The sequence below is a fragment of the Heliomarina baculiformis genome, assembly GCF_019966545.1.
In the GTDB taxonomy this organism is placed as follows: Bacteria; Pseudomonadota; Alphaproteobacteria; order Rhodobacterales; family Rhodobacteraceae; genus Heliomarina; species Heliomarina baculiformis.
This window is the reverse complement of sequence record NZ_JAIMIC010000008.1, coordinates 286,370-341,256: the sequence shown is the minus strand read 5'-3', so window position 1 is coordinate 341,256 and position 54,887 is coordinate 286,370. Positions and strand designations below refer to the sequence as shown.

The following is a 54,887-nucleotide window of genomic DNA, read 5'->3' as shown; positions in this document are numbered from 1 at the left end:
TCCTCCCAAACAGGATGAATCACAATCAGCCTCCAAAAGGAATCCCTCACGATTCAGGTTTTTCTAGAAACGCTTTAGCATGGATGGATTTGAAATAGATACAAGGTTAAGCGTTGAACGCAGAAGGCGGCGCAGGATCGCTCGCTGGTGCGTCCGCGCAGTTTTTCTTTCCGGTATCGCGGTGATGGTCGCAGCCATGCTGTCAAACCCGGACATGGCCGACAACATTTCCTCAGCCTATAATAACTGAAGCTTCGAACAGCCGACGCATAGCAATCAGGTCATGCGAACCGGCGATGTCCGGAGTGGGCTTTCCACGCCGGGCGCTTGGGCTCGGCATGGAAAGACCTGAAACGACCTCAGGCCGCCTTGTCGATAGCAACTACTTCGATCGCAAAGGTAAGATCGTGCCCGGCAAGAGGATGGTTGGCATCCAGCGTCACGCTTTCATCGTCAACACCGACAACCGTAACCGGCATCACTTGCCCTTCGGCCGTCTGCATCTGCAAGCGCGCGCCGATTTCCACCGGGATATTGTCCGGGATACCTTCGCGCGGAATGGCTTGGCGCATGTCGGGATTGACGGGCCCATAGGCGTCTTCACAGGGTACGTTTACCGTCTTGGCATCTCCGACTTCCATACCGGGAAGCGCCGCATCCAGACCGGGAATGATCTGCCCCGAGCCGACTTCGAATGCCAGAGGCTCACGTCCTTCGGAACTGTCGAAGGTGGTGCCGTCCTGAAAGGTGCCGGTGTAATGGATTTGTACGTTGTCGCCGTTTTTAACCTGCGTCATTGGATATCCGATCTGTTTGGGGTGAGTTTGAAAAGGCCGCATGCATCGCGGGTTCTTTAATCCCCCCTAACCTAAGGCCTCATACCCTGATGTAAACCCGCACGGCTCAATCTGTCTTTCGTCCGACGACCGCTTGTGCCACAGTTCAGGCAACCGAACTGGGCGAGAGAGCGCAAAGCATGACGATCACAACCTGTGTTTTCGACGCCTACGGCACCCTTTTCGACGTTTCCGCAGCCGCCCGGCAGGTCGCGAACGAAGGCAACTTCCCGCAACTCGAAACCACGTGGTCTGAACTTGCCGCCCACTGGCGCACGAAACAGCTGCAATATTCCTGGCTGCGGGCAATCTCGGATGCCCATACCGATTTCTGGGAAGTTACCGGCAACGGGTTGGACTGGGCACTGGAAAAAACCGGCCTTGATGGCGATGCGGGCCTGCGCCAGAGGCTACTGGATCTCTACTGGGAACTGGAGGCCTTTGAGGAAGTCCCCGGCATGCTGAAGCGGCTCAGAGAGGGACATATGCAGGTTGCGATCCTGTCGAACGGTTCCCCCGCGATGCTGACAGGTGCGGTGCAATCGGCTGGCATCGGAGAGTATCTTGATGACGTCCTGTCGGTGGAAAGCGTCGGTATTTTCAAGCCTGACAAGCGGGTTTATGATCTCGTCGGAGGTCGTTTCGGATGCGAACCGAGCGAAGTTCTCTTTGTGTCCTCCAACGGCTGGGACGCAGCGGCAGGTGCCGGCTACGGCTTCGAAACGGCCTGGGTCAACCGCGCCGGTGAGCCGATGGACCAACTGCCTTGGCGTCCGGGACATGTCCTCACGGATCTGAACGCTATTCCCGAGCTGGCAGGGCTCGGGTAACCGGCGTCAACCCGCACTCTTCCCTCGCATTTTCGGAATTTCCATGACTTCAATCGACATGATCAAAGCCGCTGCAACCCGTCTTGAGGGACACGCCCGGCGCACCCCTCTTCTTAGCTCGCCCTTCCTCGATGACATCGCGGGACTAAAGGTTCTGGTCAAACCCGAGTGCCTGCAACACACGGGCAGTTTCAAGTTTCGCGGCGCGTGGTCGGCGATTTCCGCGCTCGCGCCTGAAGCCCGCGAGAATGGGGTGATCGCCTTTTCCAGCGGCAACCATGCGCAGGGCATTGCCGCTGCGGCCCGGGGGCACGGCATATCGGCGGTGATCGTGATGCCAGAGGATGCGCCGCAGCTCAAAATCGCGAATACCCGCGCGCTGGGTGCCGAAGTCATTCTCTATGACCGCGCCACCGGGGACCGAGACGCCATTGGCGATCAGCTTGCCAAGGAACGCGGGCTGACACTCGTCAAACCGTTCGACGATCCGCAGGTGATTGCCGGTCAGGGAACAATCGGGCTGGAAATCGCGGCCGACGCCGGGATCGATAAAGCCGAGGTTCTGGTCTGCTGCGGGGGCGGCGGTCTGACGTCAGGTATTGCGCTGGCGCTGGAAGAACAGGCCCCGGGTATGACAACCAGACCTGTGGAACCGGAGTTTTTCGATGACGTCACCCGCTCTCTCGCATCGGGGAAAATTGAACGGAACGAACGGCTGAGCGGGTCGCTGTGCGATGCGATCATCACACCGCAACCCGGCAATATCACCTTCCCCATTATGCAGCGCCTTTGCGGCGCAGGTCTGGTCGTCACCGAAGAGGAAGCCTTGCGCGCGATGGTGCTCGCCTGGCTGCGGCTCAAGATCGTCGTCGAACCGGGAGGTGCGGTTGCACTCGCCGCCGCTCTCTTCCATCCTGATGAGATCGAAGGCGACACGGTGATTGCCATCGCCTCGGGCGGAAACGTGGACCCGGCCGTGTTCCAGTCGGCGATGGATCGTTTGACCCCCGACTGATCCAAGCATGCGCGAAGAAAACATACATTTTCTTTGCAATTTTATTGAAAGAAAATTGGCCCCGCTACCGACGCCAACCGCCTTTACCTTCTTCTGGAGACAAGGTTATTGTGGCCGGCAGAAATGAGGAGGCATTAGATGCAATTTGCTGATCTGGGTGAGATCCGGCTTCATTATCGGGTCGATGGGGATCCAGACGGCGCACCGGTCGTCTTCTCCAATTCGCTCGGAACGGATCTGCGTCTCTGGGACAAGATTCTACCGTTGCTTCCCGCCGGGCTGAAATTCATCCGCTACGACAAGCGCGGCCACGGTCTCTCCTCGATGCCCAAGCCGCCCTACTCGATGGGATCGCTGGTGCGCGACGCGGAACTGCTGCTGGATCATCTCGGCGTAAAAGAGTGCGCCTTTGTCGGGCTGTCCATTGGCGGTATGATTGCTCAGGGTCTTGCGATAAAGCGTCTCGATCTCGTGCGGTCCCTCGTCCTGTCCAACACCGGCGCCAAGATCGGCACAGCCGAGATGTGGCAGGAAAGGGTGAACGCCGTTCTACGCGATGGCATCGAACCGATGGCCGAGAATGTGATGGAACGATGGTTCTCCCGCGATTTCCGAAACACGGTCGAGCTTGAACTTTGGCGGAACATGCTGACCCGGCAGCCGGTCAACGGGTATGCGGGCTGTTCCGCCGCCATAGCTGGCACCGATTTCTACACGCCGACCAGCGGGTTGAGGCTCCCTGCCCTTGGCATCGCCGGCGATCAGGATGGCGCGACTCCCCCCGATGTGGTGAAGGAGACCATCGATCTGATCCCAGGCTCACGATATCATCTGATCCGTGGTGCAGGCCATCTGCCCTGCGTCGAAAAGCCCGAAGAATTCGCGCAGGTCCTGACCGATTTCCTTAAGGAGACAGGGCATGTCTGAAGCCTTTGACCGGGGTATGGAAGTCCGCCGCGAGGTTCTGGGCGATGCGCATGTGGACCGCGCCGAAGCCGCCAAGACGGATCTCGACCTGCCATTTCAGACCCTGATCACAGAGGGCGCTTGGGGCACCGTCTGGGCGAGCGACGGTATCTCCCGCCGCGAACGCTCGATGCTGACACTGGCGCTGCTTGCCGCCACCGGAAATTTTGAAGAAATCCCCATGCACATCCGAGCGACCGCGCGGACCGGTGCCAGCAAGTCCGATGTTCTCGAAGCATTTCAGCACGTTGCCATCTATGCAGGCGTGCCCAAAGCCAATCATGCATTGAAACTGGCGAAAGCCACATACAAGGAAATGGAAGACGAGGCATGACGCTCATTCCCCGCAACAGGGGCGGCCATCCGGTCGCCTACGCGCCAGGTTACAAATCCTCCGTCGCTCGCAGCCCCAAGCTGGCTCTGATTTCAGGATCGGCGACGCCCTCCGAGCAGACCGGACCCGTTTTCGGTCACGATCTGCTGGGCGAACTGGACAGCAACCTGATCCTGAATTTCACCGGCGAACCCGCCATCGGCGAACGGATCATCGTTCACGGCCGGGTTTTGGACGAAAACGCGCGTCCTGTCCCGGGGGCTCTGGTCGAGGTCTGGCAGGCCAATGCAGGCGGTCGCTATCGCCACAAAAAGGACGGATACCTCGCTCCGCTCGACCCCAATTTCGGCGGTTGCGGACGCACCATCACGGGCGAGGACGGATCCTATGAATTCCTCACCATCCGCCCCGGCGCTTACCCCTGGCCCAACGGTCCCAACGACTGGCGTCCAATGCACATCCATTTCTCGGTCTTCGGGCACAGCTTTGGCCAGCGCCTCATCACGCAGATGTACTTTGAAGGCGACCCGCTGATCCCGCTCTGCCCGATCATCAAGACGATCCCTGACCAGTCCGCAGTCGACCGCCTTATTGCGCCGCTCGACATGAGCCGTGCGATGCCGCTCGATTGCCTCGCCTACAAGTTCGACATCGTTCTGCGCGGCAGCCGTCAGACCATGTTTGAAAACAAGATGGAGGGGCTCTGATGGTCCAGCCGCTGAACACGCTGACAGAAACCGCATCGCAGACTGCGGGTCCTTACGTCCACATCGGCTGCACACCGAATTTCGTCGGGATCGAAGGAATCTATGACGAAGATCTCGGACTCGTACCCTTCCCCAAGGACGAACCGGGCGAACACATCACTATCACCGGCACCATTCAGGATGGCACCGGCACAGTTCTCCGAGACGTGCTGGTGGAGAGCTGGCAATGCAACGCTGAAGGCAAATTCGGGCCCGGTTCGCGTGGCTTCGCGCGGATGCCCTCTGACCTTACGACCGGTATCTGGACGCTGAACACCGTCAAACCCGCAGGCGTCGGAAAACAGTCGCCACATATCGCTCTCTGGATCGTGGCGCGCGGCATAAATATTGGCCTGCAGACCCGCATCTACTTCGAGGGTGACGATCACAGCGCCGACCCTCTGCTGACCCGGCTTGAGCATCAGAGCCGCGTGGAAACGCTGATCGCGAAAAAGACGGGTGACAACAGCTATCAGTTCGACATCCGGCTTCAGGGTGAAGGCGAAACCGTCTTTCTGGACCTGTAATGGCGGATTTTCTTCTGGTTCACGGCTCGTGCCACGGTGCGTGGTGCTGGCGCGATCTCATCCCCGAACTCGAAGCTCTGGGCCACACCGCCCGGGCAATCGACCTGCCGGGGAATGGCGAGGACGATACCCCCTGCGGCGACGCGACACTGCCGGGATGCGGTGCCGCCGTACTGGCGGCCTCTACCCCCGATACCATTATCCTCGGCCATTCTTGGGGCGGCTTTCCCATCGCCGCCGCAGCCGAGGTAGACCCCAAGGCGATGCGGGCGCTGATCTTTCTCTGCGCCTATGTCCCTCGCGACGGGCTTTCTATGGTCGACCTGCGCAAACGGGCCAAGCGCCAGCCGATCCTTCCCGCCGTCATCCGCAACCCGGATGGTGCCACGATGCGGATAGACCCAGAACAGGCCGCCGGTCTTTTCTACAGCGATTGCTCGCAAGAGATCATCGACTTTGCCGTTCCCCTGCTTTGCGATCAGGCTATTCTCCCGCAAAAGACGCCGCTTGAAGTGTCGCAGGATTACGAAAGCGTCGAGAAGTTCTATATCCGCTGCACCGAGGATCAGACCATCCCGCCGGAGTATCAGGCAGAAATGGTTGACGACTGGCCAAGCGACCGGGTCTTTGAAATGCCAACTTCGCATTCCCCGTTCTTCTCGGACCCAAAGGGGCTGGCGAAGCTGATGGATCAGATCGCAAGGAGCCTCTGATGGCGGCAAGCGTCTTTGACAGTGCGCTCTACGGCAAACTCTTTTCGCCGGGAGACGCCGCGCGCCTGTTCAGCGACACAGCCGAAGTTCGCGCCATGCTGTTGGTCGAAGGTGCCTTGGCCAAGGTTCAGGGTGCGCTCGGCGTCATCCCGGAACTCAGCGCCAAGGCGATCCATCGCGCCTCGATGGAGCTTCAGATCGATCCCGGCGGGCTCGCGCAGGCCACCGGCAGCAACGGCGTCAGCGTACCTGCGCTGGTCTCTGCATTTCGCGGCGAAATGAATGCCCCCGAACATGCCCAGTACATGCACTGGGGGTGCACCAGTCAGGACATTCAGGATACTGCGCTGATGCTGCGCCTCAGACAGGCGCTTGGTCTGGTCGAGGATGACCTGCGCAGCGTCCTGTCATCGCTGGCCGATCTGGCAGAGAAACACTCCCGCCAGCCGATGCCCGCGCGTACCTATGGTCAGCACGCCACGCCGACGAGCTTTGGCGCTGTCGTTGCCGCATGGGGCGCGCCACTGCTCGGCCTGCTTTCGGAACTCGAAATCCTGCGTCGCGACTGCTTGCTTGTTTCGCTCTCCGGCGCGGCGGGCACCGGCGCGGCACTGGGTCCGAAGGCCCCTGAAATACGCGCCGATCTTGCCGTTGCCCTCGGTCTCGGCGACCCGGCGCGCAGCTGGCACACGGATCGCACCCCAGTCCTGCGGCTTGCGGACTGGTTCTGCCGGGTCAGCCTCGGCCTTGGCAAGCTGGGCGAAGACGCCACCGAGCTCGTGCAGACCGGTATCGGCGAAATCAGCCTCGGGGGCGCGGGCGCATCCTCGACCATGCCACAGAAACAGAACCCGGTCGGGCCTTCGGTTCTGGTTGCACTTGGCCGTCATTCAGCGGCCCTGCTGACAGCCCTGCAAAGTGCTGCCATGCCGCGCTATCAACGCGATGGTGCCGCATGGTTCACCGAATGGCTCTCCCTGCCGCAGATCGTGCTGGGCGCGGCCACGTCGGCACAGAGCGCTAGCACCCTGGCCAAAGGGATCGCGCCGCGACCGGAACAGATGGAAGATGCCTTGTCAGACGGTCTCGACATGATCCATGCCGAGGCGTTGAGCTTTGCGCTTGCCGAAACCATGCCCCGGCCTGAGGCACAGGCTTTGGTCAAGAAACTCTGCGCCGAAGCACAAGAGCAGAACACAGCTCTGCGTCAGCTTGTTGCCCGCGATCACCCGCAACTCGACGTACAGGCGCTTTTCGATCCCCGTCACCAGATGGGACATGCCCCCGACGAGGCGCTTGCCTTTGTCAAAGCCGTCCGCAGCCAAAGTGTCGGACCGGTCTGAAGCGATGACGCAGGGGGGATCCCTGCGCCTGCCGATGATCTTCATCCTCGTGACGGTCATGCTCGATGCCATGGGCATCGGGCTCATCATGCCGATCATGCCCGATCTCATCCACGAGGTCCGAGGCGGTTCCGTCGCCAATGCCGCGCTCTGGGGTGGGGTGCTCTCGACCGTTTTCGCGCTCATGCAATTCGGCTTCGGCCCGCTGGTGGGCAGCCTGTCCGACCGGTTCGGACGACGCCCGGTCCTTCTCGTGTCGCTGTTATTCATGACATTGGATTACCTCGTCATGGCCTTTGCCGGATCGATCTGGCTGCTGATCATCGGGAGACTCGTCGGCGGCATCACCGCAGCAACCCATGGCACCGCCAGCGCCTACATGGCCGACATCTCCACGCGCGAGGAAAAATCGGCCAATTTCGGACTGGTCGGTGCTGCGTTTGGCATCGGTTTCGTTCTGGGTCCGGTGGTCGGCGGTATGCTGGGCGAAATGGGCACCCGCGCGCCCTTCTTTGCGGCGGCTCTACTATCCGGCGTCAATTTCATGCTGGGGTTGTTCGTTCTGCGGGAAACCGTAACGGACCGGACCAGACGCGCCTTTCAATGGCGGCGCGCCAATCCATTCGGCGCGTTCCGCCATCTCTCCGATCTGCCCGGCATCAGCACTCTCCTGCTCGCTACGCTGCTCTACAGCATCGCCCTTTACGTCTACCCGGCGATCTGGGCCTATTTCACGCAGGTCAGCTTTGGCTGGAACTCCCGCACCATCGGCATCTCTCTGGCCATCTACGGCATATCCGCCGCCATCATGCAGGCGGTGGTGCTGCGCCACATGCTGCGACGTCTCGGCGACAGGCGCACGGTCATCTACGGGCTGGTCTTCGACATCATCGCCTGCCTCAGCCTCGCCGTGGTGACCAGTGGCACAGTCGCCATCATACTGACGCCCATCGCCGCGATCGGTGCCGTGATTACCCCCGCCCTCCAAGGCATCATGTCACGCCAGGTCGACGACAACGCGCAAGGCGAGCTTCAGGGTGTACTGACAAGCGTCAATGCACTCGCCGCCGTCATATCACCGCTTCTCATGACCTCGACATTCGCCTTTTTCACCCGGCCAGCTGCCGAGTTCCAGTTTCCGGGCGCCGCCTTTCTTCTCGCTGCGCTTCTCCTTTCAGTCGCCCTCTTCCTCATCTGGCGGCTTCCTGAGGAAGATCGCATTCCCGCATAACGAAATACTGTTTCGCACTTGAAGCCCGCCCTGATACAGGTAACGTGCAAGGGAAATGAACAGGGAGAGTTCCATGCAAACCATCAAGGCCGCCGTCTGCCACGCCTTCAATGAACCTCTGGTCATCGAGGACGTCCAGATCGCCCCGCCCGCGGCTGGCGAAGTCGAAGTCGAACTGGATGCGGTCGCGATCTGCCATTCCGATATTTCCTTCTGGCAAGGTGGCTTTGGCGGCAAACTGCCCGCCGTCTACGGGCACGAAGCCGCCGGTCGCGTGACCGCGCTGGGCGATAACGTGCAGGGCATTGAAATCGGCGACAGTGTCTGCGTCACCCTGATCAGAGCCTGTGGCAACTGTCCCTCCTGTCACTCCGGTCACCTGACCACCTGCGAAACCCCGACAGATGGCAGCAAGCACCCGCTGCAGACCAAGGATGGCGCGCCCCTGATGCAGGCGCTCGACACCGGTGCCTTCGCGGAAAAAGTCGTGGTCGATCAAAGTCAGGTGGTGACCATCCCCCATGACATCGGCAAGGATGTCGCTTCCCTGATCTCCTGCGGCGTGATCACCGGCGTCGGCGCCGCCGTGAACGCGGCACGCCTCCGTGTCGGACAGGACGTGGTCGTGATTGGCGCGGGCGGAGTCGGCCTGAACGCGATCCAGGGCGCGCGCATCGCGGGGGCCCGCCGCATCATCGCCGTCGATCTCGTGGACGAAAAGCTTGAGATCGCAAAGGAATTCGGGGCGACGGATACTGTCTCCGCGAAAGAAGCCAAACCTTGGAATGAGGTCAAGAAAATCCTCGGGCGCGGCGCCGATTGCGTCATGGTCACCGTCGGCGTCGCCCAGGTCTACGATCAGGCGCCGCGTTATCTGGCCGCGAGCGGGAACGTGGTCATGATCGGCATGCCCCATGGTGACCAGTTCTCGAAATTCTCGCCGCTGTTCATGGCCGATGTCGGTCAGGGCTTCATCGGTTCGAAGATGGGCAACGTGGTCATCAAGCGCGACATTCCCTGGATGATCGACCTCTACCAGCAGGGCCGCCTCAAGCTGGACGAACTGATCTCCGGCCGCTGGAAGCTTGACCAGATCAACGAAGCCATCGCCGACACACTCGGCGGCGCGGCCAAGCGCAACGTGATCCTGTTCAACCGCTGATCCGCTTCTTTGGGTCAAAAAATATCCCGGGGTGTCGCCCGACAGGGCGGCGGGGCAGAGCCCCCGCCACGTCGCAATGTTCGGCGACGTTGCGGCGATGAACGGGCATGCCCCGCACTACACGGTTCAAATCCAACCGCAGAACTGCTCGCACGAAATAGCGCCGGGCCGAAAAACCGATTAGCACCGCAATCCGGCTTCGGCGCACCCAACTCACGACAAAAGCCCGGACACTTGCCATGATCGGCCCTCCCGCCGATACTTGAGGTTCATCCAGTGAACCCGATAGATGCCACGGCCCATCGCCAACCCACCCCCTGTTCCCTCCCTGCGGGCCGCTGCGCTCGCACCGATCCTGCGCCATTTCGGCAACGACAGTGACACGATCACGTCAATCCTCCGGCAAAACGGCATTAACTCGGAAGCCGTGCGCGATCCCTATGAAATCATCTCGCTGGCGGCCTATCTGAAAACGTTCGAAGCCGCAGCACATCATGCCCATGACCCGATCCTCGGCGCCCGCCTCGGTACGCGGATCAGCCCGGCCGATCTTGGCCCCATCGGGCTTCTGATGCTGCATTCCTCGACCCTGCGACGTGGGCTGGAGAGATTTCGCGACAGCCTCTCCGCCCTACAAAGCGCGACCGAGATGCATCTCATTGACGACGGAGACCGGCTCGGCCTGTCCTATCAGCTTGGCTCACCCGGATTTCAGGCCGGCGCGCAGGATGCTGAGTTTTCCCTCTCCTGCATCTGTCGGCTTGTCCACATCGCGTTCGATCCACGCTGGACGCCAGAAGAGGTGCATTTCATCCACGGTCCCTCCCGCCGGGCGGACCTGCTCGAACGTATTTTTGGCGCGCGGGTGCGTTTCGGGCAAAGCGCCAACCGGCTGCTGTTCCGTCAGGGCGGTCTCGATACCCTTCACCGCGTTGAGGATACCGCCCTGCTGGCTCTGATCGAACGCCATGTCGCCGACCTTGTCCTGACGCAGGACCCCTGCCGCACGATCGCAGAACAGGTGCAGGTCATCGTCAGTCGCAACCTCGGACACCTCCCCGTCGATTTAGCGACGATCGCACAAGAGCTCGGACAGGCCCCGCGCAGCCTGCAACGCCATCTCGCCTCCGAAGGCACCTCGCTTCGCGCTATTCTTCAGGCGCAGCGCCAGAAGATCGTCGAAACTCATCTCGACGACCCGAATGCCAGTCTGAAGACCGTCGCGCAGAGCCTCGGCTATTCCGACGAAACCGTCTTTTGGCGCGCCTATCGAAGCTGGACAGGCCATGCGCCATCGAAAAGGAATCAGGCCGGGTAGCCTATGCAGGGAATCACGCTGTCCCGCGCCCGCCCCGATCTTGCGCATCCGGTCCTGTGAAGCGTCCAGAAAAGCGGCACAGGGCAAATCCACCGCGCGCCAATACGACGCCTAGCGTTTGGCATAACCGGTTTTGTGACGCCCGCGTGGCAGATTGGCGCAAATTATCGAATCTTTGGCGCATCCCGCAATAGATGCATCTGAAACTCGCCTTGATCCTCTTGGCCAACCAATCATCGGAGGGTTGAAAGATGAATGAAGCAGTCAGGGAAACAACAGCCGATACCGGCATAAAGCACCCGCTGGACCCGATCTCCGCGATCGAGATCACCCGCCTCAAGGCCGTGCTCGAGGAAAACGGCTTCAAGGGCGAAAGCACCCGCTACTCCTACGTGATGCTGCGCGAACCGAGCCGCGAAACCATGGCCACGTTCAAGCCCGGCGAACCGGTTGCCCGGGAAATCGGCGTTCTCGTCATGGATGTCGCTGCCCGCGAAGTGACCGAGATTGTCGTCGATATTCCGGCTGGCAAGATCATCCACCAGCGTTCGCTCGATCCGGCCAGGGACGGCTGGGGCCCGGTTCTCGACGAGGATTATGTCGCCGCCGAGGAAATCTCCAAGGCCGACCCGCGTTTCGTCGAAGCGCTGGCCAAGCGCGGCATCACCGATCTCGACAAGGTTTTCTGCTGCCCCCTCTCCGCCGGTGTCTTCGGGCACGAGGACGAACTCGGCCGCCGCATGCTCCGTGTCCTCAGCTTTTACGCCCCCGATGAAAACGCCATCCACGAACTCTGGGCGCATCCGATCGAAGGCATCGTCTGCCACGTGGACCTGACCGACCGGAAAGTTCTGCGTTTCGTCGATACCGGCTACATGGAAGTCCCGCAGGATCGCGGCGATTACCTCGACCCGTCGATCACACCGCGCGAGACGATGAAGCCGCTCAATATCACCCAGCCCGAGGGCGCATCCTTCACCATGAAGGATAACGTGCTCGAATGGGAAAACTGGTCCGTCCGAGTCGGCTTCAACGGCCGTGAGGGTCTGACTCTTCACGACATCTCGTTCAAGGACGGCGGCAAGAAGCGTTCGATTTTGAACCGGGCCTCCGTCTCGGAAATGGTCGTTCCCTATGGCGAACCCCAGCCGACCCACGAATGGCAGAACTATTTTGACGCCGGTGAATACCAGTTCGGTCGCCTCGCCAACGCGCTGGTTCTGGGCTGCGACTGCCTTGGAGAGATCCACTATGTCGATGCCACCGTCGTTGACGATTTCTGCAACCCCGTCGTCCTGCCCAATGCCATCTGCATCCACGAAGAAGATTTTGGCACCCTTTGGAAGCACACGGACATTTTCTCGAGCCGCGCAGATGTGCGCCGTCAGCGGCGTCTGGTCGTCTCGTTCTTCGTGACGGTCGGCAATTACGATTACGGCTTCTACTGGTACTTCTACCTCGACGGTAAGATCGAGCTGGAATGCAAGGCGACCGGCGTCGTGTTCACCTCGGGCCGTCCCGAGGGCGATTACGAATGGGCCACCGAACTGGCCCCGCGTCTCGGTGCCCCGCAACACCAGCACATGTTCTCGGCCCGGCTCGATTTTGCGATCGACGGTCTGCGCAATCAGGTCGATGAGATCGACGTGAAGCGCCTGAAAATGGGCAAGGGCAACCCGGTCGGTAACGCCTTTACCCGCGAGATTACCCGCCTCAAGACCGAAGCGGACGCCAAGCGCGTCGCAAAGAACGACCTTGGCCGCATCTGGCGCATCTCATCGGCGGAAAAGACCAACCATCTCGGCGAACCGACCGCCTATGTACTCGTCCCCGAAGGCCTGCCGCTTCTGCTTGCCGATGACGAGGCGTCGATCACAAAACGCGCGGGTTTCGCCACCAAATCGCTCTGGGTCACCCAGTTCGACCGGGACGAAATGTGGGCGGCCGGATACACGCCGAACCAGCATCCCGGCGGTGCCGGTCTACCGGCCTATAGCGCGGCCAACCGCCCGGTTGATGGCGAAGATATCGTGGTTTGGCACAGCTTTGGCCTAACCCATTTTCCACGTACCGAGGACTGGCCGGTGATGCCCGTCGACTACGCCGGGTTCAAACTGCGGCCCGAGAATTTTTTTGACCGCAATCCGACGCTGGATGTGCCCAAAGACCCCAACGGCGCGCATTGCTGCCACTCGAACAAGACGGCGGCCGAATAATCGCAGCATAGGGGCCGGATCATGTCAGCCTATCACCTCTGCCTGCTGGCCCTCGCGGCGCTTGGCACATGGGCCTGCACCGGCGGGGCAACCCGCTGGCAGGCGGGCTTGGCCTGGCTCGGCCTCGGCGCGATGCTGCTGGCAATGATCGGCGGTCTGACCGGTCTCATGCTGGGCGCGACCGTCATGGTGATGCTGATTCCGTTCGCCTTGCGCGGTCCCGCCCCGTTGCTTTGTCTGCACCGGGCTGCGTCGCATCTTTGCATGGCGGGCGTACTCGTCGCGCTGTTCCTGCTCAATAGCGGCGCGATCTGCGCAAGCTCTTCCATTCCGCTTGTGACACCCGACGGCGTGACATCGCTGCCCATGCCTGTCCTTGCCGAAACCTACCTGTTCGCCATCGTTCTCGGTCTTGCGGCTTACGCAGCCTATGGGCTGACGCTGTGCCTGAACGGGGTTCTCAGAAACAGGCCAGCTGTCATTGCCGAAGTCGCCCCTATGACCCTTGCGACCGTGGGCATGGGCGTCGGTTTCGGATGACCAATTCAAGAAAACACCCAAAAAACCAACAGGAGACCACAATGAACAACCTCGCCAGACTGACCCTCGCCACGGCCTTGGCCGCAGTCCCCCTTGCCGCGCAGGCGGAATACCCGGAAAAACCGGTCGAATTCATCATCCCCTTCCCGCCCGGCGATCTTGAAGACATCCTGACCCGCATGATCGCGGACGAATTTCAAAAGGAATACGGCGTCGCGGCGGCGGTCGTGAACAAACCCGGCGGCGGTGGCGGCCCCTTCCCCGGTGCGGTCGAGGTCGCAAATGCTGCGGCAGATGGCTATACCATCGGTTCTTTCGTCTCTGACGTGCCGCTCTCGGGCCCCGATATCGGCATCCCCGCCCTATCGCCCAATCCGTTCGAACCCATCGGCATCTTTGTCACCTACCCCTTCGTGCTCGCGACCTCCGGCGATGCGCCTTATTCCACGCTTGATGAACTGGCGGATTACGCCAAGGAGAACGAGGTCGCGCTCGGCCATTTCGGGGCGATGCTGACACCGACCCAGATCACCTTTGCCGTAGCCAAGGCCAAGGGCTTCGATTTCGCCTATGAGGCCGCCTTTGACGCGCTCGATTGCAATTCGCTCGCCTCGGGCGATGTCGACGTGATGAACACGACGCTGCAACAGGTCTTTCCCTGCCTCGACGACATCAAGGTTCTCGCTTCTATCGGTTCGGAACGCATCCCGCTCACCCCCGATGCACCCACCGTTGGCGAGTTGATCCCCGAACTTGATCTCGCGCTCTGGAACGGACTCTTCGTCAAGGCCGATGTTCCGCAAGAGGCCCGCGACAAGATCGCCACCGTCGCGGAAAAGGTCATGGCCTCTGATGCGGCCAAAAAACTGGCCGCCGATACCGGCGCACTGATCTATTGGCAGGACGCCGCCGAATCCGAAAAGCAGATCGAGGCCGATCATAAGGCGCGCGCCGAAATCGGCAAACTGCTCGATGAGTAAGCCAGACGGTCAACAGGTTCCGGGCGCGGATATCCCGCCGCGCCCGGGCCAGCGCATTGGCACACGGTTTCGCGAATTCGTCCGAACGCGGAATTTTCAGGACATGTTCCAGCGTAATGCCCGCCCCGGAGAGCTGGTCTTTGCCGCCGGTTTCTTTGGTTTTTCGGTCCTTCTGCTGATCCTGATTCCGTGGCAAACCCAATGGGTGCCGCGCAGCAAGCTGTTCACCCAGCCCGCCTTCTGGCCCGGCATCGCGATCATCGTGATGACCCTCTTCTCCGCCGGCCACCTGTTCTGCGTTCTCTGCGCAAATCGCCTTCCCGGTCTTGCCGAAGAACTCGCCGCATGGGCCCGGGCTCTGGAATTCGTCCTGTGGTTCATCGTCTATGTCTGGCTGGTGCCGATCATCGGCTACCTGATCGCGACCATCGCCTTTACCTGCGCCCTCAGCTTTCGCATGGGTTATCGCGGCGCGCGCTGGATGGGACTTGCCGCCGTTTTCGGTCTCGGCGTCGTCGTGCTGTTCAACGGGCTGCTTGGCGTGAACATCCCGTCAGGCGACATTTACGAGCTTTTGCCCGCGGGCGCCCTCCGTTCTTTCTTGATGACGAATTTCTAGGGGCTGACGATGGATATGCTGCTCTCCGGCATCGGAATGCTGATGAACTTCGACGTGCTGCTCGCGTTGCTGATCGGGTCGATCGGCGGCGTAATCATCGGCGCCATACCCGGCGTCGGTCCGGCTGTCGCCATCGCCATCCTGTTGCCCGCAACCTTTGCCCTGCCCCCGCTGGTGGGGCTGGTCATGCTGCTTGGCATCTACGGTTCTTCCATGTTCGGCGGCGCGCTGCCTGCCATCCTCATCAATACGCCCGGCACAGCCGTGAATGCGTTGACCACATATGACGGACACCCGATGACCCAGCGTGGCGAAGCGCTGCGCGCGCTGGGCCTCGCCTACGGTGCGTCCTTCGTCAGCGGCATCCTGTCGATCCTCGCCCTGATCCTGCTGTCCCCCGTGCTGGCCAAGATCGCGCCCATGTTTGGCTCGAAAGAGATCTTCCTTGCCGCCTTGCTTGGCCTTGTCCTTGTCGTCATCGCCCACCGGGGCCAGACGCTCGCCGCCGGTATGCTCGCCGGGCTGGGGGTTTTCCTCGGTACCGTCGGACTCGAACCGCTGAAATACACCCAGCGTTTCACCTTCGGACAGGAATGGCTGGCCTCGGGTTTCGACCTGATCGTCATCGTTCTGGGGCTCTTCGCCCTTAGCCAGGCGTTTTTACTGCTCAGCGAACCCGAAAGCGCCCCCGAAACCCCGCCGATCAAGGGTTCGATGGGCCGGGCCATGCTGCGCATCTTCAAATACAAGCGGCTCGCGGTATCCGGCTCCGGCTTTGGCGTGCTCATGGGCATGATTCCCGGCGTCGGCGAATTCACCGCGCAGTTCCTCAGCTATAACTATGCCCAGAAGACATCGAAAAACCCGGACGCCTTCGGCAAGGGCAGCCCCGAAGGACTCGTCGCCTCGGAATCCGCGAATAATGCGGTGCCTGCAGCGGCGATGATCCCCCTGCTGGCACTCGGCATCCCGGGCGAGGCCCTGACCGCGATGATGCTGTCCGTCTTCTACGTCCATAACGTCATCCCCGGCCCGCAACTTTTTCAGGGCCAGATCGACTTCGTCTATGCACTTTATGCGGCAATGATCATTCTGAACGTGATCGTTGTGCTCTTCATGCTGATCTCGTCGAACCTGCTATTGCGGATCATTCGTATTCCCACGCGGTTCTTGGGCGTCATGATTCTGACGCTCAGTTTTGTCGGAGTCTATTCACTGCGCAATTCAGTGGTGGATTGCGCCATTGCCGCCGCTTTCGGCTGGTTCGGGCTGATCCTGAAACGTCAGAACCTGCCCGCCGTGCCTATCGTGCTTGGCCTTGTGCTTGGCGGCATCATGGAAACCAAATTCCGCCCCGCCATGAACCGGGTCAGCGTGTTCGGCGACTTTTTCGAACGCCCTATCGCCGCGTTCCTAGGGTTTGCCATTCTATGCCTGATCGTTGGCCATTTCGCCTCGCTCTACCGCGAGCAGCGGAACCGCCAGCCCAGCCCGGACCATGACATGCACGACAGTTTTCAGCGGTAAGCGCGGGTTCAGCCCATCCACGCCTTGCGCAGCATGTTCAACGCAACGAGCAGAAGGAACACGCCAAACGCGCGTTTAAGCGGTCCCGGATCAAGCGAATGGGCCAGCCGCACCCCAAGCGGAGCGGTGATCAGGGTCATCGCAATGACGATCAGAAAGCCCGGCAGGTTGATCGCTCCGATGGTCAAGGGCGGGCGCGAAGCGGCCCCGACATCAAGGAACAGGAATCCGATGGCCGATGGCACGGCGATAAGAACGCCGAATCCCGCAGCGGTCGCCACGGCGCGGTGGATCGGGACATTGTGCAGGCTCATCAACGGGACACCGAAACTGCCGCCCCCGATACCCATCAGGACCGACAGGAAACCGACAAGCGGCGAATAGAGATACTGTTTGATCCCGCTAGGCATCTGCTGCGCGATCCGCCAGCTGTTGCGCCCGAAAGTCATGTAGCAGCCGATCACCAGCGCAAGACAACCGAATATGATCTGAAGACTGGTCGAGCGCAGCGCCGCTGCCGCCAGAACGCCAAAGATGGCGCCGAAAACGATGCCCGGCCCCCAACCTTTCAGGATCGACCATTCCACCGCCCCCTTGCGGTTGTGCCCGATTACCGAGCGCAGCGAGGTCACGATGATCGTCGCAAGCGATGTGGCAAGACAGACCTGCATCACCTGCGGTCCGTCATAGCCCAGCGCCTGAAATGTGAAAAAGAACGCCGGTACAAGAACGATGCCGCCCCCGACGCCCAAAAGACCGGCGAGTACACCAGCAAATCCGCCGATCACGATCAGAAAGGCCAGCAGTTCAAGGGTAAGGGTCAGATCGGGCACGAAGCATTCCTTTATTCATGCGACGGGCGGCTCGTCGCGCATTATCCGCCGCTACGGTTCGCGCCGCGCAAGAATATCGGCCACCAAGACGTAAGAGCCCGCCACGTGGCTGCGCATCAGGCTTCGGGTCGCTTCGGCATCCTGCGCAAGGATAGCCTCGGTTATCGCCTGATGTTCAACCCGCGACGTTGCAAGCCGGTTGGTATTTTCATGAAAGTTGGCCGCGCGCCACGCCATCGTTCTGAGGTTCAGATCTTCCAGCGTCGCAGCAAGTGCGGAATTTCGCGCGCCCGCCTTGATGGTATTGTGAAAATGCTTGTTGATTCCACTATAGGCTTCGGGATCGTCACAGGCCCGACCTTCCTCCAGTATCGCCATCAACGTTTTTCGCTCGACTTCCGTCAGACGATGCGCGGCCAGCGCGGCCAGCGCACTTTCGACCTCGCCCACCGCCTCGAAAAGCTCGGCAAGGTCCTCTGCCTTCATCTCGCGCACGAAAAACGCCCGGCGTGACCCGCGTTCAGCAAGATTCGATTGTTCGAGACGATGCAGCGCCTCGCGTACCGGCGTCCGCGAAACGCCAAACTGCTCTGCCAGCGCTTTTTCCGCCAGCGGCTCTCCGGGGATCATTTTTCCCGCCACAATGCCATCAACCAGCCTGTCAAAAATGTTTTCTGCTGTCCGATTAGTCATCCGTGGACCTGAGCTGCTAAAAGATGCACTTTCATCTTGCATATGTATACATATCCGCACAACCTGAATTCATCTCAACGGACAGGAAACACGAAAAAACAGAAAATTTCGCCGCCAAACTGCGCAGAAAGTGACGAAGCAGGATCAACCCGCTCACACAAAAGCACTGGCGCCGTTGAATAAAAATGGGAGGAGACCATGCCAACAGGGAAACCAGGACATGACAGAGACAGACCACAAGAAAATCCTCGCCGAACGGCTTTCGGCGCGATTCGGACGTAGGGCCATCCTCAAGGGGATGGGCGCGGGAATCGTCGCGGCCACCGCTGGCGGCAGTTTCCCCTCCATCGCCCGCGCCCAGCAAAGCGGCCACCTAAAGATCGCCTCGATCAAGGTGATCGACACGCTCGATCCGCATTTCACCGGCTTCCTGTCGGCGATCCAGATCATCAACAACATCCACAACGGCCTGCTCAAGATCGTCTATGACGGTGAAAACGTCACTTTCGAACCCGATCTGGCAGAAACATGGGATCTTGAAGACGACAAGACCCACGTGTTCAAACTTCGCGAAGGCGTCAGATTCCACGATGGCACCCCCTGCGATGCCGAGGCCGTCAAATTCTCGCTGCTCCGCGTCAAGGAAGGCGAGCCGAAATCGCCCCACGCATGGAAACTGGCACTGCTGGACGAGATCGAGATCGTCGATCCGCTGACGCTCAAACTGCATTTCTCGCAGCCCTACGCCTTCCTGCCTGTCGCACTGAACGGCTCCACGGGTCGCGCGGGCACCATCGTCTCCCCTGCCGCTGTCGAGAAATACGGCACCGATTACGGCCGCAACCCGGTCGGCACCGGCCCATTCAAGTTCGTTTCCTGGCGCGAGAATGACGCCATCGAACTCGAAGCGAACACCGAGTATTTCGAACCGGACATGCCCAAGCTCGAAAAAGTCACCTTTGTTCTGATGAACGAGGCCTCGACCGCGCTGGCAGCGCTGATGTCCGGCCAGATCGACGGCATGACCGACTGCCCGATGCAGCTTGTCGATCAGGTCGAAGCCTTCCCCAAGGCCAATCTCTATGGCGAGATCGAAGGCAACTACACCTTCCTCGGCATGAACTGCAAAAAGGGTCCCTTCACCGACATGAACCTGCGCAAGGCTGTTGCCTGGGCGCTGGACCGTGAAACGCTGGTGAAACAGGCTTATTTCGGGCGCGCCCAGCAGGCCTACACCCCGATCTCTCCGCCGATGACCGCATTCTTTGATCCCGATATCGCCACTTCGGGCCGTGGACAGTGGTTCGACCTTGAAAAAGCCAAGGAATTCCGCGCCAAGGCCGAGGAGCAGGGCGAAATCGAAGTCACCTACATGATGGCCGAGCGTGGCCCGGTCGGCACCCGCGTCGCCCAGACCATCGCGCCGATGCTGGCCGAGATCGGCATCAAAGTGAACCTCGAACTGATCGAGCCGGCCACATGGGTCAAACGCCGCAACGAAGGCGATTTCGACCTTTATGACTTCGAATGGGTGGCTGACCTCGATCCCGATGAAACCATCTACCCCGAATTCAAATCGGACGGGGCGTGGAACTTCTGTGGCTGGGAAAACGCCGAGTTCGACGAGCTCTGCAAACAGGCGCAGGTGATCCTCGACAGCGAAGAGCGCAAGGAACTGTACTACAAGGCCGAAGACCTGCTGATGGAAGAAGCACCCATCGGGATCATGGCCCATATGCCGATCTACAAGGTCTTCTCGGATAAGGTGCAGGGCTTCCAGTATATCCCCGCCGACCTCGTTAACCTGCACACGGTCAGCCTTGCCTGATGCTGGTCCAGGCTCTCGGCAAGATCGGGCAGACGCTCGTCGTTCTGTTCATCGTCTCGATCGCCACCTTTGGCTTGCTAAAGCTGGCGCCGGGCGATCCCGTGCAAATCATGCTCGGCTCGGAATACTCGCAAGAGGCCTACGAGTCGCTAACGGCCGAAATGGGCCTGGACCGTTCCTTTCTGGTGCAATACGCCGATTGGGCCATAAACTTCGTGCAGGGCGACTGGGGTACTTCCTTTGTCGCCCGCACAGACATCTTTACCTATGGCTTCAAAGAGGCCCTGCCCGTCACCCTGACGCTGGCCTTTTTCTCGCTCTCTTTCGCGATCCTGATCGGTGTTCCTTTGGGCGTCTTGTCAGCGGTCAAGAAAGACACCGCATTCGACGCGGGCTCGGCCGTGTTTGCGTTGACCGGCACCGCCTTCCCCTCCTTCCTGCTGGGCATCCTGCTGATCTGGTTCTTTGGCGTGCGCCTCGGCTGGTTCCCGGTTATGGGCTATGTCTCCCCGTGGGAGGAATTCTGGACCGGCATCTATCACATGATCCTGCCCGGCCTGACGCTATCGACCTATTTCATCGCCATGATCACCCGCCTCACCCGCGCTTCACTGATCGAAGTGCTCGAGGAACCCTATATCGCTGCTGCACGCGCGCGCGGCGAGCCAAGCTGGCGGGTCATCTGGGTACATGGCGTGCGTAACATCGCCATGCCGCTCGTCACCATCCTTGGGTTGCAGCTCGGCACACTCCTGCAGGGTACTGTTCTGACTGAAACCGTGTTCAACCTGCCCGGCATCGGCCAGATGCTGACCTCGGCGGTGTTGGGCCGCGAATACGGCGTTGTGCAGGCAGGGGTCATAATGACCGCGCTGCTCTTCATCGGGGTCAACCTGCTGGTGGATCTTTCCTACCCGATCCTCGATCCAAGACTGAGAGACCGCAAATGACCGCGCAGGCCTCGCCACTGGCAACCAAGGCTCCCGCCCCGGCAACAAATCCCCCCGCAGGCCCGCCAAAATCGAAACGGCGCGGCCGCCGGTCGATCTTTGTGCGCCGCCCGTTCTTCACGGTCTCGCTTATCGTCGCCCTCGCCTACCTGTTGGCGGCGATATTCGCGCCCTATGTCGCGCCCTACGACCCGGTGCTGCAATCCTATGACGCAATGATGCAGCCGCCCACCGCCGCGCATCCGATGGGCACCGACAGCTACGGTCAGGATATTCTTTCGCGCACCATCTTTGGCGCACGTTTCGCCCTGATCATCGGGTTTTTCTCCGTCATCATCGGCGCGGTTGGCGGTCTGGTGATCGGCCTCGCCGCAGGTCTTTCCGGCGGCTGGGTGGAATGGGGCCTGATGCGGCTGATCGACTCGATCCTCGCCCTGCCCTCGCTGATCCTTGCCGTCGCCTTCATCGCAATCCTCGGCCAGGGGGTCGACAAGGTGGTCATCGCCGTGGGCCTGTCGATGATCGGCCCCTTCTCGCGTACCGTCCGCGCCGACGTGATGCGCGTTCGCGTGCAGGGCTTTGTCGAGGCCGCGCGCCTGATGTCAATCCCCTCGCTTCAGGTCGTCTGGCGTCACGTCCTGCCCAACGTGATCTTTCCGCTCGCCGTTCAGGTCACCATCCGCATATCCGAGGCGATCCTTGTGTCCTCTTCGCTGTCCTTCCTTGGCATCGGTGTCACGCCCCCAACCCCCGACTGGGGCCTGATGATCGCCGAAGGTCGCGATTTCGTCTCCTTCGCCCCGTGGATGTCGGCCATGCCCGGCTTTGCCCTCGCACTGCTGCTGATTGCCTTGTCCATTGTCGGCGACGGCATCCGTGAAGAGTTCGACCCCAAAGGCCGGAGAGGCGCATGACCCACACCAATCTCCTGACGGTCAGCGATCTGACCGTGCATCGCGGCGCGGCCAAGATCCTCGACCGCGTGAACCTCTCCATCGCCAAGGGCGAAACCCTCGCGCTTGTCGGCGAAAGCGGCGCGGGCAAATCCACCATCGCCACCGCCCTGATGCAGCTTCTCGACGGAGCCGAGGTCGAAGGCCGGGCCGAACTGCAAGAAGCGGGCGATCTGCTTTCCCTCCCCGCGCGACAGATGGTGAAACTGCGCGGCCGCCGCCTTTCGATGATCTTTCAGGACGCGGGCGCGGCGCTGAACCCGGCCTATACGGTGGGCCGCCAGCTGACCACGACGCTGCGGCGCAATCTGGGACTCACGCGCAGCGCCGCCCACGCCAAGGCAATCGAACTTTTCACCTCCGTCGGAATAAATGATGCCGAAGCCCGTCTCTCCGCCTTTCCGCATCAGCTCTCGGGCGGAATGCAGCAGCGCGTGATGGTCGCCATCGCGCTGGCCTGCAACCCGGACCTCTTGCTCGCGGATGAACCGACCTCCGCGCTCGACGTCACCATTCAGGCCCAGATCATCCGGCTGATCCTGTCGCTGACCCGCGAACGCGGCGCAAGCTGCATCTTCGTGCTGCATGACCTTGCGCTTGCCAGCCAGTCCTGCGACCGGATCGTCGTGCTCTATGCCGGGCAGGTCGTGGAATCCGGACCGGCGCGCGATGTTCTGACCCATCACCGCCACCCCTATACCCGCCAGCTAGAAAGCTGCGTGGTTGAAATCGGCCGCCACGATCTGGTCGCGCCCGAAGGCGCCGTGCCGCCGCATGACCAGATGCCAAAAGGCTGCCGCTTCGCCACCCGCTGCCCCCGCGCGCTTGACCGCTGCGCGGTCGAGGCCCCGCCGCTGACCCCGGCAAACCCCGCCAGAACCGGCGCGCTGGATCACGTATTTGCCTGCTGGAACCCGGAATGAACGCACTCCCCGAACCCAAGGCGCAAACCGCGCCGACCCCCGGCGCCGCCGTTTTCGAGCTGATCGAAGTCGAAAAGACATTCCAGATCCGCCCGCCCGGTCGCCGCTTCACCCGCGAAACCGTCGGCCTAAAGGCACTGGACGGTGTGCGTCTGCGCGTCGACAAGGGCACCTCCCTCGCACTGGTCGGCGAAAGTGGGTCAGGAAAATCGACTCTGCTCCGCGTGCTGCTCGGCCTCGACGCCCCGACAGGCGGGCGCGCGCTTTACCACGGCCGGCCCATCCGCGAGGCCCGCGCCATTGGCCGCGATTTCGCCCGCGATGTGGCGATGGTCTACCAGGATGCGCGCGGTTCGCTTGATCCGCGCATGACCATCGAAGCGCTGATCGCCGAACCCCTGAGGCATTTCAACATTGTCCCGAAGGACCAAATCAAATCCCGCGTCGCCGAATTGCTGAACCGCGTCGGCCTGCCCACGGATGCCGCCAGACGCTACCCCGCCGGCCTCTCCGGCGGTCAGGTCCGCCGCGTCGCAATCGCCCGCGCGCTCGCTTCCGAACCCTCCGTTCTCGTCGCGGACGAAGCCGTCTCGGGCCTCGACGTCTCCACGCAGGCGCAACTGCTAACGCTGCTGCGCAGGTTGCAAAAGGACATGGGCCTGACCCTCGTCTTCATCACCCATGACCTCGGCGTCGCCAGCTACCTCTGCGAGGAAATCGCCATCATGTACTTGGGCCGCATCGTTGAAACCGGCCCCACCGACGCGGTGCTGAACGCCCCGGCCCACCCCTATGCCGCCGCCCTGCGCGCGGCCGCACCAAGGTTTTTCGAACCCATGCCCGACCCGCTTCCGGGCGAAATCCCCAGTCCGCTCGACCTGCCAAAGGGATGCCGGTTCTCAACCCGCTGCCCCGCCGCGCAGCCCGACTGCCAGACCCGCGACCCGCAGCTTGGCCGTTTCGGCCCGGCCCGCGCGGTCGCTTGCTTTCATCCTCTGGCGAGTCCAGAGACCTGACACCAACGCCCGCCGACGGCCAAATTCACGACAGGACCACTCGAATGTTCGACTTTTTCTCCGCCCGCCGCCCCAGCACGCTGGCTTCGCAGGCGATGATCGCCACCTCCCACCCGCTCTCCACCGCTGCCGGGCTCGACATCCTCTCGACCGGCGGCAACGCGGTCGACGCCGCCATCGCCGCCGTGGCGGTGCAATGCGTGGTCGATCCGCTGATGACCGGAATCGGCGGCGATTGTTTCGCGCTCTACGCACCCAAGGATGGCCCGGTCAAAGCGTTGAACGGCTCGGGCCGCGCCCCCGCCGCCGCCACGGTAGAGGCACTGAAAGCCGCCGGTCTTACCGATGAGATCCCCCAGACCAGCCCCCACGCGGTCACCATTCCCGGCGCGATTTCCGCCTGGTGCCTGCTCCACAAGGATCACGGCTCCCTGCCGCTCGACCGTCTCTTTGCCCGCGCGATCCATTATGCGGAAAACGGCTATGTCGTAACGCCCCGCGTGGCACAGGACTGGGCCGCGAACGCCGCCACCGTCGGCAAGGATACCCACGCCGCCGCCCTCTTCCTGCCCAAAGGCACCGCTCCTATGGCCGGCGAACACCATGCCCAGCCCCTCCTCGCCGACCGGCTACGCGAGATTGCCACCAAGGGTGCCGCCGGTTTCTACGAGGGCGAAACCGCCGCCAAAATGGCCGCGCACCTGCAATCCCTCGGCGGGCTGCACACCGAAGAGGATTTCAACAAGGGCATCGACCAGGCCCATTGGGTCGATCCGATCTCAACCCCCTACGGCGGCTATGATGTTGTCGAATGCCCCCCCAACGGGCAGGGCCTCGCTGCGCTGGTCATCCTGCGCATCCTGTCGAAATTCGACATGGGCGCGGATATGTCCGAAGCGGACCGCATCCACCTCCACGCCGAGGCCACCAAGCTCGGCTATTTCCACCGCGACGCGCTGATCGCCGACCCCGAGTCCTGTCCCGGCGTCACCGAAACCCTGCTCTCGGACGCGGTCATCGACAAGCTCGCGGCCCGCATCGACATGACCCGTGCACAGGAACCCGTTCTCTGGGGCGAACCCGAACACAAGGATACGATCTATCTCTGTGTTGTCGACAAAGAGGGCAATGCGCTCTCCTTCATAAACTCGATCTTCCACGGGTTCGGCTCCACCCGGCTCGACCCTGCCACCGGGGTCCTCTTCCACTCGCGCGGCGCTTCTTTCCGGCTGATCGAAGACCACCCAAACGCCATCGCCCCCTATAAACGCCCGATGCACACGATCATCCCTGGCATGCTCTGCAAGGACGGCAAACCGGTAATGCCCTTTGGCGTGATGGGTGGCCAGTACCAGGCAGCGGGCCATGCCGCCTTCCTCTCTGCCCTGCTCGATCTGGACATGGATCTGCAGGAGGCAATGGACGCCCCGCGCAGCTTCGCCCATGACGGCGAACTCCAGATCGAGCCCGGCGTCTCCCCCGAAGCGCGTGCCGATCTGGAATCCCGCGGTCACAAGCTGAAAGTGATGGACAGCCCGATCGGCGGCAGCCAGGCGATCCGTATCGACAGGGAAACCGGCACCCTCTCAGGAGGCAGCGACAGCCGCAAGGACGGCATGGCGCTCGGCTTCTGAACTCCCCGAACAGGCGCCGCCGCCACTCACGGAATACACCGGCGCCTCGGCGTTTCGTGGATATCGCATTTCGTTCCCGCGAAACGCCGCCTTTCCCTGAGGGCACCGATCCGCTTCTTTGGGTCAAAAATATCCTGGGGAGTCGCCCGAAGGGCGGCGGGGCAAAGCCCCAACCCGGCCCGTCGCCTTCCACAACAAAACTTGATCCCGCAACCGATCCCCGCTTGCACCATCGAAGACAAGCCGCAATGCTGCGCCCAGGTAAGAGGGCATGGTAGTGGCAGACATGAAACTTCAGGATCTCGACATCATCGTGACAAGCCCCCCCGCACCGGGATGGGGCGGACGCTACTGGATCCTCGTCAAGCTCTCGACCGATACCGGCATCACCGGCTGGGGCGAATGCTACGCCTCGAGCGTCGGCCCTGTCGCCATGCAGGCGGTCGTTCGGGATGTCTTCGCCCGGCACATGCAGGGCGAAAACCCCGAGAATATCGAACTGATGTTCCGTCGCGCCTATTCCAGCGGCTTCACCCAGCGCCCCGACCTGACCGTCATGGGCGCTTTCTCCGGGCTGGAAATCGCCTGCTGGGACATTCTCGGCAAGGACCGCGACCGCCCGGTGCATGCGCTGCTTGGCGGGCGCATGAATGATAGCATCCGCACCTACACCTATCTCTACCCGCAGCCTGGCCATGACATCTCCGCCTTCTGGAACTCCCCGGACATGGCCGCCGAAAGCGCGACCGAGATGCTCCGGCACGGCTACACGGCAGTAAAATTCGACCCCGCCGGCCCCTATACGATACGCGGCGGCCATATGCCCGCGATGAGCGACATCACCCGCTCGGTCGCGTTCTGCAAGGCGATCCGCGAAGCCGTCGGCGACCGGGCCGACCTGCTCTTTGGCACGCACGGGCAATTCACCACCGCCGGGGCGATCCGCCTTGGCAAGGCGCTCGAACCCTACCATCCGCTCTGGTACGAAGAACCCGTGCCGCCCGATGACGCCCCCGGCATGGCCCGTGTCGCGGCCTCCGTGAACATCCCGGTAGCCACCGGTGAACGCCTCACCACCAAAGCCGAATTCGCGGCCCTCCTCCAGTCCGGCGCCGCCTCGATCCTTCAACCGGCGCTCGGTCGCGCAGGGGGTATATGGGAGATGAAAAAAGTCGCCGCCCTGGCCGAAGCCTATAACGCACAGATGGCCCCGCATCTCTATGCCGGTCCCGTCGAATGGGCCGCCAACCTGCACCTCGCCACCTCGATCCCCAACCTGCTGCTGGCGGAGACCATCGAGACCCCGTTCCACAACGACCTGATCCGAGGGTCGATCAAGGTCGAAAACGGCTATGTCACCCTCTCCGACGCCCCCGGTCTCGGGATCGACGTGGACGAAGACCTCGCCCGCGCCCATCCCTACACCGGCACCGGGCTGCATCTCGAAATGCAGGAAGCCCCCTGCGACTACGTGAACGGCAACGCTTTCCAGGGCGGCGCCCCGTCACCGGATCAAACCCCGTGACCGGCCCCGCACCCTTAGAAACTGCCGATCCCGGCGAAGCGTCCTTCGACGACAGCCAGGTCGGCGAGGCCGCCGCCTATCTCAAGACCCTCTCCCACCAGGGCCGACTGCTGATCCTCTGCCACCTTTGCAAGGGAGAGCTTTCCGTCAGCGAACTGGAATCCCTCCTCGACATCCGGCAGGCGGCGGTCAGCCAGATGCTGGCCCGCCTGCGCGACGAAAACCTCGTCACCACGCGGCGCAACGGCAAAACCGTCTATTACGCCCTCGCCGACCACCGCACCGAACAGGTGATCGGCCTACTCCATTCCCTTTTCTGCGAGTCCTGATGCGTCCCGAAACAACCTTTACCGGCCCCGAACTCTGCACCCGTCCCGCCCGCGACATCGTCGCCGAGCTACGCAAGGGTCATCTCGACCCTGCAGATCTCGTCACCGCCTCCGCCACGCGGATCGAACAGGTCGAACCGACGGTCAATGCAACCGTCACAACCTGTTTCACCCGCGCCCGCGACACCCTCGCCGACCTGCCCGATCACGCGGCGGCAAACGCCCGGCTGGCAGGCTGGCTCGCAGGGCTCCCCATCGGCATAAAGGATCTCTCCAATGTCAGCGGCGTGCGCAGCACTTTCGCCACGCTCGGACTGAAAGACCACATCCCCGCCACAAGCGACCCGATGGTCGAACGGCTCGAATCCCGCGGCGGCATCGTCATGGGCAAGACCAATACGCCAGAATTCGGCGCCGGCGGCAATTCCACCAATCTCGTCTTCGGCTCTACCCGCAACCCTTGGGACACGCGGCTGAACGCGGGCGGCTCCTCGGGCGGCGCGGCGGTCTCGCTCGCCACCGGCGAGGTCTGGCTGTCACAAGGCTCGGACCTCATGGGCTCCCTGCGTACCCCCGCCGCCCATTGCGGCATCGTGGGCCTGCGCCCCTCGCCCGGATGCGCCGGCGGCGGTCCCTCCAACACAATCTACAATGGCGAGGCGCTCTCCGGGCCGATGGCGCGCGACATCCGCGATACCGCGCTGTTCCTCGATGCGATGACCGGATGGGACCCCCGCATGCCGCTTTCGCGCAGGCAACCGGAAACCTCGTACCAAAGCGCCGTCGAACAGGCCCCGCGCCCGCCTCGCATCGCCTTCAGCGAAGACCAGAACGGCTTTTCCCCGGTCGACCAGGACATCCGCGCCGCCCTACGCACCGCCATGCAAACCGCCGCCCGCGCCGGAGCCGATGTCACGGAAACCTGCCCCGGCCTGCCCTATCTGAACGAAACCTTCCTGACCCTGCGCGGCATGCACTACGCCTCGACTACCGCACGCCAGCCCGAAAATATCCGCAAACATTACGACAAAACCCTTAGCGCCAATATTGCCTATGGCCTCGCCATGACGACCGAAGACATCTTTGCCGCGCCAAGCCGCCGCTCGCAACTTTATGAGATCATGCGGCTCTTCCTGCAGGATCACGATGTGCTGGCGCTGCCCACCGTCGGCACCTCCCCCGGCCCGGTCGAGGAAATGTACCCCACCGTCGTCGACGGTCAGGAACTGCCCACCTACGAACACTGGCTGCGGTTTTCCTTCCTCTCCGTCGTCACCCTGCTCCCGGCGCTGGCCATGCCCATTGACTTCACCGAGACAGGTCTGCCCATCAGCCTGCAACTCATCGGCCCGCCCCGCGGCGAGGCGACCCTGCTTCAGGCGGCCTTCTTCATCGAACAGGCCCTGAACCTGCCCGCAACCCCGATCGACCCGATCCGCAGGCACTGAACGGCCCCGCCGCACAGGAAGACTGCAAATCCGGCCCGCCCCTTCTTTGGGTTAAAAATATCCTGGGGAGCCGGCCGGCACGGGCGGCGGGGCAAAGCCCCTGCACCCGCCGCAACCGGGCTCAGGTGCCTACGTAGCCCGCCACCACCTGCAACAGCTTGAACGCCGTCGCCGCGTCATGCTCGACCACGGCGAGGAATTCCTTGGCACCGATCCGCAAACAGCGAAGTTCGCTCTCCGCCACCATGGACAGGGCCCGTGGCTCGTTGCGGATCAGTCCCAGCTCACCCACCAGCTTGCCCGGCCCGGCGGTGACGATCAGCTCATCCGGCCCCTCTTCCTTCGGCAGGTACATACCCGCCTCACCCTCGAGGATCAGATAGGCACCGTCCGTCGGCGCGTCGTTCTTCAGGAACACCGTCTCGCCTGCCGGGGCTTCGAACCAGCGCGCACCAAAGGCCAGAAGCCGCAGCTGCTTGCGGTTCAGAGTCGAAAACAGCTCGGTCTGTTCCAGCGCCCGCAGCTTGCGGCCAAGATCCGCGCTCGCCGCGCTATCCGCTTCCTCTCCGATCTGCATATCCTCGCTCACGATCCGTCCCTGCACCAGCTCGAATGCCACGTCATGCGCCGGGACATCCTCCAGCCGTTCCGACAGGTAGATCAGCGTCGTATCCGGCATGTGCCGCCGCAGGTTATCATGAACCGATGCGCGTGTCTCGGCGCTGTAACTGGCCAGCACCTGGTTCAGTATCAGTACATCGGGCCGTTTGATCGTCGCCCGGCTCAGTGCCAGCGGTTCGGCAAAAATCGAAGGAAGATTGCTGCCGGAAATCGACACCGGCAGATCATAGATCAACTGCACCACGCCTTCCTGCGCCCCGCTCTCCACCAGCACGGCGGCCACCAGCTTGCGCAGATCGTCCCCCCGGCTCCCGGCATCCTGCGAGATCTTCCCGAAAAGGGCGTTTTCCATCACGGTCAGACCGGGAGCAAAGCGCGTCTCATCCAGCGGGTCAAACAGATCGCCCATGCTCTCCAAGAGCTGCGCGCTGTGGCTCTTGCGCAGGGCCAGCACCTGCTCCCGGATCTCTTCGGGAAAGGCGACGCCGATCTTCTCGGCCGAAATCCGCATCGGCACGGTCAGCAGGCTTGCCAGCTCGTCCTGGCTCAGCGCGCTGGTGCCCTGTTTGCGAGACTTCTCGACCAGCTCCACCGCTGTCTCATAGGTGGCCGCTTCCAGCCCGAGGTTCCGGAACAGTGGATGATCCGTTCCGTCCATGCCAAAGATCTGGCGCAGCACATCGATGACTTCCTGCGTCACTTCGATCAGTGGCCTGTCCAGATGCAGACTACGCAACTGGCCAAGGAACTCCGTCTGCGCAGCCACTTCCTCGGCGGTGATTGACCGTCGCGGCACCGCGAACAGGAGGTTGTCCGCCACCGGCAGCGCGGGGTTGTAGAGTTCGGGATCAAAGGCATGCACGTGACGGGCAAGCCCCGCCTCTTTCACCGCGAACCTGATGCGCCCGCGCAGTTCCACGATCCGCTCTGCAAGGTCCGGATGCCGCTCTGCGTCGAAACTCTGGTCCAGACCGCGCCGGAACAATGCATTCCCCGGCCCCATCCCTTCGATCAGCCGCAACCACCAGTCGCGCAGCTCCTCCTGCGTCTCGAAACCGGCAACCGACGGATCGATCCAGTTCACATCCAGCGCATCCGGGCTGTTCCCGGCGCGCAGCGCCTCTGCGATCAGGGCCGCGTTCTCGCTCTCCCCCTTCGGGCTCTGACGGATCGGCATGGTCACGTTATCGCCGAACGTCCCCTTGAAGAGCACCGGCCGCGACGACGCACTGCCGATCCGCGCGGCGATCACCCCATGGTGCAGCCCCTTCAGATCACGCCCGCCGATGGTGACGGCGCCCGAACTCGGCAGAACCTCCCGGCTCAGCAGCTCGGTAAAGGCCTTTCGGTCTTCGGTACTCGGCGCCGCGATGGCAATGACCTTCCCGCCCGGCAGGGTGACGTTCAGATCCTCAAGCACCGCGTTACCGTCCGCATCGCGCATCGTCACGTGATCCAGAACGATATCGCCGGTCAGCGCAGGGATTTCCTCAGGACGGCCGGTAAACAGCTTTTCGTCCATCATGCCCGACGGCGCAAAGCGCTCGATGATGATCTCCCAGCGCACGGACATATCCTGCGTCTGGTTGTAATAGGTCAGCAATTCCTTCCACGGCGAAGACAGATCCTTGTATGCCGCCAACGCCGCCACCAGTGCGCCCAGCGAAACCGAGCCCTGCAACACCAGATAGCCGCCGATGGAAAAGAAGAAAAACGGCGTCAGCTGCGAGATGAAGTTGTTGATGAACTTCATGAAGAATTTCTTCTGGTAGATCTCGAAGCGGATGTCGAACATCCGGCCCAGCTGGGCGGTGATCACCGCCATGCGGTAACGCCAGCCGCCATTGGCGCGCAGCGCGCTCGCACCGACGGCGCTTTCGCCGATATCCGCCGCCAGCACGCGCACCTGCTTGATGCGTTCCTTGTTCAGCTTGTTGATCTGGCGTTGCAGCTTGGGGATAAGCCACGCCTGCAAGGGGATCAGCGCACAGGCCGCCAGCCCGAACCAGAAACTCTGGACGAACAGAAATCCGAGGATCGTGATCATCTGCCCCGCCTGCAGCACAGGCTGGCTGATCGCATCCCCCATCAGGCCGCCCATCGGTTCGCTCTCGGCGGTGATCATCGACGTCAGCTCGCCCTGACTCACCCGCTCGAAATAGGGCTGCGGGAAAAGCATCAGTCGCCCGATCAGCGTATACCGGAACCGGCGCAGCATCCGCTCGGCGAGAATGCCTTTCATCGTGTTGACGCGCATCTTGACCAACCCATGCGCCAGCACCGCCAACAGAAAGCCGGCGCATAGCAGGGCAAGGAACTGCACCTGCGAGAAACTGTAGCCCCAAAACTCGATCTCGCTCGACTGCGACCCGATCGCATCGTTGATGATCCGTTTGGGCAGTTCCAGCGTCAGGTACAACAGCGGAAACAAAAGCGATGTCACGACCAGCAGCACAAGCTGATCGCGCTTGGAATACTTCCAGATATAGCGAAAGAGAGTCGGTTCTATGGCCATGTTCCCGGTACTGGCTTTGCATTCAGATGCCGCAGGATGCGTTCCGGCATGATTACCACCACGGCGTCGAGTAGCAAGGCGGCAGGCACGCTCCAAACCCGCAAACCCTTGTCCTGCTTGCAAGACCAGCGATTGCGGTACCGCCACGATCCGCCTAAGCTGACCTTGAACGTGCAGTAACGGAGTTCGCCTTGCCAGCAACCGTAAGTTCGGTCCTGATCCTGCTGAGCCTTTTGCAGATCAAGCACATGTTTGCGGATTACTTCCTGCAGACCCCGCGCATGCTGTCCGGCAGGGGCGAATATTTCCACCTCGGCCGCGCCGAACATGCGGCCGTCCATGCCTTTGGTTCGGTCATCGCCTTTTTCATCGTCGGAGCCTCGCCCGCGTTTATCGCCGTCATGGCCGTGCTTGAATGGATCGTGCATTTCAATATCGACTGGGGCAAGGCCCGCTATTCCGAGATGAAGGGCTATGGCCCGAACGAAGCGGGCTACTGGCGCGCCAGCGGCTTCGATCAGGCGCTGCATCACCTGACCTATCTCGCGATGGTCTGGATCTGGGTGGAATTCTCCGCGGTCTGAGCCGACCCGCATAGGGCTGTCTGGATCAGAACAGGTCGAAACTGCGCGACAACCGCAGGAATATCTCCTGCGACTCTCCTTGGCCGACATTCTCTTCTTCCCGCATCCGCAGGTTCACGCCGGTCGACAGGAACCAGTCCTCTGTCAGCGAATGCTGATAGCCAAGCTCAAGGCTTGAGCGGCTGACCTCGTTGGAACTGGCCGTGCCGTCAAGCTGGTAGTAAAGGATATTGGCGACAAAACTCGAATAGGGCGTCAGGTCATGACGATAGCGCGCCGAAAGCTGCGTGCTGAACCGGTCCTCGTCATCCGAATCCGAGGTAACCGCCCGATTGACCTGTAGAGAATAAGAACCTTTCTGCGTGTCCCGGTTATAATTCAGCCCGCCCACGACCTCGGGCGAAGCGCCACCAAGACTGGTCAGGCCGATGTTCCCGCTGATCGACCCAAGCGGCAGATCCAGATTGCGGGATATACGCAGCGTGTCGATCTCGTTATCGTTCGTGCGCCGGATGCTATAGCCGACGCTATAGCCGCCGTTGGGCAGTTTGCCGTTATAAACCAAACGCCCCGTCGTGCCGCCGTTGTCATTCGTGTTTGGAAGCCCGTCGTCAGTGTCGGTGTAACCAAGCCGCGCCGCAATCGAACCGCCGGAAACCAGATCACGGTCGAAGCCGAATTCGACGGTGCGCGTCTCTTCATCCGGACTGCCGGTATCGTCATTGTAAAGCGAATAGCGGAAGTCCGCGACGGCCGTGTTGATCGGGTCAATCCGGAACAGCGCCGTCATCTGGGCAGAGGTACGCTCGAAATCGTTCAGCGAGTTCGAAGTCGTATCGCTATACTCAACCTTGAAACTGTCGGCCTGAAACCGCAGCCCAAACGGCGAGTAGAGCCCGGTTTCGAACCCGACCCTTGCCGTATAGGTGCGCCGCGTGCCGGTCCCGGTCAGATCGCCAAGGTCGGTCGGCGGGATAAGCACGCCATCGTCGTCGAACTCGGCGCCGATGACATCGGACACGTCCGTTTCCCGTATTGCCGCCGAAAAGTTGAACCGCGCATTGGCACCTTCACGCGAATAAAGAACCGTCATGAAGGGGTCGACAAAACCGGTGCTGAGCGAAGTGCCCGAGGCCGGGCTGCCATAACGCCCGGACCCGCCGAGCGAAAAGTTGAAAGTCTGCGTCCGGGTGATGCTGGACATATCAAGGCGCAGCCCGGTGGTGGAAAGCGAACTCGTGCCTTCCTCGGGGTCATTCGGGTTTCCCGGAATGCCCAGTCCGAGGTTATCGCCATAGGTGAAGCCCTGGGTAACACCCAGTGTGGCGTGAAAGCCCGCATTGCTGTCATCCTGCGCCCAGCCGGGCTGTGTCGCATAAATGACAAGGGACGCCATTGCCGTCCCGCCTATCAGCGCCCTGATTTTCAACCTGCTCCGCCCCGATTTTTGCAAACGGTTATTCGAATAGTTTTCGTGCTGGTACGACGATCACATCGCCCTTGGCAAGAACTGTTCCGCCAATGCTCGTCCGGCCCGCGAGAACATCGTCGTAGTTAAAGGCATAGACCTTCTGCACGCCCGAACTGTCGGTCCGGCGCAGTTGAACCCGCTTGGTCGCCGCAAAGCGCGAGAACCCGCCAGCGATGGCGAGCGCCTGAAGCAGAGTCGTGCCTTTTTCTACCCTGGCCAGGCCGGGCGTGTTGATTTCGCCCATAAAGTAGACTTCGATGTCGCTAGAATAGGTGCCGGTCGACTTGGGGGCCTCGCCCAGCTGAACCAGCGAAACGGTCACAGTCGGGTCGCTTGCGAAATTGCTCGACAGGCGCTGGGTCACGTCAGAACGAACCTGGTCTACAGTACGCCCGCCGACCGCCACGGTCCCGGCCAGCGGCACGGTGATACGGCCATCGGGCAGCACCAGTGATTCACGGTTAAGCGAGGAATCCTCGAGAACTTCGACACGGACGACGTCGCCCGGCTTGATGCTGTATCCATCCTGCGCCATCGCGGCGAGCGCCATGAACTGCGCAGCAAGAAAGACAGTCACAATTTTGAAAACACGCGTCATAGCAGCTTCTCTGTCCATTTTCCTGTTCCCGCCAGCCCCACGAACCGGCGGTGTTTCGACTTTATTACAGTAAACAGGACCTTGATGCACCTGTGCCGTTTCTTCGGCAAGAGTTTCGTGCCGCGCAGGCAACACCCCGGACCGCTTACCGCTGCCCGAGTCGCCCCGATTTGTGGCATTTACAGTCACTTTTCGACACATTCACCAGCTATCGGCGGTTTTTTGCCCTTGTTTTCAAGGTCATTGACTGATTCCAAATTGGGTTCAAGCGTGCCACAATCTCCCGAAATCCGCCTTATTTCCGTCAAACTTCAACGCTCTTATGGTCTCCAGTGAACGGAATTTAGTGAAAGGTACATGTTATGGCTCTCGGACTGATGCTTCTCGGCGGACTTACCGGAACCATCGCTGCTGCGATCACCCTGTTTTCAGGCGCGGGCTTCCTGATGGCGTTAGGCATGTATTCCCTGACCGGCAGCGCGACCGCACTGGGCATGGCCGCCGTACTACACGTCGCCGCCCTGATCCGCAGCGCCTCCGAGCGCCCGCCGCTGCTCATCACCCATTACGCAACGGCCTGATAGGGTCCGCGACGCTCCTTCACTGACAAAGCGTTCCGCGCCACCCGGCAAACACCGACGCGAAACGCCCATTTTCGAATTTTCCCTGGACTGGACGATGGCTGACGGGTTCTCCGCCAGCCATTTTCTTTTCATTCGCGCTCACGCGTCGGCGGCACGCGAAGACCGCGCTCGGCGGCAGCGGCTTCATCAGCCTTCAGATTCTTGGTTACTGCTTCCAGCGCTTCCTTAAGAGCGACCTGCTGCGCAGCATCGAGCCCGCGCACGGCGACCTCATCGACTTCCAGCGTCAGCGGCTCGAGCACGGGCTTCAGCGCCTTGCCTTCTTCCGTCAGGAAAGAGTGCAATCTACGGTTGTTGCCCGTCATCGTACGACGTGTGATCAAACCGCGATCTTCAAGCTTCTGAAGCGCACTGTGCGTCGTCGGTTCGGTCAGCCCCACGCGTTTGCTCAGCTCGCGCTGCGACAGCCCGTCCTCCACCCAGAGCGCGCGCAGGAACGACCATTGCCCGATGCTCACTCCGTATTGCGCAAGACGTATCTGAAGCGTACGGGTAAAGTGCCTTGCGGCTCTTCCGACCTCCCGGGAAAGGCGGTTACCGTCCTGCACCTCGGCGCCGGTCCCATCCATTGTCTGATCTATTGTCACGCTTTTTTCTCCTTTCACCCGCAGGCCGGGCTTGTTCTTGGCGACTTGTTTTCGCTTCTGATGTCGGGTTAGGAGTTCGCCCAGCCTAGTACAACCTATAGCAGATATCTAAGATTCAGAAATCTGCTCGTTACGTCGGGTGACAAGTAGCTGACCTCGCGTAAATTTTTAAAAACTAGCGGGAGAAGCTTTCATCATTCGGTTCCCGTTTCGTCACCCGCATGTCATGTGACGCATATAAGCGTTGACCCCGTCGCGCGGGCTCGGGCACTCTTTCAATGTCGAACCATCTGCGGCCGGTGCATCCTCGATGCCCGAAAGACCCAAGGAGTTTCCATGTCACTGCTTTCCACCACCCTATCCCGCGTCACCCTGTCGGTTCTGCTGGGCAGCACGCTCTGCGCCGCGCCCGCGCTTGCCACCGATCTGGTCATCGGTCTCCAGCAGGAACCGACCTCGCTGGACCCGACCGCCGACGCCACCGCCTCGATTGACGGGATGCTGGCCGCGAATGTTTACGAATCACTGACGACCGTGACCGAAAGCGGCGAAGTGGAACCGGCGCTGGCCGAAAGCTGGGACATCTCCGAAGAGGGGCTGACCTACACGTTCAAGCTTCGCGAAGGCGTCAAATACCACGACGGCACCGATTTCGATTCGGCCGATGTGATCTTTGCCTTCAACCGCGCGATGGCCGAGGACAGTACCAACCCCTCCAAGAGCATCTTCAAGCCCATCGACACGGTCGAGGCTCCCGATGCCAATACCGTCGTCATCACGCTGAAGAACAAGGACGCCTTCTTTCTCTTTAACCTCGCGCAAGGCGACGCTTCGATTGTCGCCGAGGAATCGGTCGATCTGAACAACGCGACACCCGTCGGCACCGGCCCCTTCAAATTCGACAGCTGGACCCGTGGCGACCGCCTCACCCTGACCAAGAACGAAGACTGGCACGATGCCGACAGCGTTCAGCTTGACCGCGTCGAATTCCGCTTCATCTCGGATGCCGCTGCCGCCAGCGCCGCGATGATGGCCGAAGAGATCGACGCCTTCCCCGGTTTCCCCGCGCCCGAAATGATGCCCCAGTTCGAAGCCGACCCGCGTTTCAACGTGGAAATCGGCAGCACCGAGGGCGAAGTCATCCTCGCGATGAACAACTCCAAACCGCCCTTCGACAATGTCGAGGTCCGCCGCGCCGTTTCCACCGCGATCAACCGCGACGAAATCATCGACGGCGCGATGTACGGTCAGGCCGTGCCCATCGGCAGCTTCTACCCGCCGCATGGCCCGGCCTACGAAGACCTGACCGGCCTCTATCCACATGACGCCGAAAAAGCCAAGGCGATGTTCGCCGAGGCCGGTGTCGAAGGCACCGAGATGACCATCCGAGTCCCCCCCTTCCCCTACGCGACCCGCTCTGCCGAGATCATTCAGGCCGAGCTGGCCGATGCGGGCATCAACGCCAAGGTGGAAAATGTCGAATGGGGCTTCTGGATCGACGAGGTCTACAAGAAAAAGAACTACGACATGACTATCATCGCCCATACCAGCCCCAATGACATGGGCAATTTTGCCAAGGGGTCGGACTATTTCTACGGCTATGACGATCCAGAATTCACAAAGCTATGGGACGACATCCAGACCGAGGCCGATACCGACAAGCGCAACGCGCTGCTGAAACAGGGGCAGGAATACCTGGCCGATCAGGCCGTACACGGCTTCCTGTTCCAGCTGCCGCGCCTCAGCGTGATCCGCACCAATGTGGACGGGTTCTGGAAATCCGCACCGGTCCTGTTCCAGCCGCTGGCAGACGTGACCGTCAACTGATCACGGATCGGGCCGGACGCATTGCGCGCCCGGCCCCCTGCCCCTCGGCAGGCAAGATAGAAGACATATGGCCTATTTCCTGTTCCGCCGGACGCTCGGCTTTGTGCTGACGCTGCTTGCAGTGTCCGTTGTCGTGTTCGCCGTGATGAACATCCTCCCCGGCGATCCGGCGCTCACCATTCTCGGCCTCGACGCGACAGAAGATGCGCTGGCCGCCCTTCGTGAACAGCTCGGCCTCAACGACCCGCTGCTCAGCCGTTACTTCAGCTGGATCGGAAATGCGCTGACCGGAGATTTTGGCATCAGCCACTCCTTCCGCGTTCCCGTGTCGGAACTCATCGCCGAGCGTTTGCCGATGACACTCTCGCTCGCCGTTGCGGGCATGATCTTCACCGTCATCCTTGCCCTGATCATGGGCATCGGTGCCGCCGCCAACCATCGCAAAGCCGGGGACTGGGGCGTGATGTTTCTCAGCCAGCTCGGCATCGCCGTCCCCGCCTTCTGGCTCTCGATGCTGCTTGTGCTGCTCTTTGCCGTCAAACTCCGCTGGCTGCCTCCCGGCGGTTTCCCCGGCTGGAGCGACCCCATCGCGGCCATGCGCGCGCTGATCCTGCCCACCGTGGCGCTCGGTCTCGTGCAATCCTCGGTGCTGGCACGGGTGACGCGCTCCTCCGCGCTCGAGGTCATGCGGCAGGATTTCATCCGCACCGCCCGCGCCACCGGCTTTTCCCGCCAGCGCGTACTCTGGCGTCATGTGCTGCCCAACGCGCTGGTGCCCATTGTCACCATCGTGGGTATGCAATTCGCCGCTCTCGTCACCGGCACCATCGTGATCGAGAACGTGTTCTATCTCCCCGGCCTCGGGCGGCTGATCTTCCAGTCCATCGCCAACCGCGACCTGCCCACGGTGCAGGCGCTGGTGATGCTCTTTGCCGCCATCGTCGTCACCGCGAATTTCATCGTCGACCTGCTGTACGTGGTGATCGACCCCCGCCTGAAGGCCCGCGCATGAAACGGCTGCCCGTCAACCTGCTGATCGGCGCGGCGCTTGTCCTCTTGGTGATCGGGGCAGCCGCCCTGTCGCTGATCTGGACACCGCATGACTACACCGAAATGAACATCCGCGGTAAATTCGGCCCGCCCTCCGAGTTGCACTGGCTTGGCACCGATCAGCTTGGCCGCGACGTGGTCTCGCAACTCATGGCGGCAGCGCGGAACTCCATGGCCGTGGCCCTCGCCGCCGTACTGATCGGCGGCTCCATCGGCACAGCGCTCGGCCTGCTAGCCTCCGCCATCGGCGGATGGGTCGAGGATTTGGTAATGCGCATCGCCGACATTGGCTTCGCCTTCCCGGCGCTGCTCTTCGCGATCATGCTGGCCGCCGTCTTTGGTCCCTCGCTTACCAACGCGATACTGGCGATCTCCTTCATCAATATCCCCGTTTTCGCCCGAGTCGCCCGCGCCTCGGCCAACCAGATATGGACCCGCGAATACGTGACCGCCGCGCAGGCCGCCGGTCTGACCCGCGCCGCAATCTCGCGCGATCACATCCTGCCCAACATCGCCGCGCCGATCATCGTGCAGGCCACCATCGAATTCGCCGTCGCTATCCTTGCCGAGGCCGCGCTATCCTACCTTGGCCTCGGCGCGCAGCCGCCCGCGCCCTCATGGGGCCGGATGCTCTCCGAGGCGCAGACGCTGATGTACCTCGCGCCGCAACTGGCGATCTACCCCGGCCTTTGCATCGTCACCGCTGTTCTCGGCTTTGGCCTGCTGGGCGACGGGCTGCGCGACGTGACCGACCCCCGGCTGGTACGGGAGCGTTAGATGTTCGATCTCACCAACCTCTCCGTCCATTTCGGCCCCGCCACCGCCCTGCGTGAGGCAAGCCTGACCATCCGTCCCGGTGACCGGCTTGGTATCGTCGGCGAAAGCGGCTCGGGCAAATCCATGCTCGCCCTCTGCCTGATGGGCATGGCCCCCGAGGCCGCCACGCTTTCGGGCACGCTCACCATCGACGGGCGCGATATGGCAGACGCGACCGAGCGGGACTGGCAAGCCCTGCGCGCCCGCCGCGTCGCGATGATCTTTCAGGAACCGATGGCGGCGCTCAACCCCCTCTCGCGCGTGGGCGATACGGTGATGGACCCGCTGCGCCTCCACCTCGGCCTCTCGAAACAGGCCGCCCGCGCCCGCGCGCTGGATCTCTTTGCCGAGGTCGGCATCCCCGATCCCGAAGCCCGCCTGCGCCAGTTCCCGCACGAACTCTCCGGCGGCCAACGCCAGCGGGTGCTGATCGCCCTCGCGCTCGCCTGCGACCCGGACCTTCTCATCGCCGACGAACCGACAACCGCGCTCGACGCGAACGTCGCCCTGCGCATCACCGACCTGCTGGTGCGTCTCTCGGCTGAACGCAACATGGCGCTGCTTTTCATCAGCCATGATCTGGCCGCCGTCGCCCGCGCCACCAGCGACATCGCCGTGATGTATGGCGGCGATATCGTCGAACGCGGCCCGACCCGCGCGGTTCTCGACTCGCCCGCGCACCCCTACACACGCGGGTTGCTTGGCGCACGGCCCAGCGCCACAGCGCTCCCCCGCGACGCGAAAGGCAAACGCGCCCGCCTGCCCACGATCCCCGGCACCGTGCCGGGCATGGCCGATCTGCCCAAAGGCTGCCGCTTTGCCGGTCGTTGCCCCGTGGAACTGCCGCGTTGCGCCAGTGAGCGGCCCGCCGTCACGAAACCCGGCCCCGACCGCAGCGCCATCTGCCATGTCCCGTCTAAGGAGGCGCTCGCATGACCGCCCTTGTCGAGGCCAAATCGGTCTCTCGCCACTACCGCATGCCCCGCAACCACCTGCTGCGCGCGCCAGAGATGCTGACCGCCGTCGACAGCGCCTCTTTCACGCTGAACCGGGGCGAAACCCTAGGCGTCGTCGGCGAAAGCGGCTCGGGGAAATCCACCCTTGCGCGGATGGTCATGGCTTTCGAAGCCCCCGACAGCGGCGAAATCCGCTTCGACGGCACCGACATTCATGCCCTTGGCGCATCCGATCTGCGCCGGATGCGCCAGCGATTCCAGATGATCTTTCAGGACCCGTTCGGCTCGCTCGACCCGCGCCGCAAGATAGGCTGGTCCATCGCCGAACCCCTCCGCGTCACCCAATCCGAGGCGCCCTCTCACAAGACCGCCGAGGCGCTGGAGCAGGTTGGCCTGCGCGCCGCCGATGCCGACAAGTACCCGCACGAGTTTTCCGGCGGCCAGCGCCAGCGGATCGCTATCGCTCGCGCCATTGTCACCCGCCCCGACCTGATCGTCGCGGACGAGGCCGTCTCGGCGCTCGATGTCTCGGTGCAGGCCCAGATCCTCAACCTGCTGATGGACCTTCAGGACGAGCTTGGCCTTGCCATGCTTTTCATCAGCCATGACCTTGCCGTGGTCGCCAGCATTTGCGACCAGCTTCTCGTGATGCAACACGGCAAGACCCTGGAATACGGCGCCGCGACCCAGATCCTGAACGCCCCCGCGCACCCTTATACGAAATCCCTGCTAACCGCCGCCGGAGCCTGATATGACCCGTTTCCTCCACCTCACCGACCTGCATGTCTCGCATCCCGATCTCAAGGATCCCAACCTCCACTCCGACACGCCCGCCACCCTGACCCGTCTGGTCGAGGTCATCTCGGCGATGGACCCGGCCCCCGATTTCGTGGTGGCCAGCGGCGATCTCACCAACCACGGTGACGAGCTGAGCTACGAGCTGGTAAAGGAACTCCTCACCGACCTGCCGGTGCCCGTGGTGCTGGCGCTGGGCAATCACGACAAGCGCGAAGGCTTCAACGCCGTGTTCCGCGACGGCCCCTCGGACCGGCCGTACTTTAACGACCAGCTCCTCGCCGGGCTGCATGTCATCACGTTGGACACCGGCGTGCCAGGCAAGGTTGCGGGCGCGATCGACGCGGAACAACGGGCATTCCTGACCGGAAAGCTCGCCCAGGAACCCGACCTGCCAAAACTGCTGATCCTGCACCACCCGCCCCGCATCGACCCCGAGGGCCTGCCATGGGGCAGCATCGACACAGACAGCACGGAATTCCTCGCCAATGCCGTCAAGGGCCACAAGGTTGTCGGTATCCTCAGCGGCCATATCCACATCAATCAGGTGATCCACTGGCACGGCATCCCGGTCGTGGTGTCGAACGGCAATCACTCCACCGTGGACCTGCTCGAGCGAAAAGACATGCGCATCATCGAAGGCACCGGTTTCGCCATCTGCGATGTGCGTCCCTCGGGCCTGACGGCAACCTTCGTGCCGCTGAGCCCCGATCGCGCGCAGCTCGCCTTCATCGATCAGGAAAGACTGCGCGCACTCAGCCTGCTCTGAAACCTCAGATCAATCGCCGGGGCCGAAAATCGCCCCGTCATGATCCGCCATATAGATCCGCATCCACGGGGTGAAATCCAGTGGCCGCGCCGCAATCTCCCCGATCAGGGCTTCGTGGTCGATCCAGCGCACCCGGTCGACCTCTTCCGGGTTGGGCCTGACATCCAGCTCCGCCGGAGCCTCGGCCACGAAAAGATCGACCAGCTCATGCTCCGTAAGGCCATTGCCGACATCCGCGCGGTACTCTATCTGCCCGCGCGCCGATAGCTCAAGACCGTGAATCCCCAGCTCCTGACCAAGACGACGATGGGCGCATTCCATCGGGTCTTCTCCCCAGTGCGGATGCGTGCAGCAAGTATTCGCCCAAAGACCCGGCGTATGGTATTTGCTTGGCGCGCGACGCTGGATCAGCACCTCCCGCCCCCGGATGACGAAAACGGAAACCGCCGGATGCCGCAACCCGCGGCGATGCACGTCGATCTTGTCCACCGGCACAAGCATCCCATCGACCCAGGCCGGGATATCACTGATTTCGCTCACATCCACACCTCCGGCAGGAACCAGCGCGCCGCGGGCGCTGCATCAAGGCCCGCCCCATATCGTTCCGCGCCGCGCGAGACAAGAATGACACATCGCCAAGGTGCGACATCAATACATTTTTCCCTCTGCAACGGATGCTTTACTCATGTGCCAAATACTACAGCAAGGAACCACGCATGAAACCGACCGCCATCCTCGCCACCCTCGCCCTGAGCCTCGCAACCCCAGCCCTCGCCGACAGCCACGCTTCGGGCGATGCGAAAAAGGGCGAGCGGGAATTCAACAAATGCCGGTCCTGTCACACCATCGTCTCCGACAGCGGCGATGCCATCGTAAAGGGCGGCAAGGTCGGCCCGAACCTTTACGGCATCCTGAACCGTACACCCGGCAGTGTCGAAGACTACAACTACTCCGAAGGCATGGTCGCCCTCGGCGAAACCGGCATCGTCTGGGACGAGGCCCATTTCACCGATTACGTCATGGACCCGACTGCCTACCTCAAGAAGCACACTGAAGACAGCTCCGCCCGCAGCAAGATGACCTTCAAACTGAGAAAGGAAGAAGACGCGGCCAATGTCTGGGCCTATCTCGTATCCGTCGGTCCGGCTGCGGAATAGCACCGTAATCGCGCAGCTTGTAACCGGAGAGAAGGGCCAGCCCCTCTTGGCCTGACGGCCAATTCACCCCGGGATATTTGAAACCCAAAGAAGTAGAGAATCCCCTGCTTCTTTGGGTCTGAAAATATCCCCGCCGGAGGCATATCCGAGGAAGCAGCCGAAGGCGGATGACGAGTAGAAAAGAATTGGCGAAGTTTACTTCGCCAGCTCCAGAATCTGCATCACGTCGGCGGGTTCGGAAATCGGGCGGGGGTTCGTCTTGCCCCAGATGTCATCCATCGTGTATTCCGCGACCTGCTGGAAGCGGTCTTCGGTGACATCCACCGCCGACAGCGAGCGCGGCATGCCGAGGCTGGCAATGAACTCATCCACAAGTTCCGAGGCCGGGGTGTTCGGCTGACCGAAAGCGTCGCGGATGGCGGCCTGCCGGTGGTCGTTCACGCTCTCGTTCCAGCGCAGCACGAAGGGCGACATCACGCAGGACGTGTAGCCATGCGGCACATCGCACAGCCCGCCGAGCACGTGACCGATCGCGTGGCTGGCGCCCATCGGCACACCGGCGATGATCGGCAGCATGGATTGCCACACGCCCATCTGGCATTTCATCCGGGCGTCGAGATCGCCCGGGTCGGCCTTGACGCGGGGCAGGCCCTCGATCAGCAGTTTCAGCGCGCTCATCGCCTGTCCGTCGCTGAAATCGTTGGACTGCAGGGATTGCAGGGTTTCGATGGCATGATCCAGCGCGCGCACACCGGTCGAGAGCCACAGCCATTCGGGCGTATGCACCGTCATCGCCGGGTCGAGGACCAGGGAAACCGGCGCCATCATGCGTTCCTGGTAGCCCTGCTTGTGCTTGCTGACCGGATCCGTCGAGCCGGAAAGCGGGTTGAACTCGCCACCCGAAAGCGTCGTCGGCACGCAGATCGTGCGGATGTCCTGCGCCTCGAACTGCGGCAAAACCATCGCCCCGGCGTCATCCACTGTGATATGATAGGGCTCCATGTCGTCGGCATTGCGGATGTCGTGTTTCAGCATGACCGGCACGATCTTGGCGCAGTCGGTAACCGATCCGCCGCCGACCGACACGATCAGGTCGGCCCCCGCGTCGCGCGCCTGTTCGGTTGCCGCCATCACGTCGGTGCGCGGCACATGGGGTTGTACGCCCCTGAACGTGCCCGCGTGACGGTTGCCTAACGCGGCTTCGATCTGGGCGATTTCATCGGTATTCTTCACCAGTGAATCGCTGGCGATCAGGAATACGCGCTTGTTGTCCATCATCTCGGCTTCGGCCTTGAGCGACTGGGCCGCGCGTTCGCCAAAACGCACCCGTTCCGTCGATGTCAGCACCACCATGCCCTTGTTGAGTTCCGACATGTTTTCCTCCTCCTGGTAAATCCAATGCGCTGCGCACGCCTCCTCCGCGCCGCAGTGTATCCGCCGGGGCCTGCAAGGCAGGCCACCGGTTATATCGTTCGAAATCAGGCGGGCGTGCGGAATCGCTCGCCCTTGATCGAGCGGCCCTCGGCCTCGCGGTCCCAGGTGTCCGGGGTCACGCCTTCGTTGCGCAGCTCGTGTTTCAGCACCTTGGCGCTTGGCGTCTTCGGCAGGCTCTCCATCACCCGCACGTAGCGGGGCACCATGAAATAGGCCATCCGGTCCTTGAGAAAGTCAATCAGCGCACCGGGGTCGATTTCCTTTTCGGCGACCGGGGCGACGCAAATCAGCACGTCATCCTCGCTATGTTCGCTGTCGACCGCAACGGCGGCCGCCTCGAAGACGTCCGGATGCGCCAGCACTTCGGATTCCACCTCGAAAGAAGAGATATTCTCACCGCGGCGGCGGATCGAATCCTTCATCCGGTCGGTGAAGAAATAATTGCCCTCCTCGTCGCGGATGAAAGCGTCGCCCGAGTGGAACCAGCCATTGCGCCACGCCTTGGCCGTGGCCTCGGGCATCTTGTGATAGCCGCTGTTCATGGCCCATGGCCGGTCGGTCCGGATGATCATCTCGCCCATCACGCCCACCGGTACTTCGCAATCGTTCTCATCGACCAACCGGACCTCGACCCCGGGCCGCGCCTTGCCGCAGGACCCGCGCACCGTCGGATTGGGCTCTGAGACAATAGGCGTGGACACCTCGGTCATGTTGAAGATCGTGTAGACATCGACGCCGAAACGTTTGGCAAAGCCCTCGGCATTCGAGGCCAGCGGCACCATCAGCACCGTGCGCAGCGGATTGTCGGTATCGTCTTCGCTGGCGGGCTGTTTCTCGAGAAAACTTGCCATCACACCCAGCAGGAAGGCCACCGTCGCACCGGTATTTCTCACGGATTGCCAGTAGGTTGCCGTGTCGAACCGGTCGACCACGGCAATCGATGCCCCCCGCGCAAGCAGGCAGAACATTGGCCCCATGCCGCCGATATGGAACATCGGCGCGTTGATCATATAGCGGTCGTCTTCGGTGACAAAGGGCCAGCTTTCCGGACCCGCATTGGAAAACAGGTGCAGGTAAGAGGTCAGCACGCCCTTGGAGGGTCCCGTGGTGCCCGAGGTAAAGATGATCGCCATCGGATCCCATGGTTCGATGGTCCGCTCGAGCGGCTTCAGCGTGCCGCTTTCCGGCTCCAGCACCCCGTCATAATGCTTGTGAGGCAGGGGCGCCTTGTCGACGGTGCCGCCGGTCACAAGGATCTGGTCCAGCGCGGCAAGGTCGATGCCCTCCAGCCGCTCCACAAGGCTCGATTCCACCACGGCCAGCTTGGCGTCGGACACGTCGATCACGTGCTCCAGCAGCTTGCCCTTATAAGCGGTGTTGATCGGCACATAGACCGCACCCAGATAATTCAGCGCGAAAAAGATACGGATCTGCTCGCGGCAGTTGGGCATCCAGACCAACACGTGATCGCCTTGCGCCACGCCAAGGTTTTGCAGGCCAAGCGCCGTCTGCACGACCTTTTCGCGCAAGGAAGTATAATCCCATTCCTCGCCATTGTCGTCGAATTTGACAAAAACCTTGTCAGGGCGTTCCTCGGCCCAGCGGTCAATCAGGTACCGTGTCACCACGCCATTGCGCGGCGGGACACGGGGGTCGGTGGTTTCGGGTGCAATAGGGCTGTCTTCAACGGTCAGCATCTTTTCCTCCCCAGAAAATGCCAGTGTTTCATTTACGCACGCCTGCGGTTCAGGCGTCGAGAATATAATCCTCAAGATCGGCGTCGCGGGTCATGCGCCAGAAGTCATCGTGCCGCCAGGGCGTCAACGCGACGACCCGACCCCGCGAATTGCGATACCAGTTTTCCATGCCCTTGTGGGTCCAGACCATCGCGGCATGGGCGGCATCGACACGTTCGTTGTAACTCTCGTAGACCTCGGGTTTCGGCTCAACCAGATGGGCGCCTTTCTCAAACACCTGTTCCAGCAGCCGCACTATATAGTGGATCTGCGATTCCACCGGGGTGATGACGCTGCCGCCATGCCCCAGACCCGTGTTGGGGCCCAAAAGGGTGAACAGGTTCGGGAACCCCGGCACGGTCGAGCCAAGATAGGCGCGCGCATTGTCGCCATCCCAGACATCGCGCAACCGCTGTCCATCGCGCCCGAACACGTCGAGCGAGGCGAGCAGTTCCGTTGCCTGAAACCCGGTGCCAAGGATCAGCACATCGGCTTCGAATTCGCGCCCGTCGGCAGCGACCAGCGTGTTGCCTCGCACTTCTTTCAGGTGTTCCGGCACAAGCGTCACGTGATCGCGGGCCACCGTGCGGTACCAGCCATTGTCCAGCAGCATCCGCTTGCCGAAAGGCGGGTAGTCCGGCAGCACATCTGGCAACAGGTCCTGCCGGTCGCCCAGCTCCTCTTTCATATAATCGATGAACGCCTGCCGGTGCCGGTCATTGGTCCGGTTGATCGCCCGCGCCGGCTCCTCCCATTCGGGATCGACCTGAAGCGAGCTGTGGATACGGTCATTGAACGTCCAGGCCAGCCGCTGCCGATACCATTTCTGGTAAAGCGGCACCTCGCGCAACAACCACCGGATCGGCTCGGGCACGGGTTTTCGAAACTGCGGAAACGGCGCGGCCCATTGTTTCGAGCGGGCGAAGATCACCATCTCGCTCACCTTGTCCGCAATCGCCGGGACCACCTGCATGGCGCTTGCGCCGTTGCCAACGATGGCCACGCGCTTGCCGGTCAGATCCAGATCCTCGGGCCATTCCGCCGTGTGGCAGGCCGGACCGGGGAAGCTCTCAAGCCCCGGAATCGGCGGCACTTTCGGGATGCTCAGCACGCCGACCGCCGAGAAAATCGCGCTCACACGGCGAGTCTCGTGGCCCTTCGGCCCCGAGGTTTCCACGACCCACTCGCCAGCGTCTTCGTCGAACTCGGCGCGGTCCACCTTGGTGCCGAACCGCACGTAATCGTATAGCCCGTTATCTCGCGCGACCGTCCGGAAGTAATCGAACAACTCGTCGCGCAGCGCAAAGTAATGCGACCAGTCATATTGCGCGAAGGAATAGGAATAGAGATGGTTCGGCGTATCCACCCCCGCGCCGGGATAGCGGTTCTCGCGCCATGTCCCGCCGAAATCCTGCGCCATCTCGATCATTTCAAACGGGATGCCCGCCGATTTCAGCCGGATCGCCGCACAGATGCCGGACATGCCGCCGCCGATGATCAGCACGTTGAACCCTTCGGGCGCATCCACAGGCGTACGTTTAAACGACTTGTCGGCCAGTTCCGCCGCCACGATCTGCCCATAGGCGGGCGTCACCTGTTCGCCCATCGCACGGCTCAGCATGGTTGCCGCCAGATCGCCCGAGGGTTCGGGCAGTTCGACCTGACCGTTCTCGTGCCATTTGCGAATCTCACGGAAAGCCGCGGCGCGAATCTCGTCCTGAATCTCTTCGGGCAGACCGCCGCTGTCATTATCGTCCAGCCCGCGCCCGCGCTTGGGCGCATACGGGGCTTCCATCCAGTTCAGATCGCCGGTGAGCTGCACAAGAACCATCAGCAAAGTCGGCACGTTGGCCAGTTTCACGGCCTCGGCAAGCTGCGCCTCCCAAGTGTCGCCCAAAGATTTTTTCTCTGCCACTGCCATGATTTCAACGGCCCTCCCCGACCTCGTATTTCCCGATCTCTATCCGGCCAAAGCCGCGATCTCGGGCTAAACATGACTCCAACACTTGACATAAGTCAATAGATTAGGTCATTTGTTTTAATTATTCGACTTAACATCGAATCCGGTCAACTGAAGGGGAGGTCAGTATGTCCATCATGTCCAAGACATCAGACCTGCAAGAGGTTTCCGAACCCGGTGTGTCCGGCATCTGCCGGGACGACCTGCGCCCCGTAGCCGAGGCATTTGCCGAGAATTTCAAATCGCGCGGCGAACTTGGCGCGTCGCTCTGCATTCACCTAGATGGTGAGCCGGTGCTCGATCTCTGGGGCGGTCAGACCAGCCCGGATGGCGGTGCATGGCAAAAGGATACGACCCACGTGATCTTTTCCTGCACCAAGCCCGCGACCGCGCTTTGCCTGCATCTTCTTGCGGCGCGCGGAAAGGTCGATCTGGACGCGCCCGTCACCACCTACTGGCCGGAATACGCGCAGAACGGCAAGGAAAGCACAACGCTGCGGATGCTGCTGGATCACAGCGCTGGACAACCCGCCCTGCGTACCCCGCTCAAGCCCGACTGCCTGACCGACTGGTCCTACATGATTGAAAATCTTCAACAGGAAGAGCCGTTCTGGACCCCGGGCACTCAGGTCTCCTACCACGCCGTGACCTTTGGCTTTCTGGTGGGAGAGGTCGTGCGCCGCGTCTCAGGCAAATCACTCGGACAGTTCTTTCACGACGAAATCGCCACCCCGCTCGGGCTCGATTTCGCCATCGGCCTGCCCGAAGAGGACGAAGGTCGCGTCGCGCCGGTGATTCCGCATCGCCCAAGCAAAGACGCACAGGACACACCTTTTCTGAAAGCGGCCAAAACCCGCGACACCGTGCCAAATCTCTTTGTTTTCAATAGCGGAGACTGGGCGATCAAGGGCGTGAACAGCCGCGAAGGACGCGCCGCGGAAATCCCGGCGGCCAATGGCGTGACCAACGCGCGCGGGCTGTCGAAGCTCTTTTCGGCCCTCGCTACGGGGGGCGCTGTGCTGGGTCTCGACCCCGACTATATCGCCAGTTTTTCGCAGGCCAGCGCGGCGACCCATCGCGACGCGACCTTCATCGCGCCATCGCGCTTTGGACCTGGCTTCATGCTGAACATGGGCCGCCGCCCGACGCCGGAAGGCCCCGAAAGCCTGATCATGGGCCAAAACGCCTTTGGCCATGTCGGCATGGGCGGCTCGCTCGGCTTCGCCGACCCCGAGTGCCGCCTCGGATTTGGCTATTCGATGAACAAGCTTGGCGGCGGGCTGCTGCTGAACACGCGTGGCCAAAGCCTTGTCGATGCCACCTACCGCTGCCTCGGCTACCGAAACGACACTTACGGATACTGGGCGCGCTAGCGCCAAATTTTCAACTGGGAGGAAGAAATGAATAAATATCAGAAACTTGCAACCGCCGCCACGGCCGCGCTGGCGCTGACCAGCGCAGCCGAAGCCCGCGAACTCAGCTTCGCCATCGGCCACCCGCCGGTCTCCTCGCTCGTCAAGGGCGCCGAAGCCGCCGCCGAGCGCTTCAACGAGGCAACCGGCGGCGATATGACCCTCAAGGTCTACCCGCTCACCCTGCTTTCGATGGCGGAAACCCCCGGCGGGCTGCGCGAAGGTCTGGCCGACGTGGGCACCGTGATGACGCCCTATTTCCCGGCCGAATTTCCCCATACCAACCTGATCGTCGAATCCTCGATGATCCTCGAAACCATTCCCGGCGCCACCGAGGTACAGGCCCCCGCCTTTGCCGCCGCGGTCGTCGAATTCATCATGACCAAGTGCCCGGAATGCAACGAGGAATTCGCAGCCGAGAACCAGGTGTTTACGGGCGGTGCGGGCACCACCCCCTATGTGCTGAACTGCACCAAGCCCATCGTGACGATGGAAGACCTGCAAGGCGCGCGGCTGCGCATCGGCGGCGCGAACTGGGCCCGCTGGTCCGAGGCCATCGGTGCCGCGCCGATCACCATGTCGGGCAATGAAATGCTCGAAGCGCTGAATCAGGGTGTGCTCGACTGCATCATCCTGTCGACGCCCGACATCTATAACTTCGGCATGGGCGGCTCGGTCACCCATATCACCAAGGGCGCACCGGGCGGTGCCTATTTCGCCTCGGTTTCCAACGTGAACCGCGACAGCTGGAATGAGCTTTCGCCCGAACAGCGCACCGAGTTCCTCAAGGCAATGGCCTTCGCCGCCGCCAGCACTTCGGTCGCCTATCAGGAAGGTGCTGAAACCGTCGAATCCGCCGCCCGCGAGAACGGCGTGGAAATCCACGACGCCGCACCCGAAGTGATCGAGGCCACCAAGGCGTTCATCGAAGAAGACCGCCAGAACACCATCGACTATTTCGCGGAAACCTACGGTGTCACCCGTGGCGAAGAGATGCTGAACGACTTCAGCGCGCTTCTGACCAAGTGGGTGGACCTGCTCGGCGACGCCGACGGTGCCGAAGCGGTCGAGAAACTGTACTGGGACGAGATCTATTCCAAGGTCGACGTCGCTCAGCACGGCATCAACTAAGCCAAATGACTTAACCGGGGCGCGCACCCTGCGCCCCGGCGATCAAAAGGCGGCTATATGACACGTATTTCCAATTTCCTGTCCACCTGCGCGACCTGCACATCGGTCCTCGCGGGCGCGGCGGTGGCGCTGATGATGGTACAGGTCACGCTTGACGTGGCGATGCGCCATCTCTTCGGCAGCCCGCTGCCCGGAACCCTGACCATCGTCAGCTATTACTACATGGTTATCGCCGCCTTTGTCCCGCTGGCGCTGGCCGAACAGCGCGACGCGCATATCTCGGTCGAATTCGTCACCGATCTGATGCCCAATGGCATCCAGCGCCACCTTGCCGGGCTGATGCTGCTGCCCACCGCGCTTGTCACCGGCATGCTGACCTGGCGCACATGGGAGGCCGCGCTCAGCGCGATGGCCAAGGGTAGCGCCGAAATCAGCGGCGCGACCAAGATCGCGGTCTGGCCCGCCTATTTCGCCCTGCCCCTCGGCGCCGGCCTGATGACCCTGATCCTCGCCCTGCGCTTTGCACTTTATGTCATGGGCAAAACGCCCCAAGAGGCCCCTGAATGACCGGAGTTGAACTGGGCATTGCCGCCCTCGTCCTGCTGATCGTGCTGATCGCCCTGCGGATGCCCATTGGCATCGCCCTCATCGGCGTATCGATTCTTGGCCTCTGGATGCTGACCAACTGGCGCGTGGCATGGGGCTCGCTCGGGCTGATCCCCTATAAATTCGCGGCCAACTGGATTCTCAGCTCGGTCCCGATGTTCCTGCTGCTCGGATACATCTCCTACCACACCAAGCTGACCGAAGGCTTGTTCCGCGCCGCCCGCGCCTGGCTCTCAGTGCTACCGGGCGGGCTGGCGATTGCCGCGATCCTCGGCAGTGCGGGCTTTGCCGCCGTTTCCGGTTCTTCTGTTGCCTGCTCGGCCACCATGGGCCGGATCGCCGTGCCCGAGATGCTGAAATCCGGCTACCACCCGCAGCTGGCCACCGGCACCGTCGCCGTCGCGGGCACCATCGGCGCGCTTATCCCGCCCTCGGTCATCATGATCCTTTACGGCATCGTCGCGCAGGTCGAAATCACCCAGCTTTTCCTCGGCGGGATCGCCGCCGGTATCCTGACCGCGCTTGGCTATATCCTCGTGGTGATGATCCGCGTCACGCTCAACCCGTCGCTTGCGCCCTCGACGGATGACCGGGCCTCATGGGCCGAACGGATCGAGTCGCTGAAAGACACATGGCCTGTGATCCTCATCATGCTGGGCATCTTTTCCGGTCTCTTCGGGGGCGTTTTCACCCCGACCGAGGCCGGAGCCGTCGGCGCTTTCCTTGCCACCCTCGTGGCACTGCTCAAGGGCACGCTCACTTGGGGACGGTTTCAGGCCGCGATACAGGAAACCGTGCTGACCACCGGCGCGCTGATCATCATCGGTGTGGGTGCCAGCCTGCTAACACGTTTCCTCGCGCTCTCCGGCACCGGCGAATTCCTCAGCAGCTCCATCCTCGGCAGCGGCGCGTCGCCGGCGATGATCCTGCTGGGCGTGATCCTCATCTACCTGCTGCTCGGCATGTTCCTCGAACCCATCGGCGCGATGCTTCTGACCCTGCCGATCCTGCTTCCGGTGATCGACGGCGCGGGCTTCAACCTGCTGTGGTTCGGCATCATCATGACCAAACTGCTGGAAATCGGCATGATCACTCCGCCCATCGGCATGAACGTCTTTGTCATCAAGGGCATCGTGGGCAAAAGTATCTCGACCGGCGCGATTTTCCGCGGCATCTGGTGGTTTCTGGTCATGGACCTGATTTTGCTCGGCATTCTGGTCCTGTTCCCGCAATTAGTGATGTATCTTCCGACCACCTTCGGCTAAGTCGATTGTTTCAACATCCCGCCTTTCCGGCGGCAAGATCCGACAAGGAAACGGAACCGGCCATGGCAACCCGGCAGAAACAGGAACGCAGCACGAGGGGCGAGGAATCCTCGGCGCAAAAGATCAAGGACGCGGCCCTGCGGCTGTTCTCCTCAAAGGGTGTCGACGGTGTGACCGTCCGTGAAATCGTGGCCGAATCCGGCGCGCGCAACAACGCCTCGCTGCACTACTATTTCGGCTCCAAGGACGCGCTGGTCGATGCGCTGATCCTCGATTGCGCCCATGTCTCCGACAGCGCCCGCATCCAGAAACTGGATGAGATGGAGGCCAATGGCGGTCCGCGTGAACTCGCCGACATCATCCGCCTGATCGTCGAGGTCGAAACCACGCCCAGCGATGTCGAAGGCGTCGGCGCGGTTGCCTCAAGCCTCGGTCACATGCGGTTCGTCGTCGGGCTCAAGATCAACCACCGCAAGGCATTCATGCAGGCGCTCGCCGGGCATCGCACTTCGGGCTACATCCGTTGCATCGAACATATCTACAACCTTGTGCCGGACATGCCGAAAAGCCTGCTGAACCAGCGGCTGATTTTCATGGACCTGCTATTGATCTCCACTCTCGCCGCCCGCGAGGCCGCGTTTGAACAGGACCCCACCGGTGGCAAGCTCTGGGGCTCGCCTGATGCGATTGAAAACCTGATCACCTCGGCCTGCGGGCTGCTGACCGCGCCGCAGGGCTGACGGTTTTCACTGCACGCACGGTGTACAGGTTGTGTACAGCTAATGCATGGCTTGTGCCTGCCGTTTTTGGCTCAAAGACAGGCCCGTTCCAGCGCCGCGCAGACCGGTTCGAACACCTCGGCCCCGCCGCTGGCGATCATCACGAGGCAGGGGTCATCCACCGCGTCGACCGGAAAAATCTCCACCCGCGCGCCAACCGCCTGAACCAGTAACCCGCCCCTGTCCGGCGCACGCACGCGCCCCTTGATCCGATGCACCGCCTCGGGCAACCCGGCTAACGCGCCGCTTAAACTTGCCCGGTCCATCGCCCCCGAGGGCCGCCATGCCCGGCTGACAAAACCGCCCGTCTCTGCCCCCGGCACCTGCCAGCGCGCTCCGTCTTCTTGCGGGCCCAGCAGCAGCGCCTGTGGCAGTGCGCCCCGCGCCGCCTCGACCACACGCAGTCCCGACCGCAGACCCTGCAACCAGGCCCGCAACTCCTCGACCGAACCGCCAAGGTCCAGCTTGGTCAGCGCCACGATATCGGCACTCCGGATCTGGCTCTGCACCAGCCGCCCCACGAACTTGTCGCGCGCCCTCTCCCGCACGGTCTCGGCATCGACGGCGGTAATCACCGCGTCCAGTTCGAAGCCCGGCCAGTTCCCGACCAGCATCGCCAGCCGCGCCGGTTCGGCAACGCCGCTTGCTTCCATGATCACCCGGTCCGGCGGGTTCGGGCGCATCGCCATTTCGCTCAGCGCCGCGCCCATGTCATCGCCGATAGAGCAGCAGACACAGCCATTCGTCAGCTCGACCGCCGCGCCGTCCACCTCGCGGATCAGGCCCGCGTCGATATTCACCGCGCCGAAATCATTTACCATGATCCCCAGCCGCGCCCCCGTCGCGTTGCGCAGCAGGTGATTCAGGATCGTGGTCTTACCCGATCCCAGATAGCCCGACAGCAGGGTGATCGGCAGGCGGCTCATGTCTCGATCGGAAAGGGCTGGCCCTCGAACACCGTGCCCCAGATCTCAATATCGCGCAGCGCTTGCGGCTCGACCTCCCAAGGGTCTTGTTCCAGCACAGTGAAATCAGCCTTTTTGCCCGCCCGGATCGACCCGATTTCGTCTTCCATCCCAAGCACATAGGCCGCATCAATGGTGATCGCCCGCATCGCCGCCTCAAGCGAGGTGCGTTCT

52 protein-coding genes (1 of these 52 cut by a window edge) are annotated in these 54,887 nt (G+C 62.0%); 39 read left to right on the top strand and 13 right to left on the bottom strand.

Features of this window, described 5'->3' with window-relative positions; all coding sequences use genetic code 11:
* Positions 1-359: 359 nt before the first annotated feature.
* On the bottom strand, positions 360-797 hold the full coding sequence (locus MF268_RS19635; RefSeq protein ID WP_238372551.1) for an FKBP-type peptidyl-prolyl cis-trans isomerase: 438 nt from the start codon (positions 795-797) through the stop codon (positions 360-362).
* Positions 798-976: 179 nt separating this feature from the next.
* Between MF268_RS19635 and MF268_RS19630 the strand changes: the two genes are divergently transcribed.
* The 16 genes from MF268_RS19630 to MF268_RS19555 all read left to right on the top strand — a co-directional run bounded on the left by MF268_RS19630 (position 977) and on the right by MF268_RS19555 (position 16,903).
* The gene (locus MF268_RS19630; RefSeq protein WP_238372550.1) at positions 977-1,666 is read left to right on the top strand and encodes a haloacid dehalogenase type II; all 690 of its coding nucleotides are present in this window, start codon (positions 977-979) and stop codon (positions 1,664-1,666) included.
* Positions 1,667-1,709: 43 nt separating this feature from the next.
* The gene (locus MF268_RS19625; RefSeq protein ID WP_238372549.1) at positions 1,710-2,681 is read left to right on the top strand and encodes a threonine ammonia-lyase; all 972 of its coding nucleotides are present in this window, start codon (positions 1,710-1,712) and stop codon (positions 2,679-2,681) included.
* Between the two features lie 138 nt (positions 2,682-2,819).
* Positions 2,820-3,608 (top strand): 3-oxoadipate enol-lactonase, encoded by a 789-nt coding sequence (gene pcaD, locus MF268_RS19620; RefSeq protein WP_238372548.1) that lies wholly within the window; start codon positions 2,820-2,822, stop codon positions 3,606-3,608.
* On the top strand, positions 3,601-3,981 hold the full coding sequence (gene pcaC, locus MF268_RS19615; protein ID WP_238372547.1) for a 4-carboxymuconolactone decarboxylase: 381 nt from the start codon (positions 3,601-3,603) through the stop codon (positions 3,979-3,981). Before pcaD ends, pcaC begins: the two co-directional genes overlap by 8 nt.
* Positions 3,978-4,688 (top strand): protocatechuate 3,4-dioxygenase subunit beta, encoded by a 711-nt coding sequence (pcaH, locus tag MF268_RS19610; RefSeq protein ID WP_238372546.1) that lies wholly within the window; start codon positions 3,978-3,980, stop codon positions 4,686-4,688. The genes pcaC and pcaH overlap by 4 nt, the downstream gene beginning before the upstream one ends.
* The gene (pcaG, locus tag MF268_RS19605) at positions 4,688-5,254 is read left to right on the top strand and encodes a protocatechuate 3,4-dioxygenase subunit alpha (RefSeq protein WP_238372545.1); all 567 of its coding nucleotides are present in this window, start codon (positions 4,688-4,690) and stop codon (positions 5,252-5,254) included. Before pcaH ends, pcaG begins: the two co-directional genes overlap by 1 nt.
* On the top strand, positions 5,254-5,967 hold the full coding sequence (locus tag MF268_RS19600; RefSeq protein WP_238372544.1) for an alpha/beta fold hydrolase: 714 nt from the start codon (positions 5,254-5,256) through the stop codon (positions 5,965-5,967). Before pcaG ends, MF268_RS19600 begins: the two co-directional genes overlap by 1 nt.
* Positions 5,967-7,310, top strand: coding sequence for a lyase family protein (locus MF268_RS19595; protein ID WP_238372543.1), 1,344 nt, complete (start codon positions 5,967-5,969; stop codon positions 7,308-7,310). Before MF268_RS19600 ends, MF268_RS19595 begins: the two co-directional genes overlap by 1 nt.
* Positions 7,311-7,332: 22 nt before the next feature.
* Entirely contained in the window at positions 7,333-8,541 is a 1,209-nt protein-coding gene (locus MF268_RS19590; RefSeq protein ID WP_238372564.1) for a TCR/Tet family MFS transporter, read from the top strand.
* Positions 8,542-8,614: 73 nt separating this feature from the next.
* The gene (locus MF268_RS19585; protein ID WP_238372542.1) at positions 8,615-9,703 is read left to right on the top strand and encodes a Zn-dependent alcohol dehydrogenase; all 1,089 of its coding nucleotides are present in this window, start codon (positions 8,615-8,617) and stop codon (positions 9,701-9,703) included.
* Positions 9,704-9,992: 289 nt separating this feature from the next.
* Complete coding sequence (locus tag MF268_RS19580) at positions 9,993-11,021, top strand: AraC family transcriptional regulator (protein ID WP_238372541.1); 1,029 nt, start codon at positions 9,993-9,995, stop codon at positions 11,019-11,021.
* Between the two features lie 251 nt (positions 11,022-11,272).
* Positions 11,273-13,237 (top strand): primary-amine oxidase, encoded by a 1,965-nt coding sequence (locus MF268_RS19575; RefSeq protein ID WP_238372540.1) that lies wholly within the window; start codon positions 11,273-11,275, stop codon positions 13,235-13,237.
* A gap of 21 nt (positions 13,238-13,258) precedes the next feature.
* A complete protein-coding gene (locus tag MF268_RS19570; RefSeq protein WP_238372539.1) occupies positions 13,259-13,777 on the top strand; it encodes a hypothetical protein in 519 nt (172 codons plus the stop codon).
* Positions 13,778-13,818: 41 nt separating this feature from the next.
* On the top strand, positions 13,819-14,757 hold the full coding sequence (locus MF268_RS19565) for a tripartite tricarboxylate transporter substrate binding protein (RefSeq protein ID WP_238372538.1): 939 nt from the start codon (positions 13,819-13,821) through the stop codon (positions 14,755-14,757).
* The gene (locus tag MF268_RS19560; RefSeq protein WP_238372537.1) at positions 14,750-15,376 is read left to right on the top strand and encodes a tripartite tricarboxylate transporter TctB family protein; all 627 of its coding nucleotides are present in this window, start codon (positions 14,750-14,752) and stop codon (positions 15,374-15,376) included. The genes MF268_RS19565 and MF268_RS19560 overlap by 8 nt, the downstream gene beginning before the upstream one ends.
* A 9-nt stretch (positions 15,377-15,385) precedes the next feature.
* On the top strand, positions 15,386-16,903 hold the full coding sequence (locus tag MF268_RS19555; protein ID WP_238372536.1) for a tripartite tricarboxylate transporter permease: 1,518 nt from the start codon (positions 15,386-15,388) through the stop codon (positions 16,901-16,903).
* Positions 16,904-16,911: 8 nt separating this feature from the next.
* Here the strand turns inward: MF268_RS19555 and MF268_RS19550 are convergent, their stop codons facing one another.
* Both MF268_RS19550 and MF268_RS19545 read right to left on the bottom strand, forming a co-directional pair.
* The gene (locus MF268_RS19550) at positions 16,912-17,736 is read right to left on the bottom strand and encodes a sulfite exporter TauE/SafE family protein (RefSeq protein WP_238372535.1); all 825 of its coding nucleotides are present in this window, start codon (positions 17,734-17,736) and stop codon (positions 16,912-16,914) included.
* Between the two features lie 51 nt (positions 17,737-17,787).
* On the bottom strand, positions 17,788-18,429 hold the full coding sequence (locus tag MF268_RS19545; protein ID WP_238372534.1) for a GntR family transcriptional regulator: 642 nt from the start codon (positions 18,427-18,429) through the stop codon (positions 17,788-17,790).
* A 220-nt stretch (positions 18,430-18,649) separates the two neighbouring features.
* Between MF268_RS19545 and MF268_RS19540 the strand changes: the two genes are divergently transcribed.
* From MF268_RS19540 to MF268_RS19500, 9 genes are all read left to right on the top strand, one after another.
* Complete coding sequence (locus tag MF268_RS19540) at positions 18,650-20,257, top strand: ABC transporter substrate-binding protein (RefSeq protein WP_238372533.1); 1,608 nt, start codon at positions 18,650-18,652, stop codon at positions 20,255-20,257.
* Positions 20,257-21,207 carry an ABC transporter permease gene (locus tag MF268_RS19535; protein ID WP_238372532.1) on the top strand — a complete coding sequence of 317 codons (951 nt, stop codon included), beginning with the start codon at positions 20,257-20,259 and terminating at the stop codon, positions 21,205-21,207. Before MF268_RS19540 ends, MF268_RS19535 begins: the two co-directional genes overlap by 1 nt.
* Positions 21,204-22,121, top strand: a complete 918-nt coding sequence (locus MF268_RS19530; protein WP_238372531.1) for an ABC transporter permease — start codon at positions 21,204-21,206, stop codon at positions 22,119-22,121. Before MF268_RS19535 ends, MF268_RS19530 begins: the two co-directional genes overlap by 4 nt.
* A complete protein-coding gene (locus MF268_RS19525; protein ID WP_238372530.1) occupies positions 22,118-23,083 on the top strand; it encodes an ABC transporter ATP-binding protein in 966 nt (321 codons plus the stop codon). Before MF268_RS19530 ends, MF268_RS19525 begins: the two co-directional genes overlap by 4 nt.
* Complete coding sequence (locus MF268_RS19520; RefSeq protein WP_238372529.1) at positions 23,080-24,099, top strand: oligopeptide/dipeptide ABC transporter ATP-binding protein; 1,020 nt, start codon at positions 23,080-23,082, stop codon at positions 24,097-24,099. The genes MF268_RS19525 and MF268_RS19520 overlap by 4 nt, the downstream gene beginning before the upstream one ends.
* A gap of 44 nt (positions 24,100-24,143) precedes the next feature.
* Entirely contained in the window at positions 24,144-25,733 is a 1,590-nt protein-coding gene (ggt, locus tag MF268_RS19515; RefSeq protein WP_238372528.1) for a gamma-glutamyltransferase, read from the top strand.
* A gap of 286 nt (positions 25,734-26,019) precedes the next feature.
* Positions 26,020-27,258, top strand: coding sequence for a mandelate racemase/muconate lactonizing enzyme family protein (locus tag MF268_RS19510; RefSeq protein WP_238372563.1), 1,239 nt, complete (start codon positions 26,020-26,022; stop codon positions 27,256-27,258).
* A complete protein-coding gene (locus tag MF268_RS19505) occupies positions 27,255-27,587 on the top strand; it encodes an ArsR/SmtB family transcription factor (protein WP_238372527.1) in 333 nt (110 codons plus the stop codon). Before MF268_RS19510 ends, MF268_RS19505 begins: the two co-directional genes overlap by 4 nt.
* Positions 27,587-29,035 (top strand): amidase, encoded by a 1,449-nt coding sequence (locus MF268_RS19500; RefSeq protein ID WP_238372526.1) that lies wholly within the window; start codon positions 27,587-27,589, stop codon positions 29,033-29,035. Before MF268_RS19505 ends, MF268_RS19500 begins: the two co-directional genes overlap by 1 nt.
* 121 nt (positions 29,036-29,156) lie before the next feature.
* Here the strand turns inward: MF268_RS19500 and MF268_RS19495 are convergent, their stop codons facing one another.
* The gene (locus MF268_RS19495) at positions 29,157-32,171 is read right to left on the bottom strand and encodes a cyclic nucleotide-binding domain-containing protein (protein ID WP_238372525.1); all 3,015 of its coding nucleotides are present in this window, start codon (positions 32,169-32,171) and stop codon (positions 29,157-29,159) included.
* A 191-nt stretch (positions 32,172-32,362) separates the two neighbouring features.
* Between MF268_RS19495 and MF268_RS19490 the strand changes: the two genes are divergently transcribed.
* Complete coding sequence (locus MF268_RS19490) at positions 32,363-32,755, top strand: DUF3307 domain-containing protein (protein WP_088632173.1); 393 nt, start codon at positions 32,363-32,365, stop codon at positions 32,753-32,755.
* A gap of 25 nt (positions 32,756-32,780) precedes the next feature.
* Here MF268_RS19490 and MF268_RS19485 read toward each other — a convergent pair whose 3' ends face one another.
* Both MF268_RS19485 and MF268_RS19480 read right to left on the bottom strand, forming a co-directional pair.
* Positions 32,781-34,151 carry a hypothetical protein gene (locus MF268_RS19485; protein WP_238372524.1) on the bottom strand — a complete coding sequence of 457 codons (1,371 nt, stop codon included), beginning with the start codon at positions 34,149-34,151 and terminating at the stop codon, positions 32,781-32,783.
* Between the two features lie 61 nt (positions 34,152-34,212).
* Positions 34,213-34,824 (bottom strand): polysaccharide biosynthesis/export family protein, encoded by a 612-nt coding sequence (locus tag MF268_RS19480; protein ID WP_238372523.1) that lies wholly within the window; start codon positions 34,822-34,824, stop codon positions 34,213-34,215.
* Between the two features lie 362 nt (positions 34,825-35,186).
* Between MF268_RS19480 and MF268_RS19475 the strand changes: the two genes are divergently transcribed.
* Positions 35,187-35,405, top strand: a complete 219-nt coding sequence (locus MF268_RS19475) for a hypothetical protein (protein ID WP_238372522.1) — start codon at positions 35,187-35,189, stop codon at positions 35,403-35,405.
* A gap of 131 nt (positions 35,406-35,536) precedes the next feature.
* Here MF268_RS19475 and MF268_RS19470 read toward each other — a convergent pair whose 3' ends face one another.
* Positions 35,537-36,055, bottom strand: a complete 519-nt coding sequence (locus MF268_RS19470; protein WP_238372521.1) for a MarR family winged helix-turn-helix transcriptional regulator — start codon at positions 36,053-36,055, stop codon at positions 35,537-35,539.
* A gap of 336 nt (positions 36,056-36,391) precedes the next feature.
* On the opposite strand from MF268_RS19470, the gene MF268_RS19465 reads away from it, so the two are divergent.
* The 6 genes from MF268_RS19465 (at position 36,392) to MF268_RS19440 (ending at position 42,268) form a co-directional block, all read left to right on the top strand.
* Positions 36,392-37,882 (top strand): ABC transporter substrate-binding protein, encoded by a 1,491-nt coding sequence (locus tag MF268_RS19465; protein WP_238372520.1) that lies wholly within the window; start codon positions 36,392-36,394, stop codon positions 37,880-37,882.
* Between the two features lie 67 nt (positions 37,883-37,949).
* Positions 37,950-38,894 (top strand): ABC transporter permease, encoded by a 945-nt coding sequence (locus tag MF268_RS19460; RefSeq protein ID WP_238372519.1) that lies wholly within the window; start codon positions 37,950-37,952, stop codon positions 38,892-38,894.
* Complete coding sequence (locus tag MF268_RS19455; protein WP_238372518.1) at positions 38,891-39,709, top strand: ABC transporter permease; 819 nt, start codon at positions 38,891-38,893, stop codon at positions 39,707-39,709. Before MF268_RS19460 ends, MF268_RS19455 begins: the two co-directional genes overlap by 4 nt.
* The gene (locus MF268_RS19450) at positions 39,710-40,684 is read left to right on the top strand and encodes an ABC transporter ATP-binding protein (protein ID WP_238372517.1); all 975 of its coding nucleotides are present in this window, start codon (positions 39,710-39,712) and stop codon (positions 40,682-40,684) included.
* Positions 40,681-41,454: an ATP-binding cassette domain-containing protein gene (locus MF268_RS19445; protein WP_238372516.1), complete on the top strand. Its 774-nt coding sequence runs from the start codon at positions 40,681-40,683 to the stop codon at positions 41,452-41,454. The genes MF268_RS19450 and MF268_RS19445 overlap by 4 nt, the downstream gene beginning before the upstream one ends.
* 1 nt (position 41,455) lies before the next feature.
* The gene (locus MF268_RS19440; protein WP_238372515.1) at positions 41,456-42,268 is read left to right on the top strand and encodes a metallophosphoesterase family protein; all 813 of its coding nucleotides are present in this window, start codon (positions 41,456-41,458) and stop codon (positions 42,266-42,268) included.
* A 9-nt stretch (positions 42,269-42,277) separates the two neighbouring features.
* Here the strand turns inward: MF268_RS19440 and idi are convergent, their stop codons facing one another.
* Positions 42,278-42,769 (bottom strand): isopentenyl-diphosphate Delta-isomerase, encoded by a 492-nt coding sequence (gene idi, locus MF268_RS19435; protein ID WP_273545101.1) that lies wholly within the window; start codon positions 42,767-42,769, stop codon positions 42,278-42,280.
* Between the two features lie 215 nt (positions 42,770-42,984).
* Between idi and MF268_RS19430 the strand changes: the two genes are divergently transcribed.
* A complete protein-coding gene (locus tag MF268_RS19430; protein ID WP_238372513.1) occupies positions 42,985-43,425 on the top strand; it encodes a c-type cytochrome in 441 nt (146 codons plus the stop codon).
* A gap of 195 nt (positions 43,426-43,620) precedes the next feature.
* On the opposite strand, the gene MF268_RS19425 is transcribed toward MF268_RS19430, so the two are convergent.
* From MF268_RS19425 to MF268_RS19415, 3 genes are all read right to left on the bottom strand, one after another.
* Complete coding sequence (locus tag MF268_RS19425) at positions 43,621-44,799, bottom strand: iron-containing alcohol dehydrogenase (RefSeq protein ID WP_238372512.1); 1,179 nt, start codon at positions 44,797-44,799, stop codon at positions 43,621-43,623.
* Between the two features lie 104 nt (positions 44,800-44,903).
* Positions 44,904-46,556, bottom strand: coding sequence for an AMP-binding protein (locus MF268_RS19420; protein WP_238372511.1), 1,653 nt, complete (start codon positions 46,554-46,556; stop codon positions 44,904-44,906).
* Positions 46,557-46,605: 49 nt separating this feature from the next.
* A complete protein-coding gene (locus MF268_RS19415) occupies positions 46,606-48,492 on the bottom strand; it encodes a flavin-containing monooxygenase (protein ID WP_238372510.1) in 1,887 nt (628 codons plus the stop codon).
* Between the two features lie 191 nt (positions 48,493-48,683).
* On the opposite strand from MF268_RS19415, the gene MF268_RS19410 reads away from it, so the two are divergent.
* The 5 genes from MF268_RS19410 (at position 48,684) to MF268_RS19390 (ending at position 53,709) form a co-directional block, all read left to right on the top strand.
* Positions 48,684-49,928: a serine hydrolase domain-containing protein gene (locus MF268_RS19410; RefSeq protein WP_238372509.1), complete on the top strand. Its 1,245-nt coding sequence runs from the start codon at positions 48,684-48,686 to the stop codon at positions 49,926-49,928.
* A gap of 27 nt (positions 49,929-49,955) precedes the next feature.
* Positions 49,956-51,098 carry a C4-dicarboxylate TRAP transporter substrate-binding protein gene (locus tag MF268_RS19405; protein ID WP_238372508.1) on the top strand — a complete coding sequence of 381 codons (1,143 nt, stop codon included), beginning with the start codon at positions 49,956-49,958 and terminating at the stop codon, positions 51,096-51,098.
* A 57-nt stretch (positions 51,099-51,155) separates the two neighbouring features.
* Positions 51,156-51,665 (top strand): TRAP transporter small permease, encoded by a 510-nt coding sequence (locus MF268_RS19400; RefSeq protein ID WP_238372507.1) that lies wholly within the window; start codon positions 51,156-51,158, stop codon positions 51,663-51,665.
* The gene (locus tag MF268_RS19395; protein ID WP_238372506.1) at positions 51,662-52,969 is read left to right on the top strand and encodes a TRAP transporter large permease; all 1,308 of its coding nucleotides are present in this window, start codon (positions 51,662-51,664) and stop codon (positions 52,967-52,969) included. Before MF268_RS19400 ends, MF268_RS19395 begins: the two co-directional genes overlap by 4 nt.
* Positions 52,970-53,031: 62 nt before the next feature.
* Positions 53,032-53,709, top strand: a complete 678-nt coding sequence (locus MF268_RS19390) for a TetR/AcrR family transcriptional regulator (protein WP_238372505.1) — start codon at positions 53,032-53,034, stop codon at positions 53,707-53,709.
* A gap of 71 nt (positions 53,710-53,780) precedes the next feature.
* Here MF268_RS19390 and MF268_RS19385 read toward each other — a convergent pair whose 3' ends face one another.
* Positions 53,781-54,674 (bottom strand): CobW family GTP-binding protein, encoded by an 894-nt coding sequence (locus MF268_RS19385; protein WP_238372504.1) that lies wholly within the window; start codon positions 54,672-54,674, stop codon positions 53,781-53,783.
* A protein-coding gene (locus tag MF268_RS19380) for an amidohydrolase (RefSeq protein WP_238372503.1) crosses the window boundary here: on the bottom strand, positions 54,671-54,887 show its 3' portion. It continues 1,433 nt past the right edge of the window; 217 of the gene's 1,650 nt are visible here — the last part of the coding sequence; its start codon lies off the right edge, out of view — the gene reads right to left on this strand; its stop codon occupies positions 54,671-54,673. Before MF268_RS19380 ends, MF268_RS19385 begins: the two co-directional genes overlap by 4 nt.

What these genes read in the sequence shown, in the direction of transcription:
- MF268_RS19635 (WP_238372551.1), bottom strand. Translation starts at nt 797, where the DNA reads ATGACGCAGGTTAAAAACGGCGACAACGTACAAATCCATTACACCGGC.
- MF268_RS19525 (WP_238372530.1), top strand. Translation starts at nt 22,118, where the DNA reads ATGACCCACACCAATCTCCTGACGGTCAGCGATCTGACCGTGCATCGC.
- MF268_RS19600 (WP_238372544.1), top strand. Translation starts at nt 5,254, where the DNA reads ATGGCGGATTTTCTTCTGGTTCACGGCTCGTGCCACGGTGCGTGGTGC.
- MF268_RS19545 (WP_238372534.1), bottom strand. Translation starts at nt 18,429, where the DNA reads ATGACTAATCGGACAGCAGAAAACATTTTTGACAGGCTGGTTGATGGC.
- MF268_RS19455 (WP_238372518.1), top strand. Translation starts at nt 38,891, where the DNA reads ATGAAACGGCTGCCCGTCAACCTGCTGATCGGCGCGGCGCTTGTCCTC.
- MF268_RS19565 (WP_238372538.1), top strand. Translation starts at nt 13,819, where the DNA reads ATGAACAACCTCGCCAGACTGACCCTCGCCACGGCCTTGGCCGCAGTC.
- MF268_RS19585 (WP_238372542.1), top strand. Translation starts at nt 8,615, where the DNA reads ATGCAAACCATCAAGGCCGCCGTCTGCCACGCCTTCAATGAACCTCTG.
- pcaG (WP_238372545.1), top strand. Translation starts at nt 4,688, where the DNA reads ATGGTCCAGCCGCTGAACACGCTGACAGAAACCGCATCGCAGACTGCG.
- MF268_RS19385 (WP_238372504.1), bottom strand. Translation starts at nt 54,674, where the DNA reads ATGAGCCGCCTGCCGATCACCCTGCTGTCGGGCTATCTGGGATCGGGT.
- MF268_RS19400 (WP_238372507.1), top strand. Translation starts at nt 51,156, where the DNA reads ATGACACGTATTTCCAATTTCCTGTCCACCTGCGCGACCTGCACATCG.
- MF268_RS19405 (WP_238372508.1), top strand. Translation starts at nt 49,956, where the DNA reads ATGAATAAATATCAGAAACTTGCAACCGCCGCCACGGCCGCGCTGGCG.
- MF268_RS19500 (WP_238372526.1), top strand. Translation starts at nt 27,587, where the DNA reads ATGCGTCCCGAAACAACCTTTACCGGCCCCGAACTCTGCACCCGTCCC.
- MF268_RS19485 (WP_238372524.1), bottom strand. Translation starts at nt 34,151, where the DNA reads ATGGCGTCCCTTGTCATTTATGCGACACAGCCCGGCTGGGCGCAGGAT.
- MF268_RS19410 (WP_238372509.1), top strand. Translation starts at nt 48,684, where the DNA reads ATGTCCATCATGTCCAAGACATCAGACCTGCAAGAGGTTTCCGAACCC.
- MF268_RS19555 (WP_238372536.1), top strand. Translation starts at nt 15,386, where the DNA reads ATGGATATGCTGCTCTCCGGCATCGGAATGCTGATGAACTTCGACGTG.
- MF268_RS19570 (WP_238372539.1), top strand. Translation starts at nt 13,259, where the DNA reads ATGTCAGCCTATCACCTCTGCCTGCTGGCCCTCGCGGCGCTTGGCACA.
- MF268_RS19540 (WP_238372533.1), top strand. Translation starts at nt 18,650, where the DNA reads ATGACAGAGACAGACCACAAGAAAATCCTCGCCGAACGGCTTTCGGCG.
- MF268_RS19440 (WP_238372515.1), top strand. Translation starts at nt 41,456, where the DNA reads ATGACCCGTTTCCTCCACCTCACCGACCTGCATGTCTCGCATCCCGAT.
- MF268_RS19395 (WP_238372506.1), top strand. Translation starts at nt 51,662, where the DNA reads ATGACCGGAGTTGAACTGGGCATTGCCGCCCTCGTCCTGCTGATCGTG.
- MF268_RS19510 (WP_238372563.1), top strand. Translation starts at nt 26,020, where the DNA reads ATGAAACTTCAGGATCTCGACATCATCGTGACAAGCCCCCCCGCACCG.
- MF268_RS19465 (WP_238372520.1), top strand. Translation starts at nt 36,392, where the DNA reads ATGTCACTGCTTTCCACCACCCTATCCCGCGTCACCCTGTCGGTTCTG.
- MF268_RS19420 (WP_238372511.1), bottom strand. Translation starts at nt 46,556, where the DNA reads ATGCTGACCGTTGAAGACAGCCCTATTGCACCCGAAACCACCGACCCC.
- MF268_RS19575 (WP_238372540.1), top strand. Translation starts at nt 11,273, where the DNA reads ATGAATGAAGCAGTCAGGGAAACAACAGCCGATACCGGCATAAAGCAC.
- MF268_RS19480 (WP_238372523.1), bottom strand. Translation starts at nt 34,824, where the DNA reads ATGACGCGTGTTTTCAAAATTGTGACTGTCTTTCTTGCTGCGCAGTTC.
- MF268_RS19390 (WP_238372505.1), top strand. Translation starts at nt 53,032, where the DNA reads ATGGCAACCCGGCAGAAACAGGAACGCAGCACGAGGGGCGAGGAATCC.
- MF268_RS19535 (WP_238372532.1), top strand. Translation starts at nt 20,257, where the DNA reads ATGCTGGTCCAGGCTCTCGGCAAGATCGGGCAGACGCTCGTCGTTCTG.
- MF268_RS19580 (WP_238372541.1), top strand. Translation starts at nt 9,993, where the DNA reads ATGCCACGGCCCATCGCCAACCCACCCCCTGTTCCCTCCCTGCGGGCC.
- MF268_RS19530 (WP_238372531.1), top strand. Translation starts at nt 21,204, where the DNA reads ATGACCGCGCAGGCCTCGCCACTGGCAACCAAGGCTCCCGCCCCGGCA.
- idi (WP_273545101.1), bottom strand. Translation starts at nt 42,769, where the DNA reads ATGCTTGTGCCGGTGGACAAGATCGACGTGCATCGCCGCGGGTTGCGG.
- MF268_RS19630 (WP_238372550.1), top strand. Translation starts at nt 977, where the DNA reads ATGACGATCACAACCTGTGTTTTCGACGCCTACGGCACCCTTTTCGAC.
- MF268_RS19595 (WP_238372543.1), top strand. Translation starts at nt 5,967, where the DNA reads ATGGCGGCAAGCGTCTTTGACAGTGCGCTCTACGGCAAACTCTTTTCG.
- MF268_RS19460 (WP_238372519.1), top strand. Translation starts at nt 37,950, where the DNA reads ATGGCCTATTTCCTGTTCCGCCGGACGCTCGGCTTTGTGCTGACGCTG.
- ggt (WP_238372528.1), top strand. Translation starts at nt 24,144, where the DNA reads ATGTTCGACTTTTTCTCCGCCCGCCGCCCCAGCACGCTGGCTTCGCAG.
- MF268_RS19625 (WP_238372549.1), top strand. Translation starts at nt 1,710, where the DNA reads ATGACTTCAATCGACATGATCAAAGCCGCTGCAACCCGTCTTGAGGGA.
- MF268_RS19450 (WP_238372517.1), top strand. Translation starts at nt 39,710, where the DNA reads ATGTTCGATCTCACCAACCTCTCCGTCCATTTCGGCCCCGCCACCGCC.
- MF268_RS19475 (WP_238372522.1), top strand. Translation starts at nt 35,187, where the DNA reads ATGGCTCTCGGACTGATGCTTCTCGGCGGACTTACCGGAACCATCGCT.
- MF268_RS19495 (WP_238372525.1), bottom strand. Translation starts at nt 32,171, where the DNA reads ATGGCCATAGAACCGACTCTCTTTCGCTATATCTGGAAGTATTCCAAG.
- MF268_RS19560 (WP_238372537.1), top strand. Translation starts at nt 14,750, where the DNA reads ATGAGTAAGCCAGACGGTCAACAGGTTCCGGGCGCGGATATCCCGCCG.
- MF268_RS19445 (WP_238372516.1), top strand. Translation starts at nt 40,681, where the DNA reads ATGACCGCCCTTGTCGAGGCCAAATCGGTCTCTCGCCACTACCGCATG.
- pcaH (WP_238372546.1), top strand. Translation starts at nt 3,978, where the DNA reads ATGACGCTCATTCCCCGCAACAGGGGCGGCCATCCGGTCGCCTACGCG.
- pcaD (WP_238372548.1), top strand. Translation starts at nt 2,820, where the DNA reads ATGCAATTTGCTGATCTGGGTGAGATCCGGCTTCATTATCGGGTCGAT.
- MF268_RS19425 (WP_238372512.1), bottom strand. Translation starts at nt 44,799, where the DNA reads ATGTCGGAACTCAACAAGGGCATGGTGGTGCTGACATCGACGGAACGG.
- MF268_RS19520 (WP_238372529.1), top strand. Translation starts at nt 23,080, where the DNA reads ATGAACGCACTCCCCGAACCCAAGGCGCAAACCGCGCCGACCCCCGGC.
- MF268_RS19430 (WP_238372513.1), top strand. Translation starts at nt 42,985, where the DNA reads ATGAAACCGACCGCCATCCTCGCCACCCTCGCCCTGAGCCTCGCAACC.
- pcaC (WP_238372547.1), top strand. Translation starts at nt 3,601, where the DNA reads ATGTCTGAAGCCTTTGACCGGGGTATGGAAGTCCGCCGCGAGGTTCTG.